Raw genomic sequence first — 57671 nt, 5'->3', positions numbered from 1 at the left:
ACGGCAGCGGTGGGGAAAGCGAGGCCGCGGTCGGAGCGCCCCTCCACCAGTTGCCCGGTGAGCAGCCCGACCAGCGGCATATGGCTAACCAGCACGATGGGCCGGTCATCGCTCGCGTCCAGCAGCCAGTCGCACACGGCGCCGGGCGAGTCGTCGGGAGTGATAATGGGGAGTTCCACGGCATCGATGCCAAGCGCCCCGGCGACGTGAGCCGCGGTCTGTCGGGCGCGCCGGTAGGGACTGCTGAAGAGCCGGGCGCCTTCCAGCGACTGCCGCGCGAGCCACTCGGCCATGCGCCCGGCCTCGGCGTGGCCACGGACGGTCAGCTCGCGCTCACTGTCCAGCCGGCCCGGGCCGGCTTCGCCATGACGCATGACATAGAGACGCGACGTCATGGTTTCTCCTCGCCCGCTTCGACGCGCCGATGGGCCTGCTGCACGGCCTCACGCGGCAGCACGAACTCCACGTCACTGCTCTGCTCGCCACGCATCAGCATGCGCGCCATCTCCCGCGCAGGCACGCCTTCGAACAGCACCTGATAAAGCCCCTCGGCCAGCGGCATGTAGACACCGTCGGCCTGCGCCTTGTCGCGTACCAGGCGGATGGTGTTGACCCCCTCGGCGACCTGCCCCAGCGCCTCAACCGCCTCGTCCAGGTTCTTGCCCTGGCCCAGCGCGTAGCCCACACGATAGTTGCGCGAGAGCTGCGAGGAGCAGGTCACGATCAGATCACCCACCCCGGCCAGCCCCAGAAAGGTCATGGGGTTGGCGCCTAGGCTGACGGCGAAACGCCCCATCTCGGCCAGCGCCCGGGTCATCAGCATGCTGCGGGTGTTCTCGCCCATGCCCAGCGCCGCGGCCATGCCCGCGGCGATGGCATAGATGTTCTTCAGCGAGCCGCCCAGCTCCACACCGTAGCGGTCATTGCTGGCATAGACGCGAAAGTAGTCGCAGCTCAGCGCCTGCTGAACGCGAGTGCGGGTTAGCGCATCGTCGCTGGCTACCACGGTGGCGGTGAGCTGCTTCTGGGCGATCTCGGTGGCAAGGTTCGGCCCGGATATCACGCCGATATGGGCAAAGCCAGTCTCCTCCTCGAGGATCTGGCTCATCAGCTTGAAGCCTTCCTCCTGGATTCCCTTGGTGGTGCTGACCAGGATCTGGTCGGCGTTAAGCCAGGGCCGCGCCTGCCGCACCACGTCGCGAAAGGCCTTGGAGGGAATCGCCACCAGCACCAGCTCGGCCCCTTCGAGCACGGCCTGCATGTCGCTCGAGGCGCGCACCGCCGGATTGATGGCGTATTCCGGCAGGTAGCGTGAATTGCGATGCTCCCGATTAATCTGCTCCGCAAGCTGCGGGTCTCGCAGCCATTGGCACACCCTGGCCCCGTTGTCGGCGGCGATGCTCGCCAGCGCGGTACCGAAGCTGCCGCCCCCCAGAACTGCTACCCGCATGGGTTCGTCTGCCATGTCTGCCCCGCGAAATCGGTAAAAGAATCGGATCAAATTGCCCTGAGTGTAACGAAGAATGCCCCCTTTCGGAGGCATTCATACCAACGTTCGGTGCGGGACGACACTCCCGCGACCGACTCAGTCGATCAGCGACAGGAGGGAGTCGATGCTCTCCCGGGCGTCGCCGTAGAACATCCGCGTATTCTCCTTGTAGAACAGCGGGTTCTCGATGCCGGAGTAGCCGGTACCCTGGCCCCGCTTGCAGACGAATACCACGCTGGACTTCCACACCTCGAGTACCGGCATGCCGGCGATCGGGCTGTTGGGGTCGTCCTGGGCCGCCGGGTTGACGATGTCGTTGGAGCCGATGACGATCACCACGTCGGTCTTGGGGAAGTCGTCGTTGATCTCGTCCATCTCCAGCACGATGTCGTAGGGGACCCGCGCCTCGGCCAGTAGCACGTTCATGTGGCCCGGCAGACGCCCGGCCACCGGATGGATGGCGAAACGCACCTCCTTGCCGGCGGCACGCAGCTTGCGCACCAGCTCGCTCACGGCGTTCTGAGCCTGAGCCACGGCCATGCCGTAACCCGGCACGATGACCACGCTGTCGGCGTTGTTGAGCGTGCTCGCCACGCCCGCGGCGTCGATGGCCACCTGCTCGCCCTCGATCTCGGCGGCCGGGCCCTGGGTACCGCCGAAGCCGCCCAGGATGACGCTGACGAAGTTGCGGTTCATCGCCTTGCACATGATGTACGAGAGAATCGCACCCGAGGAGCCCACCAGCGCGCCGGTGACGATCAGCAGGTCGTTGGAGAGCGTGAAGCCGATGGCCGCCGCCGCCCAGCCGGAGTAGCTGTTGAGCATCGACACCACCACCGGCATGTCGGCGCCGCCGATGCCCATGATCAAGTGCCAGCCGATGAAGAACGACAGCGCCGCGAGCAGCAACAGCGTCCAGAAACCGGCCCCGTTGAGGTAGAGCACTGCCAGCAGCAGACAGATCGCCGCAGCGCCGGCGTTGAGCAGATGGCCGCCGGGAAGCTTCTGCGGCTTGCCGTCGACCTTGCCGGCCAGCTTGCCGAAGGCGATCACCGAGCCGGTGAAGGTCACCGCGCCGATGAAGATGGCGAAAACCACCTCCAACTGCAGGAAGGTCAACTCGTCCGGCGCCTTGGTCGCCACCAGGGCGGCGAAGGCGGAGAACTCCTGATGCGCAGTATCCAGCGCCTGGGCGGCCAGTACCCGGCGCCGCTCGAGATCGGCGTTCCAGGCCACGAACACTGCGGCGAGGCCGACGAAGCTGTGCAGTGCCGCCACCAGCTGCGGCATCTCGGTCATGGCCACCTGCTTGGCCACCTTCCAGCCGATCACCGAGCCGATCACGATCATCGGTATCATCAGCCAGTAGTTGCCGATGCCGGGGCCGAAGGCGGTGAACAGCACCGCCACCGCCATGCCGACGATGCCGTACCATACCGCCCGCTTGGCCTTCTCCTGGTTGCTCAGCCCACCCAGGGAGAGCACGAAAAGTACACTTGCCGCTATCGCTGCAGCGGAAACAAAACCTTGTCCTAGCATGTTCGTCACTCCGCCGCTCAGGATTTCTGGAACATGGCGAGCATCCGGCGTGTCACCAGGAAGCCGCCCACGATGTTGATGGTGGCGATCAATACCGAGATCGCCGCCAGAAGCACCACGATCCAGTTACCCGAGCCGATCTGCAGCACGGCACCGAGCACGATGATGCCGGAGATGGCGTTGGTCACCGCCATCAGTGGCGTATGCAGGGAGTGGCTGACGTTCCAGATCACCTGGAAACCGACGAAGCAGGCCAGCACGAAGACGATGAAGTGCTGCATGAACGAGGCCGGGGCGATCTGCCCGAGCAGCAGCATCAGCGCCCCGCCGATGCCGAGCAGCGTGACCTGACGCTTGGTCTGCTCTTTGAAGGTGGCAAGCTCCGCCGCGCGCTTCTCCTCGGGCGTGGGCTCCTTGACCTTCTCCTTGGGCTTGGCCGCGGCAATCGCCTTGACCTTGGGCGGCGGCGGCGGGAAGGTGATCTCGCCCTGGTGCGTCACGGTGGCGCCGCGAATCACATCGTCTTCCATGTCATGCACGATGGCGCCGTCCTTCTCCGGCGTCAGATCGGTGAGCATGTGACGAATGTTGGTGGCGTAGAGCAGCGACGACTGCGTGGCCATGCGCGACGGGAAATCGGTGTAACCGACGACGGTCACGCCGTTGTCGCTGACCACCTTCTCGTTCGGCACCGTGAGGTCACAGTTGCCGCCCTTCTCGGCGGCCAGGTCGACGATCACCGAACCCGGTTTCATCGCCTTGACCATGTCCTCGAGCCACAGCTTGGGCGCCGGACGACCCGGGATCAGCGCGGTGGTGATGACGATGTCGACCTCGGGGGCCTGCTCACGGAACAGCGCCAGCTGCTTCTCGCGGAACTCGGGACTGGAGGGTGCGGCGTAACCGCCCGTGCCGGAGCCGTCCTGGGCCTCCTCGAAGTCGAGGAACAGGAACTCGGCGCCCATGGACTCGATCTGCTCGGCCACTTCGGGGCGTACGTCGAAGGCGCGCACCACGGCGCCCAGGCTGGTCGCCGTGCCGATGGCGGCAAGGCCGGCCACACCGGCACCGATGACCAGCACCTTGGCCGGCGGCACCTTGCCCGCCGCGGTGACCTGGCCGGTGAAGAAGCGTCCGAAGTTGTTACCCGCCTCGATCACCGCCCGGTAGCCGGCGATGTTGGCCATGGAGGAGAGCGCGTCCATCTTCTGGGCCCGCGAGATCCGCGGCACCATGTCCATGGCGATCACGGTCGCGCCCTTGGCACGACAGCGCTCCAGTAGCGCCTCGTTCTGCGCCGGCCAGAAGAAGCTGATCAGGGTCTGACCCTCGCGCAGCAGGTCGGCTTCCGCCTCGCTCGGCTCGCGCACCTTGATCACCACCTCGGCGTCGCGCCACAGCGCTTCGGCACTCTCCGCCACGTTCACGCCGACGGCCCGGTAGGCCTCGTCGTCGAAGCCGGCGGCAACGCCGGCCCCGGTTTCTATCAAGCACTCGTGTCCAAGCTTCTGTATGAGCTGTGCACTGTCAGGGGTTAGCGCGACGCGCGCTTCTCCCGTGGCGAGCTCCTTGGGTGCACCAATCTTCACGTTGGATCTCCCTTTATGGTTATTGAACTTTCTAGTTAGGCAATCCGACTATTCATACCTGACCTTACTGCAATGCACAACAGCAGTGCCGCCCTTACCTGCCGGTGCATGGGCAATACTATCCAGCTGAAATTGCGAAAAAAAAGCTTGCTGACGCTTACGTCAAGAGTGGGTGAGAAGACACGAATAGATACGAAAAGGCCGCCCGAAAGCGGCCCAAAGTGCTATGTCGGCAACCTATATCAGGCGGTCAACAGCGCATTGAGGCGGCGTACGTAGGCCGCCGGATCGTCGAGGTGGCCGCCTTCGGCGATGATCGCCTGATTGAGCAGCACCAGCGCCAGATCGCCGAAGCGCTCGCCCTCGGCGGCCTCGAGCCGCTCCACTAGGGCATGACTCGGGTTGAGCTCGAGGATCGGCTTGACCTCGGGCATCTTCTGCCCGGCGGCCTCCATGATGCGGCGCATCTGGAAGCCCATCTCGTGCTCAGGCAACACCACACAGGCCGGTGAGTCGGTCAGCCGGTGAGTCACCTTGACCTCCTGCACGGCGTCGCCCAGCGCCTCCTTGACCCGCTTGACCAGCGCCTCCTTGGCCTTGGCGGTCTCCTCCTGAGCCTTCTTCTCATCCTCGCCCTCGATCTCGCCGAGGTCGAGTTCACCCTTGGCCACGTCGACGAAGCGCTTGCCTTCGAACTCGTGCAGGTGGCTCATCAGCCACTCGTCGATGCGATCGTGCAGCAGTAGCACCTCGATGCCCTTCTTGCGGAAGATCTCCAGGTGCGGGCTCGATTTCGCCGCGTTGAAGCCGTCGGCGACGATGTAGTAGATCTTCTCCTGCCCTTCCTGCATGCGAGCGACGTAGTCGGCCAGCGACTGGTCCTGGGTGGCGCTGTCGGTGTGGGTGCTGGAGAAGCGCAGCAGGGCGGCGATCTTCTCGCGGTTGGCGAAGTCCTCCGCCGGGCCCTCCTTGAGCACGCTGCCGAAGACGTTCCAGAAGGTCTGGTAGGCCTCCTTGTCCTTGGCCAGTTTCTTGAGCATGTCCAGTGCACGCTTGGTCAGCGCGCTCTTGATCTTCTCGACCTTGGGATCCTGCTGCAGCAGTTCGCGGGAGACGTTGAGCGACAGCTCACGGGTGTCGAGCACGCCCTTGACGAAGCGCAGGTAGAGCGGCAAGAACTGCTCGGCGTCATCCATGATGAAGACGCGCTGGACGTACAGCTTCACGCCGCGGGAGCCGTCGCGCTCATAGAGGTCGAAAGGCGCGCGCCCCGGCACGTAGAGCAGGCTGGTGTACTCGAGCTTGCCCTCGACCTTGTTGTGGCTCCAGGTCAGCGGATCGCTGAAGTCATGGGCCACGTGCTTGTAGAAGGCCTTGTACTCGTCGTCGGAGATTTCACCCTTGGAGCGCACCCACAGAGCGGTGGCTTCGTTGACGGTCTCCCAGGTGGTGACCTCGCTGCCCTCGATCTCGTTGCCCTCGTCATCCCTGGCAGTCTCCACCTTGGGCATGCGCACCGGCACCTCGATATGGTCGGAGTACTTGCGCACCAGGCTCCTCAGGCGGAAATCGTCGGCGAACTCCTTGGCGTCTTTCTTAAGATGCAGGACGATCTCGGTGCCGTGCACCTCGCGCTCGAGATCGGCCACGGTGAACTCGCCCTCGCCCCTGGAGCGCCACTCGACGCCCTCGGCCTTGTCGCCACCCGCCTTGCGGGTGCGAACCGTGACCTCGTCGGCCACGATGAAGCTGGAGTAGAAACCGACGCCGAACTGACCGATCAGGCGGGCATCCTTCTGCTGCTCGCCGGAGAGCTGCTTGAGGAACTCGGCAGTGCCGCTGCGGGCGATGGTACCCAGGTTCTTGATCACCTCCTCACGGCTCATACCGATACCGTTGTCGCGCACGGTCACGGTACGTGTCTTCTCGTCATGCTCGATCTCGATGCGCAGCTCGCTGTCGCCCTCGTACAGGGCATCGTTGTCCAGCGCGGCATAGCGCAACTTGTCGCAGGCGTCGGCGGCGTTGGAAATCAGCTCGCGCAGGAAGATCTCCCGGTTGGAGTACAGGGAGTGGATCATCAGGTGCAGCAGTTGCTTCACCTCGGTCTGAAAGCCGAGGGTTTCCTCGTGAGCGGTCGTGGACATGGAACGGTTACCTCATCGCTTGATCCCACGGCGGTGCCTGGCGCACCGCCACTACTGAACTGTTCAGCGATATGGGGTCCACATCCCGCTTTTCAAGCGTCGTTGGGTTCCGGTACTCCCAGCACCAGATGCAGACGTGCGGTGGCCACCGGCTGCTCCTCCGCTTCCTGCCAGGCCGTGACCTGAACGTTGGCCAGACGACGCCCCTCGCGCAGCAGCTGGCATCGGGCGTGGGTGGTCACCACTCGGGCGGTACGCAGGTAGTCGATGGAGAAATCGACCACTCGGGGCAGGCGCGGCTCCCTGGCCGAGAGCATCAGGTCGAGGGTGCCCGCGGTTTCCATGAAGGCCGCTACCACGCCGCCATGCAGCGCCGGCAGCAGCACGTTGCCGATGTTGTGCTCACGCGGCTCGAGATGGAAGATCAGGCCGTCGCCGGCAGCGTCCGGCGTTGCCGTGACGCCGATGTAACGGGCATAGGGAAGTCGCTCGAGCCAGGCAGCGACGTCTCCTTCGGCGCGCGTCCTGGCGAGCCAGGCCACGTCGTGAAATCCTTCAGGCATGGTCGTCCTCCCCGAACAGCGCCACAGCGAAACCCGGCGGCGTATTGCGCGGCCCGAGCCGTACGAAGTTGCCGATGCCGCGCGCGATGGGCCGCTGCGGGTCCTGCCACAGCGTCCCTTCGGTGAAGACCATGGCGCCGGTCACGCGCAGTACGCGGGCCTCGGCCATGATCGGCTGACCGGCCAGGGCGGGGCGATAGTGGTCGACCCGCAGATCGAGGGTGGGGCAGACTTCCGGTGACGGCAGCCCGCACAGCACTGCCGAACCGCAAACGGTGTCGAGCAGCATGGTCAGCACACCGCCGTGTACCAGCCCGCGCTCGGTGTCTCCCAGCAGCTCGTCGCGCCAGGGCAGGCGCATGTGCACCCGGGGCGGTGCGACCTCCACCACCTCGAGGCCCAGCTCCCGGGTATGCGGTATCACGTTGACGAAGCGGGACAGGCCGGCTCGCCATCGTTCGGGGCTTCGGCCTGTCGCAGCAGCCCCTACATGCAACTCGTCAGATTTACTCACCCTTCCCCCAACAAGCGTTTGATCCAATTTCGCAGACTAGACGCCGCCCGTTGGCGAGACAAGCGTTCCGATGACGGAACGTGAGCTGTGCTGAACGAGAAAGCGGCCTCACGGTCTACTCAAAACGGCTCCAATGGGCCAGGATACAGAGGTTCGTCACCGCCCTTCCGGAGGCCGTTCAACATGCGCCATTTTTTTCCTTTGCACCGTGCGGCTGCCCTGCTCACCGCAGCGGCCTTGAGCTTTTCCGTTACCGCGCATGCCCAGCCCAGCGACAGCGCCCTGAGCAGCGCTCTCGATGCCGCTCGCAGCCAGCAGTGGGAGCGCATCGATCAGGCCGCCATCAGCGGTCATGTACTGGAAGGCTATGTGGAGTATCACCGCCTGCGTAACCGCCTGCCCCAGGCCGAGCCCGGCCAGATTCTCGATTTCATCGAGCGCCATCAGGACTCGCCCCTCAGCGACTGGATGCGCGGCCAGGCGATCGCTCGCTACGGCGCGGCCGGACGTTTCGGCAGCCTGCTCGCCGTGGCCGATGGCGAGCCCAGCGGTGCCGAACGGCAGTGCTACTACTACACGGCGCTAATCGGCAGCGATCCTCAGGCCGCCGCCGAAGGTGGCCGCCGACTGTGGCACGTGGGCAGCTCCCAACCATCGGCATGCAACACCCTGTTCGACCGCCTGCGCGCCAGCGGCGACATCAGCGAGCCCGATATCTGGGAGCGCAAGATGCTGGCCTGGGAGCAGGGGGAAAGCGGCCTTGTCAGCTATCTGGGTCGTCTGCTGGGCAGCCGCTGGCAGGATGGCATCGACGCCGTGGAGCGCCTGCAGCGCAGCTACGCCGACGTCACCCGCGTGCCCTCCTGCATAGGCCCCGAGTGCCGTGGCAGCGGTCCGCTGTTCGTCTCGGCCATGCACGGCTTCATCCGTGCCGATACCGAAGCCGCCTACGAAGCGTGGCGCAAGATCGCCCCGCACCTGCCGATCGAGGAGCGTCATCGCCACGCCATCGAGGAGGATCTGGCCTTCTACTCGCTGGTGCGTGGCATCGATCACAACATGCACTGGGTCGACGAGGCCCTGCCGCGCATCGCCACCACGCGGGTACTTGAACTGCGTATTCGCCACGCCCTCGCCAAGCGCGACTGGAACGATGTGCTGCGCTGGGTCGATCTCTTGCCGGAAGACGCCCGCGATGCCAGCCGCTGGCAGTACTGGAAGGCCCGCGCTCATGAGCAGCTGGGCGACAGCGAGCGTGCCGAAGTGGCCTATGCCCAGGCCGCCCAGGGACGCAACTTCTTCGGCTTCGCCGCCGCGGATCGCATTGGTCGCCCCTACTCGCTGAACCTGGAGCGCAACAACTTCGACGAGAGCTACCGCCATGAGGTGGCCCGCTGGCCGGCGGTACAGCGCACCGAAGCCCTGCTGCGCATCGGTGAGGATGGGCTGGCCAACAGCGAATGGCTGCATGCGGTGGCCACCGCCTCGCCGCGCGAGGTCAGAGCGCTGGCCGACTATGCCCAACGCCGCGGCTGGCATGCGCGGCTGGTGCAGACCACCATCACTGCCCAACTGTGGGATGCGCTCGACTGGCGTTTCCCCGAAGCTTATCGCGAGCACTTCCTCCACTGGGGACGGCAGACCGGGGTCGACCCCTTCCTGCTGATGGGCATCGCCAGGCGTGAGAGCGCCTACAACCCGGTGGCGCTGTCACCGGCCGGTGCCCGCGGCCTTATGCAGATCATGCCGGGCACCGCCACTCAGCTCAGCCGCCAGCTCGGCATCAGCGACCCGGGGCCCTATGGCGTCCTCGACCCCGAGCTCAACATCCGCCTGGGCAGCACCTATATTCGCGACATGACCAAACGCTACCGTGGCAACCGCCTGGCCGCCGCCGCGGCCTACAATGCCGGCCCCGGCCGGGTGGACCGCTGGCTGCGCGACGCGCCGGAAGAGTTCGACCTGTTCGTCGAAGCGATTCCCTTCCGCGAGACGCGCGACTACGTGCAGGCCGTGCTCTCCTATCGGGTGATTTTCGAGAGCCTGGCCAACGGTGGCAGCAGCGAGGGCGTGTCGATGCTCAGCCAGGCGGAGAAGACGGTGCGCTACGACGCCTCCCTGCTGGCCCGCAACTGAGGCGTCGCGCCAACCCGCACTGGATCAGGCTGGCTGACGTTCCAGCGCCAGCCTGATCCCAAACAGAATCAGCACCGCCCCCGTGGCGCCGTTGAGCGCCTGCGCAAAGAGGCGGCTGCCCAGCCAGCGGCCGGCACTGCCGACCATGAAGACGATGGCGATCTGCCATACGTTGGCGATAACGAAATGCACCCCGGCCAGCCATAGCGACTTGAGCAGCGCCGGATCGGTCGGTGCAATGAACTGCGGCAGGAAGGCCATGTAAAAGACCACGGTCTTGGGGTTGAGCACGTTGGAGAGCAGCCCCTCGCGCAGCGGGCGCCACAGCGGTACGGCCTGGCGCTCGCCCTGCACCGCCCCCAGCGGCAGCCCGATACCACGCCGCGCCGCCATCAGGCCGTTGAGACCCAGCCAGATCAGGTACGCCGCACCGGCCATCTTCAGCGCACTGAATGCCCAGGCCGATTGCAGCAGGATCAGCGAGATACCCAGCGCGGAGATGGTGGCGTGCACGAACAGGCCACAGCAGATGGCGAGGCTGGTAAGCACGCCATCGCGGATGCCCCCGCGGGCGGTATTGCGTATGACCAGCAGGGTATCCACCCCCGGACTCATCGACAGCAAGGTAATGGCGATGAGAAAGGGCCAGAACTGGGCATCCACCATATAAGGACTCCATTAAATATGCCTGTGCAAGGCAATAGATTCTCTGGACGCTAGGATATTTTCTATCTACAGTGGATTGAGCGGCCAGCCAGCCTTGGGCGAGCGACTCACTGCAACTAGCGCTTCCTCACAGTGGCTTCCGCTGCGTAGGCTTGAAAGTGGAAAGACGTGACGCTGTCAGGCGAGCCAAGCATGGCGAGTCATGATGGTACACCCGAAGCGCACATTTTTCTCTTGCCACGCACTTCGGGCCCCGGTAATCCGAGTGCCCAGTACGATCAATCAGTAAGCAAGGAAAATCGACAATGGCAACTGGCACTGTCAAGTGGTTCAACGATACCAAGGGCTACGGCTTCATCTCCCCGGACGACGGCGGTGATGACCTGTTCGCGCACTTCTCCGAAATTCAGGCTGAAGGCTTCAAGACCCTGCAGGACGGTCAGAAGGTGACCTTCGAAGTGACCCAGGGCAAGAAAGGCCTTCAGGCCTCCAACATCCGGCTTGCCAACTGAGGCTCGTCCTCGGCTGGACCTGATGTCTGCCTGACGAAAGGCCCACTCTCTCGAGTGGGCCTTTTTCCTCTTTCCAGCCTGAACCTGGCCGGCTCGGCGCTCAATCCTCGATCTCGAAGCGCGGTGCCTCGCTTTCCGGCTCGCCCCGCTCGGCTTCCTTGAACTGTTCGTCGAGCTGACGACGCGCCTCCTCGAAGCGACGCTCGCTCTCCTCGAGCCAGGCGTCGACATCTGACTGAGTTACCTCGCCGGTGCGCTCCGCCTCGCGCTCGATGTCGGAAGACGTGCGGTCATCGCCGTTTTCCATGGGCTCGAGCCGAGTACTGAAATCGGTGTCGCTCTCTGCGGGTTCCAGGGCAGGTGGGCTCTGCTCCACCTCCTCGAACTGCTGGTCGATCTGTCGCTGGGCCTCCTCGAAGCGACGCTCGGTGTCCTCGATGATGGCATCGATATCGGAGCGCGTCGGCTCCCCGGGTAGTGCACCGCCCTCTTCGAGCGTGTCGACCGGGGACTCCCCCAGGGTCTCGGCGTCGGCGTCGATCTCGCCGTTGGCTTCCAGTTCGGCGGCGTCCTCTTCCGGGACGGCCGGCAGTGAATCGTCCTCGGTCGGCACTTCTTCCTCGGCCGCCGGTGGTGGCGTCTCCGGCTCGTCCTCCGTCACCTCGATGTCAGGCTCGGCCTCGGTGACCGGCTCTTCGGGCTGAGGTGTCGCGTCAGCCTCTTCGCCGTTGTCGCCGCAGCCCGCCAGCCCAAGGGCAAGCGTCAATACCACGGCGGCAGGTATCCAGGGTGTCTTGGCCATCGGCTTTCTCCCATCCATATGAGACCAGCAAAAGGCCCCTATTCCAGCAGAGCCCGACAGCCGCTGCAAGCCGCCGGGTCTTGCCCTCCTGGGCATTGGACAACAACAGCGAGAAACGATCCCTCATCCGTTTCAATTCAAGGTGGCCAGCGGCAGCGGGCACTCCAGCGACCAGGCGACGGCCCGCAGCAGTTCGGCTTCTTCCGGCGCAACATGGCCGTCGTGCATCACGCAGTCGAGCATGGCATCGAGCAAGCGGGCTCTCTCGGTGTCCACCAACTGCCGGCAGCGTGCCAAGGCAGCGTCGAGCGCCACCGGCGACGATGGCTCAGGCCGCAGCGTCAGGGCCATGCCCAACCGTTCGGCTGCCTTGTCGAAGGCCGCCCCCGCCTGATGCCGTTCGGCACTTCCCGCCAGGGCCAGGCTCGACAGCAGCAGCGCCACGGCATCCGCGGCCTGCGTCAACGGCAGACGACGGCCACGCACAGACGCCACCCCCTGACTGCCCACCGTCACCAGCCGGTACAACGCCCACTGCAGGGCGCCCGGGCGATGCTCGGCGGCCATCAGGCGCTCGAGGCATTCGTGGAGTCGTGCATATTGCGCCACCGACAGCTGGCGCAGCATGGGCAGGCAGAGTTCGATCAGCGCCAGTCGCTGACCCGGCCTAACGTCGCGCAGCGGCTGGTCGAGACGCTCTAGCTCCGCCAGCACTTCCGGCATGGCGGCCTCCACCAACGCCTCGCGCTGCCGGGTCCGGCTCTCGGGCTCAACTCCCATCAGAATGCCGTAGATGACGGCGCGTGCCGCATAGGGCTCGTGAACGGCCTGGAGCAGGTGAGGATCGATCTCGGCCAGGGTCCCGCGGGCGCCTTCGAGATCGGTGTCGCGCGGCTCGCCAACTCGCTGTGACACATCCCCGCCTGTGGCAAGGAAGGCGCTGCCTGCAGCTGTCGCAGCAGGCCCCGCCCGCGTTGTCTGCGGCGGTTCAGCAGTCGTATCGTCCAGCGCCTGCCTCGGCTCGGGCAGCTCGCCGTCCCACTCGGGCTCGAGTCGGCGGATGCGGGTCGCCAGTGGCGGATGGGTGGCGGTCAAGCCGCGCAGGCCGGACACACCGCGACTGAAGAAGAGATGGCTGAACTCCTCGGCCTGCGCCGCACGCAGCTCGGAGCCCTGTGTATGCGCCGCCACGCGCTTCAAGGCATCGGCCAGGCCGGCCGGGTTGCGGGTATACTGCACCGCGCTGGCATCGGCGAGAAACTCGCGCTGACGGCTGACCGCCGCCTTGATCAGGTTGCCGCAAAGCGTGCCGATGAAACCCACCAGCATCAGCGCCAGGCCCGCTCCCAGCAGCACGACCTGGGCATTGTTCTGGCGTGAGCCGCGCACCATGCGCCGGGTCGCCGTGCCACGCAGCAACATGCGCCCCACCAGGCCTATCACCAGAACGCCGTAGAGCAGCGCGATCAGGCGCATGTTGAGTCGCATGTCGCCATGCAGCACATGGCTGAACTCATGGGCCACGACCCCCTGCAGCTCGTCCCGCGTGAGGCTCTGAATGGCCCCGCGGGTAACGCCGATGGCGGCATCCTGCGGTGCGTACCCGGCGGCAAAGGCGTTGATGCCCCCTTCTTCGAGCACGTAGACCAGCGGGACCGGCAGCCCCGAGGCGATGGCCATCTCCTCGACCACGTTGAGCAACCGGCGCTCGTCGGGGTCGCGGGTATCGGCATTGATCGGCCTGCCCCCTAGCGCCTCGGCCACCGCCGCACCGCCTGCACGCAGCTGCAGGTGACGCGCCAGGCTGCCCGCCATCACTACCGCCAGAACGCCGAGGGACACGCCACCGAGCAGCAGCGGGTCGAGCGCCAGGGCCAGTGGGTCGGCTCCCGGCTGGCCGCCATCGAGCAGCGCCACTGCCAGTGTCACTACCAGAACCGTGACTGCCACCATGCCGACCACGGCAATCAGCAGGAGGATCACTAACCACAGGGTCAAACGGCGAGCCTGCGCCTGGGCACCGAAGAAATCCATCGCAGTCTGCCGTCAGAAACTGATGCGCGGCGCCGCCTGAATCTCGGCGCTGTCGTCGAACTCCAGCAGCGCCGCATCCTCGCGGTGCCCCAGCGGGCCGGCCAGCAGCACCGGCGGGAAACTCTGCTTATAGGTGTTGTACTGCATGACCGCATCGTTGAAGGCCTGGCGGGCAAAAGCCACGCGGTTCTCGGTGCTGGTCAGAGTCTCCGAGAGCTGGCGCATGTTGTCCGATGCCTTCAGGTCGGGGTAGGCCTCCATCACCACGTTGAGCCGCCCCAGGGCGGCACCCAGAGCACCCTCGGCGCCGGCCAGCTCGGCCATGGCTCCCGGCTCACCCGGCCTTGCCGCCGCCGACTTCAGTCCGGCAAGGGCGGCATTGCGCGCCTCGGTCACGGCGGTCAGGGTGTCGCGCTCGTGAGCCATGTAGGCCTTGGCGGTTTCGACCAGATTGGGAATCAGGTCGTAACGTCGCTTGAGCTGCACCTCGATCTGGGCAAAGGCGTTCTGATAGCGATTCTTCAGCGCTACCAGGCGGTTGTAGATACTGGCCCCGTAGATCACCAGCAGCACCAGTACCACGAGTGTGACGATCACTGTCATGTTCATCCGCTTTCTCCTGTCCGCTGCCGTCGATCACTGCTTGATGTGGATCAATGACGGAGCCTGCATTAGCGCCTGCTAACTGTCATGGGCCGATGGTATAGTGTGGCAGCCGCCCAGGCCAACCGCCTGCAGCATCGCGCCACCAACGCTAGCCGCGCCACCATTGCCCAACCGATATTGCCAGGGAGTCGGTCTTGGTAGAGCAACTCAAGGATTTTCTCCACGCATTGGCCCACGCCCTGCGCAACCTGCTGCCCATCATCATCGTGGTGGTGGCGTTTCAGGCGCTGCTGCTGCGCGAGTGGCCCGAGGGCGGACTGAGCATGGCCCTGGGCCTGTTGATCGTCGCCCTGGGCGTGGCGCTGTTCCTGCGGGGGCTGGAGCTGAGCATCTTTCCGGTGGGCAAGCGGCTCGCCAACCAGTTCACCAAGCGCGGCTCCATGCCTTTGCTGATGCTGTTCGGCTTCGCCTCGGTTTCTCCGCCGTCATTGCCGAGCCCGCCCTGATCGCCGTGGCCGAGCAGGCCGCCATGATCAGCGATGGCCGCATCGATGCCCTGACGCTGCGCCTGATCGTGGCGAGCTCCGTGGGCCTGGTGATGGCGCTGGGGGTGTTCCGGGTGATTCTCGGCCACCCGCTGCACTGGTACATGATCGTCGGCTACGTGGTGGTGGTGCTGGTCACCTTCTTCGCCCCCGAGGAGATCGTCGGCCTGGCCTACGATTCCGGCGGCGTGACCACCAACATCGTCACCGTGCCGCTGATCGCCGCGCTGGGCATCGGCCTTGCCGCCTCGATTCGCGGTCGCAACCCGCTGATCGACGGCTTTGGTCTGGTGGCGCTGGCCGTCATGGTGCCGATGATCAGCGTGCAGCTCTACGGGATTCTGGTCTACGCCGATCCGGGCACCCTGGCCGGCAGCGCCGAGGTGCTGCACGCCGAAGCCGACGTCGCCGCTCCCGCTGGCTGGGTGACGATGATTCTCGACCTGTTCGGTATGCTGCGCGACGTGCTGCCGATCATCCTGGTGATCCTGTTCTTCCAGTACGCCGTGCTGCGCCATCCGCTGGCCAGCCCGCTCAAGGTGGGCGTCGGCTTCGCCCTGGTCATCGTCGGACTCTATGCCTTCGTGGTCGGTCTCAAGCTCGGCCTGTTCCCCATCGGTCAGAGCATGGCCGCCCAGTTGATCGGCTTCGATACTTGGCTGTGGGTCTACCTGTTCGCCTTCTGCATCGGCTTTGCCACCACCATGGCCGAACCGGCACTGATCGCCGTGGGCCAGCAGGCCGAGGCGGCCGCCGCCGGCAAGATTCAGGGTAACGTCATTCGCATTCTGGTCGCCCTAGGCGTGGCGATCGGCATCACCATCGGCGTGCATCGCATCATCAGCGGCGATTCGATTCACCACTACATCATCGGCGGCTACCTGCTGGTGATCCTGCTCACCGCCCTGGCGCCCCGCTACATCGTGGCGCTGGCCTTCGATCTGGGCGGCGTGACCACCTCCGAGGTGACGGTGCCGCTGGTCACCGCCCTGGGGATCGGTCTGGCCGGTCAGATCGAGGGTCGAAACGTGTTGATCGACGGCTTCGGGCTGATCGCCTTCGCCTCGATCTTTCCTATCGTGACCGTCATGAGCTATGCCATCGTGATGGAGAGAGTGGCAAAGCCGGGAGGCAAGACGAGATGAAGTTTTCGCTGTTGGTCGCCATCGTACCGGAAGACCTCGAACAGGAGTGCATCGACGCCGCCACCGAGGCCGGCGCGGTGGGCATGACGCTGATGAACGGACGCGGCATCGGCGGCGAGCGCAAGAAGACCTTCTTCGGCCTGACCTACGAGGGCAGTCAGTGCATCATGCTGCTGACCCTCGAGAAAGGCCTGTCGCTGAAGGTGCTCAAGGCCATCCGCCAGGTGCTCAACCCCACCGGCGAGGATTCACGCGGCCTGGTCATGACGCTACCGGTGGAACACCTGGGCGGTATCGACATGGCGCAGGTCAAACGCTTCGAAGAGCGGCTCAGGCAAGACGTTTGAGCGCAAGATTGACGGAGAGAACGAGATGCTGGTCAAGGACATCATGAACCGCGACGTGGTGACGGTATCCCCCTTCGCCACCCTGCGCGATGCGCTGAGCCTGATGAAGCACCACAACCTGAAGAGTCTGGTGGTGGAGCAGCAGGATCCCCACGATGCCTGGGGGCTGATCACCTACACCAATATCCTCAAGACCATCGTCGCCGAGAACGGCGACATCGACCTGATCAACGTCTACGACGTGTGTGCCAAGCCGGCCATCGGCGTTGGCGAGTCGCTGGACGTGCGCCACGTCGCCAGCCTGATGACCGATAGCGTGGTCAAGCGGGTACTGGTGCTGGACGACAACAAGTTGCTGGGCCTGGTCACGATGGATGATATCGTAGGCACCGTGCTCGACATGATCGAGTAAGCCGAACACGGATCTGCGCATGCAAGAGTTCTTCTCCTGGCTGGGCGAAACCCTGGGCGAGATCATTCGCTTCGTGGTCGACCTGCTGATCGTCTTCTTCTACAACCTGGGCGCCTCCGCCCGGGGCTTCTTCGACGGCCTGGCCTCAGCGCTGGGAATCCCCGCCACGCTGGTCAGCATGGCGGTGCTGCTGCTGGGGCTGTGGCTGCTCTACCTGGCGCTGCGCGCCCTGCTGCGCCGACGCATCGTCGCCACTCTGATCTGGGCGGTGCTGGGTGTGGTGGTGCTGAGCTGGCTGATCTATTAAACCCAGACCGAGTTAAAGTGCCACCCCAGAGGCGGCACTATCTGATACCAGGATAGGCGGAATTCCGTAGCGAGCGAAGATAGGCTGGCCGCCGCCGGAGCGCAGCTGCCGGAGTGTAGCCCGCTACATGAGGACAGCGACGGTCCGACGCCTCGGCACCGCCGGCGGCCAGGATGGCTAGGTTCGTTCCCGACGAACCAACGCACTTCCCACATCCATGTGGGTCGTCGAGCGCAGTAGGAAATTACTCAGGCAAGGGCCTTTTCGATCACCTCATACACATTCGGCGAAAGCTTCTCGGCGCGGATGCGTTCGAGCTCGCCCTTCATCAGCGCCTGGCGCGACTCGTCGAAGCGCTGCCAGCGGGTGAGCGGCGTGACCAACCGCGCGGCGATCTCCGGATTGAGCCGGTTGAGCTCGATCACTACATCGCTCAACAGCCGGTAGCCCTCACCATCGGAACGGTGGAAGTTGATGCGGTTCTGGTTGGCGAAGGCACCGACCAAGGCGCGCACCTTGTTGGGATTCTTCAGCGAGAAGGCCGGATGGGCCATGAGGTGCTTGACCCGATCGAGGGCATCCGGCTGGGGCCGGGTGACCTGAATGGTGAACCACTGATCCATCACCAGCGAATCGTGTGCCCACTTCTCACCAAAGGCGCGCAGCGCGGGAGTGGCCAGATCGTCGCGGCTGCTGTGGGTCAGCAGCGTCAGCGCATGACGCACGTCGGTCATGTTGTGGTCGGCTTCGAACTGCCGGCGCGCCAGTTCGATGGCCTGTTCGTCCTCGATGGCCATCAGGTAGGAGAGCGCCACGTTCTTCAGGCTGCGCCTTGCAATCTGTTCGGGCTCCGGCGCGTAGGGCGCATCGCTCACGTTCTCTTCAAAGACGCGCAGGAAGTCGTCGCGCAGAGTTGCCGCCAGTGACTGCTTGACGAAGTGACGTGCCTCGTGGATCGCTTCCACGTCCACCAGCGGCTGCTGCTCGGCAATGTAGGCCTCGCTCGGCAGCGTTAGCATCTCGGCCAATACCGCCTTGTCGTCGCCGCCGCGCTCCAGCAGGGCACGGAAGGCCTCTACCACGCGCGGATCCATGACCTTCTCCACGCCATTACGATGAGCGGCGATGAGATCATCCAGCGCCAACATCGCCAGGCGCTGTCCGGCATCCCAGCGATTGAAGCCGTCGGAGTCATTGGCCAGCAGGAAGGCCAGATCCTCACGAGCGTAGGGGAAGCGCAGTTGCACCGGCGCCGAGAAGCCGCGCAGCAGCGACGGTATCGGAGCCTCAGAGACGTCGGTGAAGACGTAGGTCTGCTCCTCTTCGCGCAGATGGATCACGCCATCGCTGCCGAGCGACTCGCCGTTCAACGTCAAGGGCAGATCGCGGCCGCTCTTGGTGCCCACCAGACCAAGGCGAACGGGAATGTGCAGCGGCTGCTTTTCCGGTTGCCCAGGCGTCGCCGGCGTGCGCTGACGCAAGGTTAGGCGATACTCGGCGTGGGCGTAGTCGTATTCGCCGTAGGCATCGATCTCCGGCGTACCGGCCTCGGAGTACCAGTGCATGAATTGGGAGAGGTCCTGCCCCGAGGCCTCGGCCATACAGGCGACGAAGTCCTCGATGGTCACGGCCTGGCCGTCGAAGCGCTCGAAGTAGAGGTCGCTGCCGCGGCGGAAGGCCTCCCAGCCGACCAGGTTGCACAGCATGCGCACCACCTCGGCGCCCTTCTCGTAGATGGTCAGGGTGTAGAAGTTGCCGATCTCGATGTAGTGGTCGGGGCGTACCGGGTGCGCCGTGGGTCCGGCATCCTCGGCGAACTGGGCGGTGCGGAAGAAGGCCACGTCCTCGATGCGCTTTACCGGCGCCGAATTGACATCGGCGGAGAAGCACTGATCGCGAAAGACGGTGAAGCCCTCCTTCAACGAGAGCTGGAACCAGTCGCGGCAGGTGACGCGGTTGCCCGACCAGTTGTGGAAGTACTCATGTGCGACGATGCCCTCGACCCGCTGGAAGGTGGCATCGGTGGCGGTATGCGGATGGGTCAGCACCGCCGCTGAGTTGAAGATGTTGAGCCCCTTGTTCTCCATGGCCCCCATGTTGAAGTCGTCGACCGCCACGATCATGAACAGATCGAGATCGTATTCGCGACCATAGGTCTCCTCGTCCCACTGCATGGACCGCTTGAGCGAGGCCATGGCGTGGTCGGTCTTGCCCAGGTTCTCCTCCTCGACCCAGATCTGCAGGGTGACCTCACGCCCGCTCATGGTGGTGAAGCGATCCTCGACCTTTTGCAGGTCACCGGCCACCAGCGCAAACAGGTAGCTGGGCTTGGGGAAGGGGTCGTCCCAAGTGACGAAGTGGCGCCCACCGGGCAGCTCGCCCCGCTCCACCGGATTGCCGTTGGAGAGCAGCACCGGCAGGCTCGCCCGGTCGCCGATCACCGTGGTGGAGAAGGTGGCCATCACGTCGGGGCGATCCGGGTAGTAGGTGATACGGCGGAAGCCCTCGGCCTCGCACTGGGTGCAGTACATGCCATTGGAAAGATAGAGCCCTTCCAGCGCCGTGTTCTCCTTGGGCGCGATTTCGACTTCGGTATCCAGACGGAAACACCGAGGTGGGCGGTGTACGGTCAGCCCACTCTCGCCGAGCGTGTACTCGTCGCCGGCAAGGGGCTGGCCGTCGATGGCGATCGACTTCAGGATCAGTTGCTCACCGTCGAGCTCGAGCGGCTCATCGGCCTCACACTCAGGGTTGCGCTCCAGTTGCAAGCTCGCCTTGACGAGGGTCGCCGCGGGATCGAGCTCGAAGGTCAACCCGACATGGGTCACACGGTAGGCGGGGGGCCGATAGTCGTGGCGATACGTCGGCTTGGGTTCAGACATCGGGAAGACTCCTGTCCATGGTCGGCGTCCATTGTACGGTTGGCGGCTCCCCAACCTCAAAGGCACATTGCGTCAGCGGCGCACGAAACGTGCCGAGTCGCCGCCCAGCCGAACGGGTTCGGGACGCGTGGCGATCCACAGCCCCAGCAGCGCCAGACCGCTCACCAGCAGCACTTTCAGCCACACCACACTGAGGGTGAAGAGGAGCACCAGAATCGAGAAGGCCAGCATGGCGCCGGCAAGCCATTTGGCGTGACGAGGAATGGCGCGCTCGCCCTCCCAGGCCACCACGGTGGGACCGAAGCGCGGATGCTCGCGTATCCACCGAGCGAAGCTCGGTGATCCGCGAGAAGCCGCCCAAACCGCCAGGAGCATGAAACAGGTCGTTGGCATCAGCGGCACGAAGACACCGATAACGCCGAGTGCAAAGCTGACCCATGCCAGTGCGATATAGAGAGCGCGTCGAAGCGAATGCATGCAGGTAGCTCCAATTCGGCGTTGCCAGCTCCCCTCATTGAAGCGCATCTCGGCAGTGCGGGCCAATCGGCCATCTCTATGGCCGCGTTAGAAAAAAGAAAGCCCGCCCGGAGGCGAGCCGACGAAGTGGATCTTCGCTAGTGTATGGGAATCTCACGGCGCTGCGTCTTCACCTCGCCGCTACGGGGCACGTGCACCTCGAGCACGCCATTGGCAAAGCTGGCCTTGATCTCTTCGGTACGAGCGTCGGCAGGAAGATCGAGTACCCGGCGAAAACTGCCATAGGAGCGCTCGATGCGCTGGAACTTGTCTTCCTTGGTGCTGCTTTCCTGGCGTTTCTCGCCTTCGATCACCAGGCGATGGTCATCCAAGGTGAGCTTGACATCCTTCTCTTCGACACCCGGCACCTCGACGCTGATCAGGTACTCCTCATCACGCTCGGCAATGTCGAGCTGCGGCCGCAGCAGGCTGGGCATATCGCCGAAGCGGCTCTCCAGCGAAGTCATGCCGAACTGACGCATGACGTCGTTCATCCAGCGATCGAGCTCCTGATGCATGCCGAACAACGGCGAGAGCTCGCCGCGACGTGGCTCGACGGGCACCGGAGTGCCGGCATCGGCGCTTTCGCTCTTGAACCAGTTCCAGGGAGAAAATTTCTGCAGGTTCATACGCCACCTCCTGTTCTTCAAAACACGTGACGCAACGGGCAGGCCATTCGGCCTTGTACTGGCAGAATTAAAATTGGCGACGCGGGAGGAAATTTCAAGGTCGGCTTGAGGCACGCTTGCGCCAGATCAAGATTTGCCATCGACCCCTGATGGGCCGATGGCGAAGCACTGCTCAGTCGCGGAAATTGTCGAACTGAAGTGCCAGGTCGGGGCCGCCCTCAGCGCGCAACAAGGCGATCACGTCCTGCAGATCGTCACGCTTCTTGCCGGTGACGCGCACCTTCTCGCCCTGAATCTGGGCCTGGACCTTGAGCTTGCTGTCCTTGATGCGCTTGACGATGTCCTTGGCCTCCTTCTGCTCCAGCCCCTGCTTGAGCTTGACCTCCTGGCGGGCGCGCACGCCGGAAAGCTCCGGCTCCTGCACGTCCATGCAGCGCGCATCGATACCACGGGCAATGAGGCGGTTGCGCAAGACGTCGAGCATCTGCTTGAGCTGGAAATCGACTTCGGCTTCGAGTTGCACCGTGTCGCCGTTCAGCTCGAAACTGGCCTTGACGCCCTTGAAGTCGAAGCGGCTCTGGACCTCGCGATTGGCCTGATCCACCGCGTTGCTGGCTTCGTGCTTGTCATATTCGGAAACGATATCGAAAGAAGGCATGGCTTTTCCCTGTTTGCCCGGTACGCCGGAAAGTCTACCAGCACCACGCGCCCCCTGCGCGTCTAGGAGGCTTCTTCAACCGGTTCTTCGGCTGCGACGAGGGACTTGCCCATCTGCCAGCCGGCGCAGCCATCCTCGTAGTAATCGTCGAGCCAGCGCTCCAGGCGAAACCCCATGCGACGGTACAGCCCCAGCGCGACACGGTTGTCAGCTCTCACCTCGAGCCCCAGGGCATCGGCTCCCTGGTCCATGGCCAGGCGCTCCAGCGCTTCGAGCAGGCGACGCCCCAGGCCGCTGCCGCGCGCCTCGGGGTGGACGCAAAAGGAGTAGAGCCGGGCACGACGGCTGCCGCGCCGGAACAGCAAGGTGCCGTAGCCCAATAGCCGCCCATCTTCTGCCTCGGCAAGCTGAGTCTCGGCATGAGCGCGATTCAACAGATGCCAAAGCTGCCGACGGCTGAAGCGGTCGCCGCTGAAGGCCAGCTGTTCCAGTCGATAGAGTGCGTCCAGATCCTGAGGACGGGCCTGACGCAACGAAACGCTCATCGAACTCTCCGCAACGGGCTGCAAACATCATGTGTCGTAGGTTCACGGTAGTCGTCCCGACACTGCTGTGAGTGGGCCGGGATCATGAAATCATTTCACCAGTCGATACGCTTGTCGACAGGAAGTTGCAGCGGCATGCTGACCGCATTCGGCAGTTCCCTGCCATCGTCTCCAACCCAACGGAACTCACCATGTGCCCCTTGCGTATCGTCGTCGACCGACAGGAAGACTGGCAGCCCTACTACCCCTCCGAGGATCTGATCGGCGCCGACGACTTTCTCGCTCTGGACCGCCGCCACCGCAGTGCCGCCGACCAGGACCGCAGCACGCATGTGATCAATCTGTGCGGTGAGCTCGATTACCTGGGCACCGGCTACTACGTCTCGCTGCTCGCCCAGGCCCGCGGTCAACGGGTCCTGCCGAGCGTTGAGACCCTCAACGAGCTGTCGCGCAAGGCACTGGTCGATCTTCAACTGGATACGCTGGCCCCGCTATTGGGCGAACTGGCACGTCAGGGCCGCCTCGCCGGTGACAGCGTGACTCTGCGGGTGCTGTTCGGCGAATGCCTCGAACCCGAGCTGGCCCGCCTCGCCCGTAAGCTGTTCGAGCGTCTGCCCTGCCCTTTGCTCGAGGCACGCCTGGTGCGACGCCACGACCTGTGGCGGCTGGCCCGTCTCAAGCCGGTGGCGCTGCGCGATCTCAACGTCGACGAGCAGGACCTGTTCGCCTCGGCGCTGAACCGCCATTCGCGCAAGGTATGGCGTACCCCCAAGGCGCGCCGCCGCTACCGCTTCGACCTGGCCATCCTCGTCGATCCCAAGGAGGCCATGCCACCCAGCAACACCAGTGCGCTGAAGGCCTTCATTCGCGCCGGGCGCAAGCTGGGCATCGACGTCTCGCTGATCACCCGGCGCGACGCCGGCCGGCTGGCCGAATTCGACGGGCTCTTCATCCGCGAGACCACCGCGCTGGACCATCACACCTACCGCATGGCCCGGCTCGCCGAGCATGAGGGGCTGGTGGTGATCGACTCGCCGCGGGATATCCTGCGCTGCACCAATAAGGTCTACCTGCACGCTTTGCTGCGGGCACGGGGGGTGCCGGCGCCCGAGGGTATCCTGCTCAAGCGCCGAGACCGACGCCCACTGGCCGAACGTGTCGCCGGCATGAGCTTCCCCATGGTGCTGAAGATTCCCGATGGCTCTTTCTCCCGCGGCGTGGTCAAGGTCGAGTCGCTGGAGCAACTCGAGCGCGAGAGCCATCGGCTGTTCGACGACTCCGCCCTGCTACTGCTGCAGGAGTGGCTGCCCACCGAATTCGACTGGCGTATCGGCGTACTGGACGGCCAGGTACTGTTCGCCAGTCGCTACTACATGGCCCGCGGCCATTGGCAGATCTACGACCACTCGGGCGCACGCGTGAAGAGCGGCGGTTTCACCACCCATGACCCCACCGAAGTGCCACCGGCAGTCATCAAGGCAGCCTTGAAAGCGACTCGACTGATAGGCAATGGACTCTATGGCGTCGACATCAAGCAGGCAGGAGAACGGGTCGTGGTCATCGAAGTCAACGACAACCCAAACGTGGATGCCGGTATCGAGGATGCCCTACTGGGGCGCCAGCTCTACGAGCGCATCATGAGCGTCTTCCTGGCACGCATGGAAGCCCGGGTAGCGGCAAGGTCGGAGAGTGTCTAGGGCGTCGCTGCCTGGACACACCCGCCGCCTTACTCAAAAAAACATATTCATTCAATAAATTACTCCTATAGCTACTATCCTTGTCGCTGTTAGGAGACAGGTCAAGCCCTTGATCTGCAAGGCTCAGTGAACTTCGCGCCTGAGACGTCTCCTAATGGCGACACAAAAGCGCCATCACGTCTGATAAAAAATCTCTATACCCGCGCCAGCGTGCTGATTGGAAAGGATTTTTTCCAATTGGCGTGGATGTTGCGTACCGTTTGGCACGCTAACGAAGAAAACCCCGGCCCTGAACGCCGTTAGCGTCGGTGAATACCGGCGCAAGTGGCGTTGATTGGATGAACAGGGCCTCACTGTGCAAGGAGCGATGACGATCATGAAAATCACCATCTTCGGTTCAGGCTATGTAGGACTGGTCACCGGCGCCTGTCTAGCCGATGTCGGCCACCAGGTCATGTGCGTGGACGTCGACCATGACAAGGTGGAACGGCTGAATGCTGGCGAAATCCCCATCTACGAGCCCGGCCTGGAAGATTTGATCGCCAAGAACAAGGCTGCCGGCCGCATTGCGTTCACCACCGATGCCGCCAAAGCGGTCGAGTTCGGTCTGCTGCAGTTCATCGCCGTTGGCACCCCCTCCGACGAGGATGGCAGCGCCGACCTCAAGTACGTGCTGAAGGTTGCCGAAACCATCGGTCAGCACATGAACGACTACAAGGTCGTCATCGACAAGTCGACCGTGCCGGTCGGCACGGCCAGCAAGGTGGAGCGCACCATTGCCAACGAGCTCGAGAAACGCAACGCGAGCCTAGAATTCGACGTCTGCTCCAATCCGGAATTCCTCAAGGAAGGTGCCGCCATCGAAGACTTTTCACGCGGCTCGCGCATTGTCGTCGGTACCGATTCGGAGCGCGTCAAGCAGGCCATGCTGGAATGCTATGGTCCTTACAACCGCCAGCGCGACAAGATGCTGTTCATGGGCGTGCGCAGCGCCGAGCTGACCAAGTACGCCGCCAACGCCATGCTGGCAACCAAGATCAGCTTCATCAACGAAGTCGCCAACCTCGCTGAGCGCCTCGGCGCCGACGTCGAGGAGGTTCGCCATGGCATCGGCTCCGATCCGCGCATCGGCTACAGTTTCATCTACCCCGGCTGCGGCTATGGCGGCTCCTGCTTCCCCAAGGACGTCAAGGCGCTGGCCCACACCGCCGAGGAGATCGGTCATCCCGCCGAGATGATCAAGGCGGTGGAGCGGGTCAATGCGCGGCAGAAGAACAAGCTGTTCGAGAAGCTCTGCCAGGCCTTCGACGGCCAGTTGGCCGGCAAGACCATCGCCATCTGGGGGCTGGCGTTCAAGCCCAACACCGACGACATGCGCGAGGCGCCCAGTCGTGCGCTGATGGAGGCGCTGTGGGACGCCGGCGCGCATGTTCAGGCCTACGACCCTGAAGCCTCCGACGAGTGTCGCCGTATCTACGGCGAGCGCGATGATCTGGTACTGGCCGAACGCCGCGACGATACCCTGGAGGGCGCCCATGCGCTGGTGATCTGCACCGAGTGGAAGGCTTTCCGTACCATCGACTTCGCCGAGTTGCACGACAAGCTCGAGGAACCGGTGCTGGTCGATGGGCGCAATCTGTTCCAACCCGATGCCGTCAAGCGAGCAGGACTCGCCTATTACGGCATAGGTCGAGGCGACTCCGTACGACCCGTGCTGGCGTGAGGAGCTGCAATGTCCGCTACTCCCCGCGACCACACCGTCGCCAGCCGAGTTACGGAGTTGACCACTTTCGTGTTCGGCATGGCGCTGCTGATCCTGATCGTCAGCGAGCTGCCGACAGATGTGTTTTCGCCCGAGTCACAGAGCTTCTTCTTCGTCATCGGGACGATTGCCATCTGGCGGTACTCCTGGTGGGCGGTGCAGGCGATCCGCTCGGTCTGGTACAACCGCGTGATCTTCCCGCGCCTGCGGGCCGAGGCCGACGCAGTTGGCGAGCACGAAAAGCCACCGGAGCTGTTCGTGCTGTGCACCTCGTTCCGCATCGAGGCTCGGGTCAACTTCCAGGTCTATGATGCCCTGATCAAGGAAGCTCACGCCTACGGCGTGCCGACGACCATCTTCGCCTCCGTCTCGGATCGTACCGACGTGGATGTCATCACCCACGTCATGGACGATCACGGCTGGCCGAAGAACGTCGAAGTGCGTTACATGTTCCAGAAAGGGGACGGCAAGCGCTCGGCCATGGCCGAAGTGCTGCGGGCGATCTCCCGGCGCCTGCCAGCGCCGGGATCGCTGCTGATTTCGATGGATGGCGATATCCGGCTCGAGCCGGGTACGCTGTCCCGTTCGCTCTCCTTCTTCGAGGCGCAGGACGACCTCGGGGCACTGACCACCAACAACCGTGCCGAGGTCACCGGCAACGACGCTACCCGCGAGTGGTACGATCTGCGCTATGCACAGCGCCACCTGATGATGAGTTCGATGTCGGTGTCGCGTCGCCTGCTGGTGCTTACCGGCCGCTATAGCGTGTTCCGCGCCGACCTGGCGACTCAGCCCGACTTCATCGAGCTGATCGAAAGCGACCACGTCGATCACTGGCGTTTCGGCAACTTCAAGTTCCTCTCGGGCGACGACAAGTCATCCTGGTATTGGCTGCTGAAGAACGGCTGGCGCATGCTCTACATCCCCGACGTCTACGTGACGGGGTTCGAGGAGCTGCCCGATCGGCGGCGCTTCTTTGCCTCGACCACCGACCTGATGCGTCGCTGGTACGGCAATATGCTGCGCACCAGCAACCGCGCCATTGCGCTGGGGCCTCGCCCGATGGGCATGTTCACCTGGTGGAGCCTGGTCGATCAGCGCCTCTCCATGTGGACGACACTGGTGGGCCCCACCGTGGTGACCCTGGTGTCGCTGTTCATCAGGCCCTCGTTCTTCTTCGCCTATGTGCTGTGGATCCTGATGACCCGCGGCATCGCTACCCTGATCCTGGCCTGGCAGCGCGGACGCTTCAGTCTGCTGTGGATCCCGCTGATCTACTACAACCAGGTATGGGGCGCAATGCTGAAGACCTATGTCAGCTTTCGCTTCAACCGTCAGAAGTGGTCGCGCCAGGGCATTTCAGCGGGAGAGCCGGACGATCCAGTGGCGGCCCGCAGACAACGTCGAATAGGCCATGTGCTGCATGGCTTCGCCTACGGCGTGCTGCTGTTCGCGCTGATCCTGTCGACCGGGGTGATGGCACCGCCCGATCGCACATCGCTGCATATCGCCCGGGACCAGTCCTGGGAGCGCAACCAGCAGCCGGAGCGGCTCGACCGCTGGATGAGTGCCGCCATTGCCGACAGAACGAGCGAAGCGGTGCGACTCCCGCCCGGACATTTTCGGCTGGGAGGCGATCTGATCGACACCCTGCAGCAAAGTGCCCGGCCGAGCGACAAGCAGATCCAAGGCAACCGCCGTACCACGCTGGCGATATCCCCCGCCTTGGCGGAACTGATGCAGGGCCCCGACGGCGAGCCGATCCAGGATGCCGTGCAGTGCACCGTGGACGCGTCCTGCCGGCTGGCCCTGGATGAACACAACCTGACCCTCGTCAACGTAAGACTCAGGGTCGATCCCGCCGGGCAAACGGAAGTGGCGGCGACTCAACCCTGACGCAAGGAGCGACCTACGGATGACTGATCATTTTTCCAACGACGACCCCAAGCGACACGAGCCTACCCTGGGTGGGAGTCGCGCAAGGCGGCAACCCGATGCCGTCGCCGACTCGGGCAGCGTCGATCACGACAGTGTGCGCCTGACCCGCGGCGACCGCCTGCAGCATGAGCGCCGTGACGAGCGCGGCTACATTCGCGTTACCCTGCCCTTTCGCGTCGACCTGTCCGACAGCGATACGGAGCTGAGCGGTAACGACGTCTCCCTGGGTGGCTTTTCCGCCCACAGCCGGCACGCTTATCAGCCCGGCGAGCGGATCTCTGCCTCGCTGCTGATGATGGCAGGCGCCACCGAACTGATCGTTCCGCTGAAGGCAGAGTGCCTGCGCACCACGCCCTCCGCCCGCGGCGAGGGCTATGACGTCAGCTTCGAGATCACCGAGATCGAGCCGCAGCATCGCGAACTGCTGCGCCAGATCATCCGCAGCGCCCTCAGCGGCCGCTCGCCAAACGTCGAAGGACTGATAGGCGGTGAAGACCCGCAGACGCCCCGCAAGCGTCAGGCCACCAGAGCGCTGCCGCCGGCGCGCCCCCCCAAACCCATGGGGCGCTATATCCTGCTGTTCGCCGCCATCGGCGTGCTGGTGCTGGTAGGCGCCGCCACCGCCTACCGCAACTTCATGCTGATCGAGCCCAGCTTCGCCGCCGTGACGGCACCGCGCATCGACGTTCGCGCTCCCAGCCCCGGCATTCTCGGCGAGCATGAGCTGGTAGCCGGCGATCAGGTCGAGCGGGACCAGCTGTTGACCAACGTGGTCAACAGCGAGCTGGAGTCCGACCTGATCCTTGCCGAGGCGGCGCTGGACTACAATAACCGGCTGCTCGACAACCTGCGCGAGCACATCGAAAACGGCATGCAGGAAGTCAGCCTGGCCAACTCGGCCCAGCCAGCCAGCGGTGACACCATGACCTTCGAGTCCGTCTCGCCGGAGATCGCTCAGGCGCGTATCGATCAGTTCGAAACGGTGCGTGACTACGAGAGCTCTCGTATCGCCGCTCTCGAGGCCCGCATGGCCAGCAATGACATCTACAGCCCCTGCGACTGCCTGGTGGCGTGGGCGTTGAGCAGCGCCGACGGCGTCTACATCAACGAGAGCGAACGGATCATGACGCTGATTCGCACCGACGAGGATGACGTGCTGGTCGAGGCGCTGGTCCACATGAACGACATCAGTCGTATCGATCCCGACCAGCAGGCCTACGTCACCCTGGCCAATGCCAACCAGCCCATTCGCGCCCGGGTGCGCAACGTCGCACTGGACGTCGAGCGCCAGCCGCGCGCCGGGTTCCCCAGTTGGGTGCGACAGCAGCAGAACGTGGCCAGCGTGCTGCTGGTACCGGAGGAGCCCCTGCCGGCCGAGAGCGTCGGCCAGCCGGTGGACGTGCGCTTCACCGAAGCCCCGCTGCTGGGTGCCGCCTCGGAGCGAATCTGGCAGGGCGTACGCACGGTCATCCAGTTCGGCGACGACATTTACCGCGCAGCCATGGAGGACAACGATGAAGTTACCGACGACAGCTAAGGAACGCGGTACCGTCTGCATCCATTCCGGCCTGCTGCTGGGGTGTATGGCCCTGTTGCCGGCCGCGGCCGGCCACGCCGACGAGGGCACAGAAGCCCTCGTCGGCATTCCTCAGGTGGAAGCCTGCTCGCAGCGCTACACGGCGATGGAGACACCGCGTCCACGCCAGGCGGCGGACGCCGGCGCTGCGGACGGCCACGCCGCCGTGCGTCAGAATTTCCATACCACGCGTCACTGGGGAACCGATGAGAACGTCGAGCGCCTGGGCGTCGGGCAGACCGGCATCGGCGAACCCGGCCTGCGCGTGCACTACCCCGCCGGCACCTCATCGCCGGGAGAAGAGCCCCGCGGTGGCGCTGGCTTCTACAGCGACCCGCCTTCTCTCCGGGGGGCCGACCGGGCCTGTCTGAGCTACATGGTCCGTTTTCCCACCGATTTCGATTTCGTCCGCGGTGGCAAGCTGCCCGGGCTGTACGGCGGTGAAGCCCCTTCGGGTGGCGAAGAGGTCGATGGCGTCAGCGGTTTCTCGATGCGTCTGATGTGGCGCGAGGAAGGCGAAGGCGAACTCTACCCCTACGTGGTCGGCTTCGAGGGGGCTTCGATCGGCCGCGGCTTCTGGCATTTCCCCCTCGGCCAGTGGGTCACTGTCGAGCAGGAGGTCGTGCTCAACGATCCCGGCCGGGACAACGGCGTTGCCAGGCTGTGGGTCGACGGCCGCCCGGTGTTGGAGCACCAGAACGTGGTGTTCCGCACCACGCCCGAGCTCACTATCGACGGCCTGATGTTCTCGACCTTCTTCGGCGGCACCGGTGAAGGTTGGCGAACGCCCCGCGATCAATATGTCGACTTTGCCGCTTTTCGTTTCTACACACCCTGACACCCACGTTCGAGCGCCAATGGAGCGACGCCGATCATGCCCCTTGCTGTAATAAAAGGACTTATTCGAAACCCTCTAGTGCCGTTGCTGCCTGTCGTCCTGCTGGCGATCAGCGGCACTGCGGTAATGGCCGATACCCTCTCGCGAGAGGAGCGCATGGAGCTCGACCTCTCCGAGTATCGCGTCAATGATACCGACGCCGGCTATTTCGACGTCGAGGCGCGCAAGGAACAGCTGAGTGAGATCCAGAACTCGCTTCTATTGCAGGTAAAGGAGGAAGCGGGGCTAGGGCTCAGCTGCCGCCAGAAGCTCAATTACGAACCGATCACGACTCGGGGGGGCATTCCTGGTTTTTATCCCAACCCCGAGGAGTGGGAACTGGCCACCGAGCCGCTGTTCGCCTTCGAGGACAGCGTCTCGGAGTTGGCCGGGGCTTTCGTCGCCACCGGCGATACCTTTTACGCCGACTGCCTGGTGAAGTATCTGCACGGCTGGGCCGACGCTCAGGCATTGACCACCTTCCGCTACGACTCGCTGGAACCCCAGGCGTGGTTCGCCTCGGAGTCGATGCTGTTCGCGGCGGCCATGGCCTACTCCATCGCCCGCCCCTACGTCGAAGGGCTCGAGGCGGAGCGGGCGGAAGTGGAGCGGTGGCTGCACGGTCTCGCTCTGCAGCACTCGGCAATCCCCGGGGAGCCGGAGGAGAGCTGTTGCAACAACCACTTCTACCGTCGCGCCCTCTACGCCAGCATGGTCGGCGTGCTGGTCGAGGATGACGACCTGTTCCGCTTCGGTGTCAGTGCCATCTATTCCGCGCTGCACGACATGACCGAAAATGGCGCGCTGCCCCTAGAGGTAGGCCGTGGCCGGCGCGCCATCCACTATCAGAACTATGCCCTCAACTACCTGATCACCAACATGCAGGTGATCCATCGCCAGGGCTACGACATCTTCGATCTGGAGTACGAAGGCAGCACCATCCACGAAGCCGTCGACTACCTTTTCGAGATACTGGACGACCCGGCAGCGCTGGGCGACTACGCCCCGCTCGAGCAGTTCATGGGCTTCCTGCGTGACCCCCAATACTTCACCTGGATGGATATCTACCTGGCCCACTACGAGCATGAGCCGATGGCCGACTTCGTGACCCGGGTACGCCCCACCTACAACCGAAGTGCGGGCGGCTTCGTCACCCTCTACTTCATGGATCCCGACGCTCAACAGGATGTCTTCATGGACGAGGAGCGCCGCAGTACCGAGGCGTTCCGCGGATTGGGGAATTGAAACGGAGCCAACTGCACACGACACGACGATACGACATAGGACGATACGACATAGAGAGAGGGGAACACATGGAACCAATAGCGAACAGGACTCGACTCATCCCCTCGCTGCGATTCTCCGCAGCGATAACCCTGGCGGCCTGGCTGGCCGGCTGCGCCGTGACCCATGAGCCACCGGGCGGCGAACATGCCGACCCCGTGCCTGCCGAATATGCGGCCTGGTTCGAGGTCGATATCGAGGCCCCCATGGATGGCCACGACTGGGATCGTATCAACCGAGCCCAGGACATCATTGCCGCGGGAAACTACGAAGAGGCCATCGAGCAGCTGCAGCCGCTGATGGAGATGGGCTTTCCGCCCGCCTACTACGAAATGGGCAAGCTCTACGAGCGTGGCCAGGGCGTGGAGGTTGACCGCGTCGAGGCCGCCCGGCTCTATGGTATGGCCATCGAACGGCCCTCGCCGATCCACGGCCATGCCTCGCTGAACCTAGGCCGCCTCTACCTCGAAGGCAGGGGCGTAGAGCGTAACGACGTACTCGCCTACTACCTGCTGTGGCAAGCCAAGGAGGCCGATCTCGATCGCAATGCCGAGGTCTTGCTGGCCCGCCTGCTAGCCGAAGGCGGCGAAGGCGTCGAGGCCGATCCCGAGCTGGCCCACCGGCTCTACAGCGAAGCGGCCGCGCGCGGAGAGCCCGCGGCCCTCGAGGCCCTTGCTGTAGCCCATGCCCCCGGCGGCTGGTTGGAGCAAGACCCGGCCCGCTCGATGGATTACGCCCAGCGCTACGCCGACATACTCGAAAACGAGGCGGCCCAAGGCAATGTCAACGCCATGCTGCAGCTGGCGTCGCTGCACAGCGAAGAAGGACTGCTCGGCGACCAGCCCGATCAGCGCATCCACTGGCTGCAGCAGGCGGCCGAGGCCGGCGATCTCGATGCCCTGGCCAGAGCCGGGCGCGACCTGACCCGGGACGGGAATCGCCAGCAGGGTCTCGAGCTGCTGGAAGATGCGGCAGGCCAAGGTAACGTCGACGCCATGACGCACCTGGGCCAGGCGCTACTCGAACCCGATACTGGCCGCCCCGAACCGGTGCGCGCCGAGCGCTGGCTGCGCGAGGCGATCGAGGCCGGCTCGGTCGATGCCCGCGTCATTTTGGGACGCGCTCTGGTCGAAGGCCAGGCCGGGCTCAACGACCTGCCCCGCGGCATGGGCCTGCTCGAGCAGGCCGCCGAGCAGGATCACCCGCTGGCGTTGGCCCAGTTGGGCTCGCTCTATCTGGATGACGAACGAGTCGCAGGCCAACCTTACATTGCCGTCGACTATCTCGAACGCAGTCATGAACTTGGTCACCCCTGGGCCACCGAGCAGCTCGGCGGCGCCCTGCTCGAGGGGCGCGGCACGCCACCGGATCCTACTCGCGCCGAGGAGCTGCTGGAGCAGGCCGCCGAGCGCGGCCAAAGCGGGGCCATGCGCCTGCTGGGCTCGGCCTATCTCGCCGGCGAGGTGCTGCCGTATGACCCTGTCAGAGGGCGAGAGCTTCTCGAAAATGCCGCCCAGGCCGGCGACACCACGGCACTGACCCAGCTCGGCGAAGCCTATCTGGATGGCAGCCTGGAAGGTGACCCACGCGAAGGTATCCGACTGGTGAGTCAGGCCGCACATGAGGGCGATGCCTATGCCATGGTGGTACTGGGCCGTGCCTATCGCCATGGTGAGGGCGTGGAACGCGACCTCGCCGAGGCCAACCGCTGGCTGACGCGTGCGCAGGAGGCGGGTCATGAGTCCGCCGATGATGCTCTGACCTATGTCCAGCGCGATCTGGGTGCCCAGGGCGATATCCAGGCTCTGGTGGCGGCGGCGGAAGACGGCCATCCTGGCGCCATGGCCGACCTTGGCCGCGCCTTCCTCAATGGCGAAGGTGTCGAACACGATCAGGGCCGGGCAGAGTACTGGCTGGGGCAAGCCCATCAGGCCGGTCATGCCGGCGCAGCCGCAAGCCTCGGCCGCCTGTACATGGATCGGGGTGACGACGCCACGGCCGTCGAGTATCTGGAAGCCGCCGTGGCCCGTGGCCACACTGGCGCGCGAGCCAATCTGGGCGAAGCCTATCTCACCGGCAGCCATGTAGAGCAAGACATCGATCGCGGCCTGGAGCTGCTGCAGCAAGCTGCCGAAGCGGGCATGCCGAACGCCGCTTTCGCGCTGGGCGAGGCCTATCAGCACGGCGACGGCGTCGAGCAGAGCGCCGAGGAGGCTGAGCGCTGGTATCAGCAGGCCGTCGACGCAGGCGCCGACTATGCAAGCGCCGCCCTGGGCCTCGCCCTGATGCGCGGCGACGGTGCCATTGCACAGGATGTCGAGCGCGGCCATGAGCTACTGCTCGCCGCTGCCGAACAGGGCCATCCGGGAGCGCAAGCCTCGCTGGGTCGAGAGTATCTGCGCGGCGTGACCGTGGAACGCGACCCTGAGCGAGGCGCCGACTACCTCTATGAAGCTGCCAGCCAAGGGCACCACAGCGCCCGCCTGGCCCTGGCCGAGGCGTACCTCACTTCCCGCGGCCTGCAGGCCAACCAGGAACAGGCCCTGCTGTGGCTGGACAATGTCTTCGAAAGCGAAGGCCAGCTCGCCGTGGAAACGCTGCGCCAGCTGCTTACCGACGAGGAGGCCATCGCTGCCGCCAGCGACGTGGAAGTTGAGGAATGAGCCGCTGACACGCTAGCGAGCCCGCCGCACCGGGTTCGCTAGCAGTTTCCACGGCTGCACTTCGCGAAACGAACGAGGCCGGCGACTTGGCCGGCCTCGAATCGTTACTGTAGATAGCGCACTTAAGCGATCAAGCGTCGAAGGGGTTGCGCAGCACGATGGTCTCGTTACGGTCGGGGCCAGTCGAGACGATGTCGATCGAAGTGCCCACCTTCTCCTCGAGATAGCTGATGTAGGCGCGTGCATTGGCCGGCAGGTCCTCGATGCGCTTGGCACCCAGGGTCGACTCGCTCCAGCCCGGCAGGTCCTCGTAGACCGGCTCTACCGCTTCGTAGCCCTCGGAGTCGACGGGATTCTCCATCACCTCGCCATCCTTGCTGCGATAGCCGACACAGACGCGGATGTTCTCCAGGCCGTCGAGCACGTCGAGCTTGGTCAGGCAGATGCCGGAAACGGAGTTGATCTGCACCGCATGGCGCAGGGCCACGGCATCGAACCAGCCACAGCGGCGCGGGCGACCGGTGGTGGCACCGAACTCATGGCCACGTTCGGCCAGATGGCGGCCGTGCTCGTCGAACAGCTCAGTAGGGAACGGGCCTGAGCCGACTCGCGTGGTGTAGGCCTTGGTGATGCCGAGCACGTAATCGAGATAGAGCGGGCCGACACCGGAACCGGTGGCGGTGCCGCCGGCGGTGGTGTTGGAGCTGGTGACGAAGGGATAGGTGCCGTGGTCGATGTCGAGCAGCGAACCCTGAGCCCCTTCGAACAGAATGTTCTCACCAGCACGGCGCAGCTCGTGGACTAGACCCACGGTATCGCAGACCATGGGACGCAGCTCTTCGGCCATCTCCATGGCCTCGTCGAGAATCTGCTGAAAATCCACGGCCTTCTCGCCGTGATAGTTGACCAGCACGAAGTTGTGGTAGTCGAGCACCTCGCCCAGCTTGGAGGCGAAACGCTCACGATGCAGCATGTCGCCCAGGCGCAGGCCGCGACGGGCCACCTTGTCCTCGTAGGCCGGCCCGATGCCGCGACCGGTGGTGCCGATCTTGGCCACGCCGCGGGCCTTTTCACGCGCCAGGTCGAGGCGCACATGGTAGGGCAGGATCAGCGGGCACGCCGGCGAGAGACGCAGCCGCTCGCGCACCGGCACGCCCTTGGCCTCGAGCTCGCGAATCTCCTTGATCAGCGCCTCGGGGGAGAGCACCACGCCGTTGCCGATGACGCAGGTCTTGTCCTGGCGCAGGATACCCGAGGGAATCAGGTGCAGCACGGTCTTCTCGCCGTCGATGACCAGCGTGTGGCCGGCGTTGTGTCCGCCCTGGAAACGGACGACTGCCGCCGCGGATTCGGTCAGCAGATCGACCACCTTGCCCTTGCCTTCATCACCCCACTGGGTGCCCAGCACGACTACATTCTTACCCATTGTGTCTCGTCTCTCGTGTCAGCGCCGCGTAAGTGCGCGTCGATGATCCGGCCCGCGGGCCGCACTCGTGTTCCGGCCCGCATGCCGGTGTCGTCCAAATCTGGCCTAGGCAGCCGCACCGACGCCTAGCCCTACAGAGCCTCCGTCTGCCAGCGTCCGTCGACGAGGCTGAGACGGCGGCTGCAGCGATGCACCTCGGGAGATGTCGCCTGGCCCGGCAGCGCCTGTACCACCCGGTGCCCGCCGTCGCGCAGCGCGGCAATCGCCTCGCTCAGCCCCTCGCCGGTGGCAGGCGCCCAGATGCCGTCGCGGGGCGGCTCGCTCTGCACCAAGGTAGCGAGCAGCTTGAGATCCATCGAGAAACCGGTGGCGGGTCGCGCCCGGCCGAAGGCGCGCCCGGTATCGTCGTAACGCCCGCCCTTGGCCAAGGCCTGACCGTAACCCGGCACGAAGGCCGCGAACATCATGCCGGTGTGATACTGATAGCCACGCAGCTCGGCCAGATCGAAGTATATCTCGACCTCGGGATGCTCCTCGATCACGCCTTGATGCAGTGCACGCAGCTGAGCCAACGCCTCGGCCACCGCCGCAGGGGCGCCGGCGAAGGCCTCACGTGCGGCCTCCAGCACCTCGGTGCCGCCATGCAGCCGCCCCAGCGCACGGAACATCTCCGCCAGCGCCGGGTCGGTTACGCTGTCCTCGACCTGCTCGGCAAGGGCGCCGGGCGACTTGAGCTCCAGCGCTTCGAACAGTGCGCGCTCGCGGTCGTGATCCAGTGCCGCAGCCTGTACCAGGCTACGATAGATGCCGATGTGGCCCAGCGCCAAGTGCAGCTCGACGGCCCCGGCCGCCTTGAGACTCTGCAGTGCCAGGCGCAGGATTTCGAGGTCGGCTTCCAGGCCCGCATGGCCGAACAGCTCGACGCCGACCTGCACCGGACTGCGTCCGCCCTGATACTGATCGGCCTTGGCGCGCAGCACGTTGGTGCAGTAGCACAGACGTGCCGGCCCCTGGTGGCGCATGGAGTGAGCATCCATGCGCGCCACCTGAGGCGTCACGTCGGCGCTCACGCCCATCAGGCGGCCGGTGAGCTGGTCGGTCAGCTTGAAGGTCTGCAGGTCCAGGTCGGTACCGGTACCGGTCAACAGCGAGTCGAGAAACTCCACCGGCGGCGGCATGACCTGGTCGTATCCCCAGCGATAATAGAGATCGAGCAGCGTGCGGCGCAGCTCCTCCATGCGGCTCGCCTGGGGCGGCAGCACCTCATCCATGCCGTCGGGCAGCAGCCAGCGGTCAGCGATGGTCATATGGTCAATCCTGCAAGACGTTTGGGCGGGGCGAAAAGGGTTTCGAAGGTAAAAAAGGCCCACAAAAAAACCGGGCCACGCCCGGTTCAGGGATTCTATCACGTTTGACGCCAGGTTGAACCCCGTCATGCGGGGACAACGAGCGTCAGCCGGCCCGCGGCCGGCCGACGCTGCGGGTCACTCGTCGTTCTGGATCGCCGGGCTGCGCAGGTAGCGGAAGAAGTCGCTGGTCGGATCGAGTACCAGCATGTCCCGCTCGCCGTCGAAGCTCTCGCGGTAGGCGTTGATGCTGCGCCAGAAGGTGAAGAACTCCTGGTTCTGGCCATAGGCCTCCGAGAAGATGGCCGCCGCTTCGGCATCGCCCTCACCGCGCAGGGTCTCGGCCCGCTCGGTGGCCTGGGCCAGCAGTACCTGGCGACGACGGTCGGCGTTGGCGCGAATCCGCTCGGCCTCTTCCTGACCCTGGGCGCGCCACTCGCGCGCTTCCCGCTCACGCTCGGAGCGCATGCGGTCGAAGACCGCGGCGGAAACGTCCTCGGGCAGATCGATACGCTTGACGCGAATGTCGAGGATCGACACCCCCAGTTCCTCACGCATCAGCGAATCGAGCTCCTGGGTCGGGCGAATCATCAGATCGTCGCGACGCTCGGCGATGATCTGCTGCAGGTCCAGACGACCGAACTCGTTACGCAGACTCTCGTCGACCCGTGGCTGAATCAGGCGGATCGCCATCATCTCGTCGCCGGCGGTAGCCTCGTAGTAACGGGTGGGGTTGACCACCTGCCACTTGACGTAGGAGTCCACGATCACCGCCTTCTGCTCGAGGGTCAGGTAGCGGCTGGTATCGGTATCCAGCGTCAGTACCCGGGTATCGAACTTGCGAACCGTCTGGGTGATCGGCACCTTGAAGTGCAGCCCGGGCTGGATGTTCTCTTCGATGACCTCACCGAAGCGCAGCTTGACGGCACGCTCGGTCTCGTCGACCACGTAGAGACTGTTGCTGGCCAGCCAGGCCACGGCAGCGAGGCCACCCACGATGATCAAGGAACGGTTGTTCACCATTTAGCGGCCCTCCCTGCGGATACCACCGGTATTGCCACCCTGCGCCGAGGTCGTCGTGCGCAGGCGCTCGAGCACGCGCGGGTCGAGCTCGCCGCTTTCGCCGCGAGCCGCCTCACCGTTGCCTTCGCCACCGCCAGTCTGGCCACCGGGGCGCTGGTCGAGCGGCAGGTACATCAGCGGTGCGTCGTCGCGCACGTCGATCAGCACCTTCGGCGTGCGAGCGAAGACGTCGGCCATGGCGTCGATGTAGAGACGCTCACGCATGATCTCCGGTGCGTTGCGGTACTGAGCCAGCAGCGCGTTGAAGCGGTTGACCTGACCCTGGGCTTCGGCCACCACCGACTCGCGGTAACCCTGGCCCTGCTCGACCAGACGCTGCGCCTGACCCTGAGCGGCCGGGATGATAGCGTTGGCGTAGGCCATGCCTTCGTTGATGGTCCGCTGACGATCCTCACGGGCCCGGATCACGTCGTCGAAGGCATCGATGACGGGTGCCGGCGCAGAGGTCGACTCGATGTTGATGGTCTGCAGACGGATACCGGTGCCGTAGCTGTCCAGGTAGGTCTGCAGGCGGCTCGCCACCGAGCTGCCGAGGATCTCACGACCGGAGGTCAGGATCTCGATCATGTCGGTGCCACCCACCACGTGGCGCAGCGCGCTGTCCAGCGCATTCTCGATGGAGAGCTGCGGGTTGCGCACGTTGAGCACGAAGTCACGCGGATTGTTGACCTGATACTGAGCCGAGATCTCGACCTCGACGATATTCTCGTCGCGGGTCAGCATCGCCTGAGTCTGGGTCAGCGAGCGAACGCGGGTCACGTTGACCATGCGCACGTCGTCGATCAGCGGCGGATTCCAGTGCAGGCCAGGGCCCACGACGGTCTGGAACTCACCGAAACGCAAGACTACACCGCGCTCGGCCTGATCGACCAGATAGAAGCCCATCGCTCCCCAGATGCCCAGAGCGATGATCAGCAGCAGCCCGGGCAGCGCGAAGGTGTTGCGTGGCCGACCGCCGCCCTTTCCGCCTTGACCGCCGCCGCCCTTGCCGCCGCGACCGCCAAGCATGTTGTTGAGCTTGTCCTGAAATTTCTTCAGGGCCTCGTCAAGGTCGGGTGGGCCCTGGTTGCCGCCGCGGTTACCACCGCCGCCACCCCCGTTGCCGTTACCGCCACTGCCGCCACCGCGTCGGCCCCCACCGCTCCAGGGGTCATGCTGGTTGCCGCCACCCGGCTCATTCCAAGCCATACGTCGTCTCCACTCTGCGTTGCCTCTGTGTCGGCGCTTCGCTCAGCCGCACGGAGAGGCCGGTTGCCATCCTGTAGGGCGCCGGTAGGTTCCGCCGCCGTTATTTCTAAGGGAAGTCGATCCAGTCGATCAGGACACCGCAGTCGTCACGCATCCCATACTGGCCGCTCGTGCAGCTCAGACGGAAGATAGTCTTCCGCCCGCTCTCCCAGGCGAGCCATCAACTGCAGGAAATCGCGGCGAGGCAGGCGCACGTCGAGGCGCACCTTGCCGCCCTCCTCGTAATGTTCTTCTTGTACGGCACCAAGCTCATGCATGCCCGCGCGCAGACGGCCCTGCTGCGGTGACAGCTGCATGCTGAACTCGATCACGTTATCCGCCAGGCGCTCCGACAGCGCCTGGCCCAACAGTTCGAGCCCCCGCCCATCGCGGGCCGAGAGCCACACCACTTCGGGTCGTCCCTGCCCGTCGCGCTCGATGCGCGGCGCACTGTCGAGCAGGTCGATCTTGTTCATCACCTTGAGCATCGGCACGTCGAGCGCACCGATCTCGTCGAGCACGTTCTCGACCTGCTCCACGTTGAGTTCGCGATCGGGATCGGCGGCATCGATCACGTGGACCAGCAGCGATGCTTCCGTCGCTTCCTGCAAGGTGGCCTGGAAGGCCTCCACCAGCTTGTGCGGAAGATGTCGAATGAAGCCTACCGTATCCGCGAGCACCACGGGGCCGACGTCACCGACCTCCAGGCGCCGCAGAGTCGGGTCGAGCGTGGCGAACAGCTGGTCCGCCGCGTAGACCTTCGCCTCGGTCAGCGCATTGAACAGCGTCGACTTGCCGGCGTTGGTATAGCCGACCAGCGACACGCTGGGAATTTCGGCTCGCTCGCGGGCACGACGATTCTGGCTGCGCTGGCTGCGCACCTTGTCGAGCCGCTTGTGGATTGCCTTGATGCGCGCCCGCAGCAAGCGGCGGTCGGTCTCCAACTGGGTCTCGCCGGGCCCGCGCAGGCCGATACCGCCCTTCTGGCGCTCCAGGTGGGTCCAGCCTCGTACCAGACGGGTGGACATGTACTCCAGTTGCGCCAGTTCGACCTGCAGCTTGCCCTCGTGGGTACGCGCACGCTGGGCGAAGATGTCGAGTATCAGCCCGGTGCGATCCAGCACCCGGCACTTGAGCACCCGCTCCAGGTTTCGCTCCTGGGAGGGGCTCAAGCCGTGGTTGAAGATGACCAGCTCGGCGCCATGTACCTGCAGCGCTTCGCGCAGCTCCTCTACCTTGCCGCTACCGATGAAGGTACGCGGATCGGGCCGATGCCGGCTGCCGCTGAGCAGCATGGCAGGCTCGGCTCCGGCGGAACGGACCAGTTCCATGAACTCGCCCGGATCCTCGCGCTCGCGCTCGTCCTGGAAGTCGACATGGACCAATACTGCCGTTTCGCCGGCGTCGGGTCGTTCAAAAAACAATCAATACCTCACGCGTTGCTGTCCGGCTGAGCCGCGGGATCCTGCGGCGGCAGCCGCACGTTGCGCGAAGGTACCACTGTCGAGATGGCATGCTTGTAGACCATCTGGCTGACCGTGTTGCGCAGCAGAATCACGAACTGATCGAACGACTCGATCTGTCCCTGCAGCTTGATGCCGTTGACCAGGAAAATCGAAACCGGAATGCGCTCCTTGCGCAGGATGTTCAGGTATGGGTCTTGAAGGGATTGCCCTTTGGACATTTTACCTCTCCCTAAAACGTTCTCTTGAGGGGTGAAAGTTGTGTTCTTGGGTTGTCTGTCTCACGACATGACACCATGCCGGCTCGGCCTGGTCCCCCGGCCACTCGAAGCCATCATCTTACGCTAAGAGCCCGATTCACGCACGAATTTCAGGACTTCCTCCAGCGCTGACCGGTTCTGACTATCGACCCAGTGTAGCGCCGGCCAGCTGCGTAGCCAGGTCAATTGACGCTTGGCCAACTGCCGAGTTGCCACGATGGTGCGGTGGCGCAGCTGCTCAACGTCACCCTGCCCGTCGAGGAATTCCCAAACTTGACGATACCCCACGCTCTTCATGGACGGCAGGCCCGGGTGCAGGTCACCGCGCGCGCGCAGCGCCTCGACCTCTGTGACGAGACCGGAATCCAGCATGACCTCGAATCGCGCAGCGATTCGCTCGTGCAGCACGCGACGATCGACAGGCGTGAATCCTATCGACAGCACTTCCCATGGGAAGGTTTCAGGTCGTTGTCGACGCCACAGTTCGGTGAGGGTCGTACCGCTGGCACGATAGACCTCCAGAGCCCGCATCAGCCGCTGCGGATCGTTGGGGTGAATGCGCCGGGCCGCCTCGGGATCGACCCGCGCCAGTTCGTCATGCAGCCCCGACAGACCACGCCGCTCGGCCTCTCTGGCCAGTTCGGCGCGTATTGCCGGATCTGCCGCCGGCAGATTGGCGACCCCTTCGAGCAGCCGCTTGGCATACATCATGGTGCCGCCCACCAGCAGCGGGATACGCCCGGCTGCGGTAATTCGTCGCATCTCGCGCCGCGCATCCTCGCGAAAATCCGCCGCCGAATAGGGCTCGGCCGGATCGCGGATATCGATCAGGCGGTGCGGGGCGCGTGCCAGCTCCTGAGGCGAGGGCTTGGCGCTGCCGATATCCATGCCGCGGTAGACCATGGCCGAATCCATGCTGATCAGCTCGCAGTCGAGCCGCTCGTGCAACTCGATGGCCAGGTCGGTCTTGCCGGCGGCTGTGGGTCCCATCAGCAGGATGGCGAGGGGGCGGTGTTGCGGCATCAGTGAGCGCTTCCTTACTACTGACCGCGCAGGAACAGGCGATCGAGCTGCTTTAGCGACATCTCGGTCCAGGTGGGGCGGCCGTGGTTGCACTGGCCGCTGCGTTCGGTTCGCTCCATGTCGCGCAGCAGCGCATTCATCTCGGCCACGCTCAGGCGCCGGTTGGCACGCACGCTGCCATGACAGGCCATGGTGGCCAGCAGTTCGTTGATGTGAGCCTCCAGGCGGTCGGAGCGACCGTAACGCTCCAGATCGCCCAGCATGTCGCGAATCAGCGGCTCAACGTCGGCATCGGCCAGTAGCGCCGGCACCTGGCGTACCAGCAGTGTCTCGGGACCAGCTACGTCAAGCTCGACGCCCAAGCGGCTGAAGGCCTCACGCTCGGCCTCGGCGGTGGCCACCTCGGCGTGGCTCGCCGCCAGCGAGACCGGCACCAGCAGCGGCTGCGTCTGCAGCGTTCCACCGTGGACCTGAGCCTTCATGCGTTCGTAGACGATTCGCTCGTGGGCGGCGTGCATGTCCACGATAATCATCCCTTGGGCGGTCTGGGAGAGGATATAGATGCCATGCAGCTGGGCGATGGCGAAGCCCAGCGGCGGTATGCCGCTGCCCTCGTCCACTGCGGGCAGTGCCGGTGCCTCACCCACACCCGCGGCCTCCCGTACCGGCGACGATGCCACGGCGGCATCCGCTCCGGCCTCGGCCGGCTGCGGTGTCAGCAGGCGCTCCTCGTGCTCGGGGTGCAGCGCGCGATAGCCGTTCATGAAGGCGCGCACACGATCGGCCGTGACCCGCGCCGGTGAGTCGCCCGTGGCGTGCAGCGCCATGGGCTGCTGCTGCCAGCGCGGCGCGGGCTCGCGTACCTCTGCGGCATCGTCCTGCTCGACTACAGCATCATCGGCATGGGCTCCGCGTTCCGCCGGGCGCGCCTCGGCCAGCGCCCGGTGCAGGCTGGAGAAGAGAAAGTCGTGCACCAGGCGGCCGTCGCGGAAGCGCACCTCGTGCTTGGTGGGATGAACGTTGACGTCCACCACCGTGGGGTCGACCTCGAGATAGAGCACGAAAACCGGATGCCGGCCATGGAAAAGAACGTCGCGATAGGCCTGGCGAATCGCGTGAGCCACCAGCCGGTCGCGCACCACGCGCCCATTGACGAAGAAATACTGCTGGTCGGCCTGAGCGCGGGAGTGAGTGGGCAGACCGACCCAACCCCACAGCCGCAGCCCGCCGGCGGCCAGGTCCAGGTGCAGGGCGTTGTCGAGAAAGCTCTTGCCCAGCAGCGCGGCAATGCGGCGCTCGCGGCGGGTCGGGTCATCGCCAGCCGGCAGCTGGTGCACGGTCTTCTGATTGTGACGCAGCACCCAGGTGATGTCGTAGCGCGACAGCGCGAGACGGCGAAAGGCCTCTTCCACGTGGCCGTATTCGGTCTTCTCGGTGCGCAGGAACTTGCGCCGCGCCGGGGTATTAAAGAACAGGTCGCGCACCGTAACCGAGGTGCCGCGGGGATGCGGCGCCGGAGTGACGCGAGGCTCCATCTGGCGCCCCTCCGCCACCACGCGCCAGCCGCCGCGCGGGTCGTCCTCGACGTTGGCGACGAGTTCGAGGCGCGACACCGAACTGATCGACGCCAATGCCTCACCGCGAAAGCCAAGGCTGGCCACGCCTTCCAGGTCTTCCAGCGAAGCGATCTTGCTGGTGGCATGCCGCGACAGCGCCAGCGGCAGGTCGTCCTCGGCGATGCCGCTGCCGTCGTCGCGTACCCGGATCAGCCGGGCGCCGCCGGCCTCGAGCTCCACCTCGATGCGGCGGCTGCCGGCATCGATGGCGTTCTCGACCAGTTCCTTGACCACCGAGGCCGGGCGCTCCACCACTTCGCCGGCGGCGATCTGGTTGGCCAGCCGAGGGTCGAGAACGCGGATGCGGCGGGTAGCGTCGAGCACGGTCATGAGCGAGGAATCCGAAGCACCTGGCCGACGCGAATCACGTCGCCGTTGATGTCGTTGGCCTGCTTGAGTTGCGCCACCGGCACCCCGTGTCTAGCCGCGATTTGCGACAGGGTATCGCCGGGCTGGATACGATACTCGTTGCTGGAGGTCGTGCGCCGATTGTCGCGCTGCCATGCCAGCAGGCTGGCCGGCGGCGGGTTGCTGCGGAAGTGTGACTCGATGCCGGAGAAGATCGATTCGGCAAGCCGCTGCTGATGACCCGAGTCGCGTAGCCGGCGCTCCTCGTCGGGATTGGAGATGAAGCCCGTCTCGATCAGCAGCGACGGGATGTCCGGCGACTTCAACACCATGAAGCCGGCCTGCTCCACGCGCGAGCGGTGCAGACGATTCACCCGGCCCAACTGGTCTAGCACCTGGCCACCGATGGCCAGCGAGTCGTTGAGGGTGGCGGTCATGGTCAGGTCGAGCAGCACGCCGCGCAGTACCTCGTCCTTGTCGTTGAGCGAGAGATTGCCGTCGACGCCGCCGATCAGGTCGGCCCGGTTCTCGCTGGCGGCCAGCCACTGAGCCGTCTCCGAGGTGGCTCCGCTCTGCGACAGCGCATAGACCGAGCTGCCGTTCGGCCGCGGGCTGTTGAAGGCATCGGCGTGGATCGAGACGAAGAAATCGGCCTTCTGCTCGCGGGCGATCCGCGTGCGCTGTCGCAATCCGACGTAATAGTCGCCGTCTCGAATCATCACGGCGCGGAAGCCTTCGGCACCGTCGACCAGCCGCTGCAGACGGCGGCTGATCTCCATCACCACGTCCTTCTCGCGAGTACCGCCGGGGCCGATGGCCCCTGGGTCTTCGCCGCCATGGCCCGGGTCGATTGCGATGATGATGTCACGCCGCGGATGCGGCGCCGCCGGCTGTTGTGCCACCACCTCAGGGTCGATACGGGGCGCTTCGCTGGCCGCTTCGCCACGATGCCGGTTGGCCGTCATCTCCTGTTCGCGGATCATCGCCTCGATCGGATCGATGGGGTTTTCCACCGCGCTTTCACCCGGGTACTCCATGTCCACCACCAGGCGATGCCCGTACTGATCATTGGGCGGCAGGGTGAAATGTCGCGGTTCCACATCGCGGGAAAGTTCCAGAACCACGCGCAGGCCGCTGCCGTCGCGCACGCCGCTGCGCACGGCGGTGATGGCGCTGCCTTGCAGGTCGAGCGAGGCGAGGTCGGTATCGAGCCGGCTTTGATCGAGATCTATGACCAGCCGTCGTGGATTGTCCAGAGTGAAGACGTTGGCCTCGGTATGGCCTGAAAGGTCGAAGACCAGGCGTGCATGATCCGGTGCCGCCCACAGACGGATATTGTCGACCTGGGCGGCTTGCGCCGGCATCGCGAACCACGCCATCGCCAAGGTTGCCGCCACCAGCATTGGACCACGCAAACTACGACACAGGGCGCTCAGGATCCCGCCATGGTCAGTAACAGAGCGTCGAGTGGGCATCACGGCGTATCTCGCTCTTCAGCGCAGATCAAATCGGACAGGGAAGGCTCTTGCCGCAGCGCTTCGAGCACTCCTCGGCCATGGGCGGTATGCGCATCGAGCAGGGCCAAACGTCCGGTACCATGCAGCGACAGGGTCACGGTCACATCGGATAGCGGTAGCCAGCCCCGGCCGCGGCTCGGCCATTCGACGATGCACAGCGCGTCCTCGGCGAACAGGTCGCGTCCACCGATGAACTCGAGCTCCTCGGGATCTCCCAGCCGATAGAGATCGAAATGGTAAAGGCGGCCGCTCGCCAATTCATAGGGCTCGACCAGGGTATAGGTGGGACTCTTGACCGCTCCGGCATGGCCATAGGCACGCAGGATGCCGCGGGTCAGGGTGGTCTTGCCCGCTCCCAGCTCACCTTCGAGATAGATGCGGCCGCTCCCCTGCAGGGCCCTGCCCAGGCATTGCCCGAAGACGACCTGACGGTCTTCGTCCACGAGTCTTATGCGCATCAACGGCCCCCTGACAACGAATGAAGCCCCGGCTCGAAATCCGGGTTGACGATAACTCGGGCATAGGATGCCAGATCGGCCGCCAGCAGGCCACGCTCCCCCGCGTCGCGTACGGCCATGTCGGCGGCCAGGGCATGTGTCATGACCCCGATTCTGGCCGCCGCTTCCAGCGGCAGCCCCTGAGCCAGCAGCGCCCCGAGCATGCCGGAGAGAACGTCGCCCATCCCCCCCGACGCCATGCCGGGATTGCCGTAAGGGCAGACTGCCAGACCGGCGGGCCCCGCCACCAGGCTGCCAGCCCCCTTGAGCACGACGACGCCGCCGTAGCGCCGCTGCAGCTCACGCACCGCCGCGGGACGGTCGGCCTCCACCTCCGCCGCACGACAGCCCAGCAGCCGCCCCGCTTCTCCCGGGTGCGGGGTCAGGATCCAGTCGTCACGCCGCTGACCGGTGAAGTGAGAAGCCAGCAGGTTGAGTCCATCGGCGTCCACCACCCGCGGTCGTGAAGCGGCCAACGCCGCCTGCAGCATGCCCTGCCCCCAGGCCCCCTGCCCCAGGCCGGGCCCCACCACCAGCACGTCGGCCTGCTCCGGCAGCTCACCGAGCTCGGCGGCACCGCGCAGGCCATGCACCATCACCTCGGGGCGATAGGTCAGGCAGGCCGTGACATGCGCCGGCGCCGTGGCCAGGCTGATCTTGCCGGCGCCCAGTCGCGCCGCCGCCTCGCTGGCGAGCAGCGCCGCGCCGCCGAATCCCGGGGCGCCTCCCAGCACCAGCACATGGCCCATGGCGCCCTTGTGAGCATCGCGGGCACGCGACGGCAGCCACGCCTTGATCAGCTCCTGGTCGAGCAGCTCCGCCGCCAACGGCAAATCGGCATGCTGACGGGCATCGACGCCCAGGGAGCGAAAATGGACCTCACCGACCAGCGCGGGGGCGCGCCCGGTATGCAGGCCGATCTTGTCGCCGATGAAGGTGACGGTGCGGCTGGCCCGTACGGCCACGCCGAGCTCCGCCCCGGTGTCTGCGGCCAGGCCGCTGGGAATGTCGATGGCCAGTACCGGCAGCCCGCAGGCATTGATCGCCTCGATGGCCTCGCGGAAAGCACCGCGCACCTCGCCGCTGAGCCCGGTGCCGAGCAGCGCGTCGACGACCACCTCACCGTCGAAAGCGATACCCCGACGCCAAGGCTCGCAGCCGACGCCGGCTGCCGTGGCCATCTCCGCGGCCCGAGCGGCATCGCCCTCGAGTTCCTCGAGGGGTTTTACGGCGATACGCTGTACCGCCACGCCTGCCACTGCCGCCAGCGCCGCCAGCACATGGCCATCGCCGCCATTGTTGCCGCCACCGCACAGCACGCTGAGACGCTTGATGCCGGGCCAGCGCGCCCTGAGGCTCTGCCAGGCAGCGGTGGCGGCGCGTTGCATCAGGGCGAAGCCCTCGAGTCCCCCCGCGATGGTGCGCCGATCGAGCTCACGCACCTGTTCGGCACGATACAACGGGCGCAGCGCGACCTGCGGTTCGCTTGAATGATTCCCGGACATCCCGTGTCTCCCTGCCGGCATTGCTTTATCATGGGAGTGTAAGCGCCGTGGCGCTTTCGCCAATCCCCCCGCTTCATTTTTGCCCGGTTTTTTCTCGATCATGACCCTTCCCGCGATCCTGCAAGACAGCGCGCTGGACCAGTTGGCCACTACCATCAAGACCTGGGGACGGGAACTTGGTTTCCAGCAGGTGGGCATCGCCGACGTCGATCTGGCCGAGGACGAGCGTCATCTGCAGCGCTGGCTGGAGGCCGGCTACCACGGCGAGATGGGCTTCATGGCCAAGCACGGCACCAAGCGCACCCGCCCCGAGGAACTCGTGCCCGGCACGCTGCGGGTGATCAGCGTGCGCCTGGACTACCTGCCGGCCGAGGTCGAGAGCGCCAAGGTGCTGGGGCAACCGCAGACGGCCTATGTGTCGCGCTACGCGGTGGGCCGCGACTACCACAAGCTGATGCGCAAGCGCCTGGCCACCCTGGCCAAGTGGATCGAGGACGAGATCGGTCCCTTCGGCTACCGCGCCTTCGTCGACTCGGCGCCGGTGATGGAGCGCGCCCTGGCGCGCAAGGCCGGGCTCGGCTGGGTGGGCAAGAACGCCATGCTGCTCAACCCCCGGGCCGGCTCGCTGTTCTTTCTCGGCGAACTCTACGTCGACCTGCCGCTGCCCGTCGACCCGCCCTTCGATGGCGAACACTGCGGCAGCTGCAGCGCCTGTCGCACGGCCTGCCCCACCGGCGCCATCGTCGAGGACAAGGTGGTTGACGCCCGCGCCTGCATCTCCTATCTCACCATCGAGCTGTTCGGCGCCATCCCCGAACGCTATCGCGAGGCCATGGGCAACCGCGTGTTCGGCTGCGATGACTGCCAGTTGGTCTGCCCCTTCACCCGCTTCACCCGCGCCACGCAAGAGGAGGACTTCGCCCCGCGCCACGATCTGGATCGCGCCAGTCTGGTGTCACTCTTCGCCTGGGGCGAGGAGGAGTTCCTCGACAAGACCGCCGGCAGCCCGATCCGCCGCATCGGCTACGAGCGCTGGCTACGCAACCTGGCGGTGGGGCTGGGCAACTCCCCCTGGAGCGAGAGCGTGGAGGCGGCCCTGCGCGCTCGCCTCGCCTACCCCTCCGACCTGGTACGCGAGCACGTGCGCTGGGCGCTAGAACGGCAGCGGGAGAAGCGTGACAGGCTGATAGCAAGCGTCTGACCGGGGTGGGCCGCGGCTTTACCGGCGACAGCCCTGCGAGGAGGCGCTGTAAACCCATCCCTGGGCGCTATATTTGCCATCCATGGCAAATAACCTCCTCTTCGAGCTGTCCCCGGCGCCGCTCACCCTTGGTGGTGCCAGCCAGGGGCGCTCCTACTCCTCTTCGTCGCGTTCGCTGCCGGCCAGGCGCAAAAAGGTATTGCGGTAGTGCGCCAGCTCCGCCAGCGACTCGCGGATGTCGTCCAGCGCCTGGTGTGTGTTGCGCTTGCTGAAGCCAGCCAGCGCCCCCGGATTCCAGCGCTTGGCCAGTTCCTTGAGGGTGGAGACGTCCAGGTTGCGGTAGTGAAAAAAGCCCAGTAGCTCGGGCATCTCGCGTTCGAGGAAGCGCCGGTCCTGGTGCACGCTGTTACCGCACATGGGCGAGGAACCGGGCACCACGTAGCGCTTCAGGAACTCGAGGGTCTGCCGCTCGGCCTCGGCAGTATCGATATGGCTCTGCTTCACTCGCTCGACCAGGCCCGACTCACCGTGGGTCTTTTGGTTCCAGTCATCCATTGCATCGAGCAGGCTGTCGGGCTGGTGCACCGCGATCACAGGCCCCTCGGCCACCAGGTTGAGTTCGTTGTCGGTAATCAGGGTGGCCACCTCGATGATACGCTCGCGCTCGGGGTCGAGTCCGGTCATCTCGAGATCGATCCACACCAGCAGGTCCTCGCGTGGCGCGGCAGTGTTAGGCATCGGTCAGGCTCCAGAGTTGAAGGGCGCGGCAGGACAGGCCGGACCACGCTGGGTACAATGACGCCATTGTAACGATCTTCGGGCGCCCATGAGCAAACGCAAGTTGAGCCGTCAGCAGCGCTGGCGAATCGAGAAGGTACAGGCCGAACGCGCCAAGCGCGCCGAGCAGCGCGACGTCAAGGACTCGCAGAAGCTCGCCGCCGGCGAATACGGCCCCGAGCGCCCCGGGCGCGTCATTGCCCATTTCGGGCGCACCCTCGACGTGCAGGAGAACGGCGACGGGCCAACGGTGCGCTGCCACCTGCGCGCCAACCTCGAAGGGCTGGTGACCGGCGACCGGGTCATCTGGCGTGCCGCCGAGGATGCCGAGGGCAACGTCAGCGAGGGCGTGGTGGTCGCGCGCAGCGAACGCCAGAACGTGCTCGAACGCCCCGACGCTCGCGGCCAGCTCAAGCCGGTGGCGGCCAACATCGACCAGATCCTGATCGTTTTCGCCGCGGAGCCGGCGCCGCACCCCAACCTGATCGACCGCTATCTGGTGGCCGCCGAGGCCACCGGCATCGCTCCGGTGCTGGTGCTCAACAAGATCGACCTGCTGCCCGACAGCGGCGGCGAGCTGCGTGCCCTGCTGTCGCGCTACGAGGCGCTCGGCTATCCGGTGGTGGCCACCACCACGGCGCGGGCAACGGGGCTCGACGCACTGCACGAGCGCCTGGCCGGACGCACCTCGGTGTTCGTCGGCCAGAGCGGCGTAGGCAAGTCGTCGCTGATCGACCGACTGCTGCCGGATGAGTCGCTGCGTATCGGTGCGCTGTCGAAGGACTCGCGCAAGGGCACCCACACCACCACCACGGCGCGCCTCTACCGGCTGCCGACGGCCGACGACGCCGAGCTGATCGACTCGCCCGGCATTCGCGAATTCGGCCTCGTGCATCTGGACGAACGCCAGGTCGCCGAGGGCTTCATCGAGTTTCGCGACTTCCTTGGCCGCTGCCGCTTTCGCGACTGCAGCCACCGCCACGAGCCCGGCTGCGCCCTGCTCGAGGCCGTCGAGCTCGGCGACATTCATCCCCAGCGTTTTGCCAGCTATCGCCATATCGTCGATAGTCTCAACGAGACCTGATTCGGCCGCATCGCGACCATGAGATAAGGAGAGCGCCATGAGTTCCGAAGAGAATCTGCTGCCGCTGATCGTCGAACCGGAGCAGCTCGCCGAGCATCTGGACGATCCCCAACTGTTGATCGTCGACGTGCCGCTGAGGTCGGAGAGCTACGACGAGGGCCACGTGCCCGGTGCCGTATTCCTCGATTTTCGCCGCCTGATGCGTGGCGAGGGCGAGGTGCCCAACGAGGTGCCGAGCCCCGAGGCGCTGTCGCGGCTGTTCTCGTCGCTGGGCCTGACCCGCGATACCCACGTGGTGGCCTATGACGACGAGGGCGGCGGCTGGGCCGGACGCCTGCTGTGGACCCTGGAGCTGATCGGGCATACCCGTTACTCCTACCTCAACGGCGGCATCCACGCCTGGCGTCAGGCCGGCCAGCCCGTTTCCCATGAGCCGAGCGCAGCGACGCCCAGCGAGTACGAGGCTGAATTCCTGCATCCGCAGGTCGCCATCGACCGGCTGGAGCTGCAGGAGCGGCTGGGTGAAAAGGGCTTTGCGGTATGGGATGCCCGCTCGCCGGCGGAGTATCGCGGCGAGAAGGGCGAGAACCGGCAACTCGGGCACATTCCCGGCGCGGTCAACATGGAGTGGACCGAGGCCATGGACAAGGAGCGTGCGCTGCGCATCCGCGACTACGCCGAGCTGATCACCGAACTCGAGGCGCTGGGGCTCACCCCGGACATGGAAGTGGTCACTCACTGCCAGAGTCACCACCGCAGCGGCTTCACCTGGCTGGTGGGTAAGGCGCTGGGCTTCGAGAAGATACGCGGCTACGCCGGCTCCTGGAAGGAGTGGGGCAACCGCGACGATACGCCGATAGAGAAGTAAGCTGGAAGACGCGGCTGCGCCGCTCGAAGAGGGAAGATCAGTGCTTTGCACCTGGCAGGGCAAGGGCTCGCCTCTTCCTTCTTCCCTCTTCCTTCTTCTTTCTTCTTTCTTCCACCCCCTCTTGAGGAATGACTCCTTCGTGACCCCTGCCAAGTTCTTCGCCCTGATCCAGTATCCGATTCCCCATCACCTGCTCTCGCGGCTGGTGGGCTGCCTAGCCGAAACCCGCGTGGCCTGGCTCAAGAATGCGCTGATCCGCGCCTTCATCAAGGTGTTCAAGGTCGACATGGGCGAGGCCGCCGAGCCGGATCCCACCGCCTATGCCACCTTCAACGACTTCTTCACCCGCGAGCTGAAGCCGGACGCCCGCCCCCTGGGCGAGGGCCTGCTGTGCCCCGCCGACGGCAACCTGTCCCAGTTCGGCCCCGTCGAGGCCGACAAGCTGCTGCAGGCCAAGGGGCACCGCTTCTCGATGATCGACCTGCTGGGCGGCGACGCCGAGGCAGCCAAGCGCTACAGCGGCGGCAGCTACGCCAACGTCTACCTCTCGCCAAAGGATTACCACCGCGTGCACATGCCGCTGGCCGGCGCCCTGACCGAGATGGTCTACGTGCCGGGTCGGCTGTTCTCGGTCAACGCCGCCACCACCGACCACGTGCCCAACCTGTTCGCCCGCAATGAGCGCCTGGTGTGCCACTTCGATACCGAGCATGGCCCCATGGCCGTGGTGCTGGTCGGCGCCATGATCGTCGCCGCCATCGAGACGGTGTGGGCCGGCCAGGTCACGCCGCTCTCGGGCCAGGTGCAGCGCATCCGCTTCGACCAGCCGATCCACCTGGAGCGCGGGGCGGAGATGGGTCGCTTCAAGCTCGGCTCCACAGTGGTGCTGGCCTTCGGCGGCAAGGTCGATTTCGACGCCGCGCTGGCCCCCAAGACCAAGGTCAGCATGGGTCAGTCGCTGGGCGGAGTGCCCACCTCCGGCCGCGAGTTCGTCTAGGCTTCGCCCGCCGGCTTTCAGACGAAGCCTGTATCAGCAATTGGGCGTGGCAAAGGCCATCACCTCCGCCACGCTCGTTTTCCCTAGCGCCAGCTGTATCAGCCGGTCGATGCCCAGCGCCACGCCGCTGCCGGCCGGCATGCCGTGCTCCAGTGCGGCCAGCAGGCGCTGGTCGATGTCCACTTCGGGCAGGCCCAGCTGTCGCCGGGTGGCGTTGTCCTCGGCGAAGCGCTCACGCTGCTCGTCGGCATCGGTGAGCTCGTCGTAGCCGTTGGCTAGCTCCAGCCCGGCAAGATAGACCTCGAAGCGCGAGGCGACCCACTCGCCATCCTCCGGGTCGCGATGGCGCCGCGCCAGGGCCGCCTGGCTCGCCGGGTAGTCCACCACCACGTCGATTCCCTCGCGCCCTAGGGTGGGTTCGATGACCAGGCTCATCAGCAGGTCGAGGCAGTCGTCGCGGGCGGCATCGCCCATGTCTAGCCCACCGCGCTCGCCGGCCAGCCGCCGCAGCTCACAGAGCTCGACGCCGAAGGGGTCGAGCTCCAGCGCCTCGCGGAACACCTCGCGGTAGCGCCGTCGGCGCAGCGACCCTGCCTCACCCCCCGGTTTTGGACCGAGCACCTGACGAATCAGCGCCACGGTCTCCTCGATCAGCTCGTCGAGAGAGAAGCCCGGGCGGTACCACTCCAGCATGGTGAACTCGATGTTGTGGCGCCCGCCCACCTCACCGTCGCGAAAGCTGCGGGCGAACTGGAAGATCGGCCCGCTACCTGCGGCCAACAGCCGCTTCATGTGGAACTCAGGCGACGTCTGCAGCCACAGCCGCTCGCGCCCCGCCGGCGTGGTCGCCGTCAGCGATAGCGAGGCCAGGTGCACGTCGGTGCTGCCGCCGTGGCCCAGCACCGGCGTCTCTACCTCCAGCACACCGCGCGCAGCGAAGAACCTGCGCACCTCGGCCAGCAGCCGCGCCCGCTCGCGCAGCGTCTCGATACTCGCCGTGGGGCGCCAGTCGGTTGCCATGACACGGTCTCCACAATGATGAAGGCCACGCCGGAATAGCGTGGCCTACGTTGAACCGCGGCTTGGCCGGCGACAGGTCTATGAGAGGGCGCTGTGAATACATCCCTGTACGCTATTTTTGCCATCCATGGCAAAAAACCCTCTCTACGACCTGTCCCCTACGCCGCTAACCTCACAGACCATCCTAGCGCCCTCTCCGAGCGATGCTCAGACTAGGCGAATCCCGAGTAAGGCAGCGGAGTTTAGCAGCGCTAAATGAGCAAGCCGTCTCGGGATTCAACGACGTATGAGTGAGCGCAGGAAGGGCCACACCTCAAGCGCGGGAGACGTATTCGCCAGATCTCGTATCGACTTTCAGCACTTCACCCTGGTTGATGAACAGCGGCACCCGCACCACGGCGCCGGAAGAGAGCGTGGCCGGCTTGGAGCCGCCCTGGGCGGTGTCGCCCTTCAGGCCCGGGTCGGTCTCGACCACTTCCAGCTCGATGAAGTTGGGGGGCGTCACGCTGATGGCGTTGTCGTTCCACAGGGTCACGGTGTAGACCACCTGCTCCTTCAGCCACTTGGCGGTATCGCCCAGCGCCTTCTTCTCCACCGCGTACTGCTCGAAGGAGTCGTCGGTCTTCATGAAGTGCCACATGTCGCCGTCGGTGTAGAGATACTCCATCTCCAGGTCCACCACGTCGGCACCTTCCAGGCTCTCGCCCGACTTGAAGGTGCGCTCCCACACGCGGCCGGTGATCAGGTTGCGCAGCTTCACGCGGTTGAACGCCTGGCCCTTGCCCGGCTTGACGAATTCGTTCTCGACGATCGCACAGGGGTCGCCGTCCAGCATCACCTTCAGACCGCCCTTGAATTCGTTGGTAGAATAGTTAGCCATGTTGCCTCTCGAATGATCGGGCGCGCCGCAGCAGGCTCTGGGCGCGCAAAAAGTACCGAATCGACGAGGATTCGAGCCCTCGCCCCATTGTGACTGGTGTGCCGCATGATAACCCGAAGCTCCGCCCTTTTGCAGAGAGCGGAATCGACCCCCGCCGACGTTGCCCCTCTGACGCTGCAGAGCCCCTGGCAGACCCAACTGTCGCGGGCGATTCGCGACCCGCACGAGCTGTGCCGGCGCCTGGGGCTGGACGACACCTGGCTGCCCGGCGCCGAGGGCGGTCACGCGCTGTTCGAGGTGCGCGTGCCTGAGGCGTTCCTGGCGCGCATGCGCCCCGGCGATCCCCACGACCCTCTGCTGCGCCAGGTGCTGCCGCTCAGTGCCGAGAGCGAGAGCGTACCCGGCTACGTAACCGATCCGCTGCAAGAGGCCGCACACACGCCGGGGCCGGGGCTGATTCACAAGTACGCCGGCCGCGTGCTGCTGATCGCGAGTCCGGCCTGCGCGGTGAACTGCCGCTACTGCTTCCGCCGTCACTTCCCCTACGACGACAACAGCCCCGCTCGCGCGCAGTGGGAGAGCTCGTTGGACACGCTGCGCAGCGACCCGAGCATCCGTGAGGCGATTCTCTCCGGCGGCGACCCGCTGGCTGCCAGCAACCGCCAGCTGGCCTGGCTCGTCGAGCGCCTCGAGGCGATTCCCCATCTCGAGCGCCTGCGCCTGCACACCCGCCTGCCGGTGGTGATCCCGGACCGCATCGACGATGGCCTGCTCGGCTGGCTCGGCAACACCCGGTTGCAGAAGGTGATGGTGCTGCACATCAACCATGCCCAGGAGATCGACCAGGCGGTGGTCGAGGCCTGCGCACGGCTGAAGGCGGCCGGGGTTACCCTGCTCAACCAGAGCGTGCTGCTGCGCGGCGTCAACGACTCGGTCGCGGCGCTGGCCGGGCTCTCCGAACGGCTGTTCGAGGCCGGCGTACTGCCTTACTACCTGCACGTGCTCGACCCGGTGGCGGGCGCGGCGCATTTCGACGTGCCCGACGAAGAGGCCCGCGAGCTGGTCGCGGGCCTGCGGACGGTGCTACCGGGCTTCCTGCTGCCGCGCCTGGTCAGGGAGATCCCCGGCGAGGCAAGCAAGACGCCGCTGTAGCCGACAACCACGGCACAAGCAGCGTCGGGGACAGGTCGGAGAGGAGGTCTTTTTCCAGGGAAGGAAAAAGTAGCGCCCAGGGATGGGTTTACAGCGCCTCCTCGTAGACCTGTCGCCGATCAAGCTGCGAGGCCAGGGCGGTTACTTTACGTCTGCTAAGCTCTCCGCCGTTACGTTGGCCGCCGCCGGCTGGGTGGAGACGTGGCGGTTGATGGCGCTCATCACCGCCTTCATCGAGGCGCTGGTGATGCTCTCATCGGTGCCCACGCCGAACACCGCCTTGCCATCGATGCGCACCTCCACGTAGGCGATCGCCTCGGCGTCGGAGCCCTGGCCGCGGGAGTGCTCGTGATAATCGATGATCTCCACGTCGTGGCCGGCCGCTGCCAGGGCCTTGATGAAGGCCGCCAGCGGACCGTTGCCCTCGCCGCCGATGGCGCGCCGCTCGCCGTGCTCGTCGATATTGGCCTCGAGCTTGACCCGAGGGCTATCGGCTTCGGAAGCCAGGCGATGGTTGACCAGCGCATAGGGTGAAGTACGCTCCAGGTACTCGTCGGCGAAGGCCTGGTAGATCATCTGCGAGGTGATCTCCTTGCCGGTACGGTCGGCCACTTCCTGCACCACCTGGCTGAACTCGATGGAGAGCCGGCGCGGCAGCTCGATACCGTGCTCCTGCTCGAGCAGGTAGGAGACCCCGCCCTTGCCCGACTGGCTGTTGACGCGAATCACCGCCTCGTAGCTGCGCCCCACGTCCAACGGATCGATGGGCAGATAGGGCACCTCCCACACGGCCTCCGGGTTGGCGCGACGCTCGGCCATGCCCTTCTTGATGGCATCCTGGTGGGAGCCTGAGAAGGCGGTGAACACCAGGTCACCCACGTAGGGATGGCGCGGATGCACCGGCAGCTGGTTGCAGTATTCCACCTCACGCATGATCGGCGTGATGTTGGAGAAATCGAGCCCCGGGTGCACGCCCTGGGTGTAGAGATTCATGGCCAGGGTGACGATATCGACATTGCCGGTACGCTCGCCGTTGCCGAACAGCGTGCCCTCGACGCGGTCGGCGCCGGCCATCACGGTGAGCTCCGCCGCCGCCACGCCGGTGCCGCGGTCGTTGTGCGGATGCACGCTGACGATCAGGTGATCGCGGTTCTTGACGTTGCGACAGAACCACTCGACCTGATCGGCATAGTTGTTGGGCGTGGCCGCCTCCACCGTGGCCGGCAGGTTGACGATCATCGGCTTCTCGGCCGTGGCGCCGTAGGCCTCCATCACCGCCTCGACCACCTCCTTGGCGAAGTCCATCTCGGTGGTGGTAAACAGCTCCGGCGAGTACTGGAAGGTCCAGTTGGTTTCCGGTGCCGCCTGCATCAGCTCACGGATCTGGGTGGTGGCGTCCACCGCGATGCCGATGCACTCCTCCTTGCTGACGTTGAACACCACGCGGCGGAACACCGGGTCGGTGGCGTTGTAGACGTGCACGATGGCGTTCTTGGCGCCCTTGAGCGACTCGAAGGTGCGCTCGATCAGGTGCGGACGCGCCTGGGTCAGCACCTGGATGGTGACGTCGTCAGGAATCTTATTCTGCTCGATCAGAGCCCGCACGAAGTCGAAGTCGGTCTGCGATGCCGAGGGGAAACCGACCTCGATCTCCTTGAAGCCGATTTTCACCAGCAGGTCGAAGAAGCGCTGCTTGCGCTCCTGATCCATGGGATCGATCAACGCCTGGTTGCCGTCGCGCAGGTCGACGCTGCACCACAGCGGCGGCGTCTCGATGCGTCGGTTCGGCCACTGTCGGTCAGGCAGATCGACGGCGACGAAAGGGCGGTACTTGGCGGCGGGGTTGTCGAGCATCATGGCAGTGGTCTCCCTAGCTGGCGGCTCTGATAGGCGGCATTCAGAAACGACGACGCCCCGGCTGCATGGAGCATACCGGGGCGTCGTGGCGATAGACGGAACGGCGCACGCAACCTTTTACCTTCACGGCAAACACGGTCACGG

The 57671-nt window shown here is 65.2% G+C and carries 50 protein-coding genes and 1 pseudogene (2 of these 51 only partly in view); 19 read left to right on the top strand and 32 right to left on the bottom strand.

The window, feature by feature from the left end; all coding sequences use genetic code 11:
* From sixA to HOP53_RS12660, 7 genes are all read right to left on the bottom strand, one after another.
* Positions 1-395: the 5' portion of a phosphohistidine phosphatase SixA gene (sixA, locus tag HOP53_RS12690; RefSeq protein ID WP_234270368.1), read on the bottom strand. 79 nt of this gene lie to the left of the window's left edge; only the first 395 of its 474 coding nucleotides appear in the window; the start codon lies at positions 393-395; its stop codon lies beyond the left edge, outside the window.
* A complete protein-coding gene (locus tag HOP53_RS12685) occupies positions 392-1465 on the bottom strand; it encodes an NAD(P)H-dependent glycerol-3-phosphate dehydrogenase (protein ID WP_234270367.1) in 1074 nt (357 codons plus the stop codon). The genes sixA and HOP53_RS12685 overlap by 4 nt, the downstream gene beginning before the upstream one ends.
* 120 nt (positions 1466-1585) lie before the next feature.
* The gene (locus HOP53_RS12680; protein WP_234270366.1) at positions 1586-3028 is read right to left on the bottom strand and encodes an NAD(P)(+) transhydrogenase (Re/Si-specific) subunit beta; all 1443 of its coding nucleotides are present in this window, start codon (positions 3026-3028) and stop codon (positions 1586-1588) included.
* 17 nt (positions 3029-3045) lie between these two features.
* Entirely contained in the window at positions 3046-4617 is a 1572-nt protein-coding gene (locus tag HOP53_RS12675) for a Re/Si-specific NAD(P)(+) transhydrogenase subunit alpha (RefSeq protein WP_234270365.1), read from the bottom strand.
* Between the two features lie 242 nt (positions 4618-4859).
* Positions 4860-6764 (bottom strand): molecular chaperone HtpG, encoded by a 1905-nt coding sequence (gene htpG / locus HOP53_RS12670; protein WP_234270364.1) that lies wholly within the window; start codon positions 6762-6764, stop codon positions 4860-4862.
* A 92-nt stretch (positions 6765-6856) separates the two neighbouring features.
* Positions 6857-7327, bottom strand: coding sequence for a PaaI family thioesterase (locus HOP53_RS12665; RefSeq protein WP_234270363.1), 471 nt, complete (start codon positions 7325-7327; stop codon positions 6857-6859).
* Positions 7320-7841 (bottom strand): PaaI family thioesterase, encoded by a 522-nt coding sequence (locus HOP53_RS12660; protein WP_234270362.1) that lies wholly within the window; start codon positions 7839-7841, stop codon positions 7320-7322. Before HOP53_RS12660 ends, HOP53_RS12665 begins: the two co-directional genes overlap by 8 nt.
* Before the next feature lie 183 nt (positions 7842-8024).
* Here HOP53_RS12660 and HOP53_RS12655 point away from each other — a divergent pair, with 183 nt between their 5' ends.
* Entirely contained in the window at positions 8025-9977 is a 1953-nt protein-coding gene (locus HOP53_RS12655) for a transglycosylase SLT domain-containing protein (RefSeq protein ID WP_234270361.1), read from the top strand.
* 24 nt (positions 9978-10001) lie between these two features.
* On the opposite strand, the gene HOP53_RS12650 is transcribed toward HOP53_RS12655, so the two are convergent.
* Positions 10002-10643, bottom strand: coding sequence for a LysE family translocator (locus HOP53_RS12650; protein WP_234270360.1), 642 nt, complete (start codon positions 10641-10643; stop codon positions 10002-10004).
* A 305-nt stretch (positions 10644-10948) separates the two neighbouring features.
* Here HOP53_RS12650 and HOP53_RS12645 point away from each other — a divergent pair, with 305 nt between their 5' ends.
* Positions 10949-11155, top strand: coding sequence for a cold-shock protein (locus HOP53_RS12645; protein ID WP_102626783.1), 207 nt, complete (start codon positions 10949-10951; stop codon positions 11153-11155).
* A gap of 100 nt (positions 11156-11255) precedes the next feature.
* Here HOP53_RS12645 and HOP53_RS12640 read toward each other — a convergent pair whose 3' ends face one another.
* From HOP53_RS12640 to HOP53_RS12630, 3 genes are all read right to left on the bottom strand, one after another.
* Positions 11256-11957, bottom strand: a complete 702-nt coding sequence (locus HOP53_RS12640; protein WP_234270359.1) for a hypothetical protein — start codon at positions 11955-11957, stop codon at positions 11256-11258.
* 132 nt (positions 11958-12089) lie between these two features.
* Positions 12090-13991, bottom strand: coding sequence for a M48 family metallopeptidase (locus tag HOP53_RS12635; protein ID WP_234270358.1), 1902 nt, complete (start codon positions 13989-13991; stop codon positions 12090-12092).
* A 12-nt stretch (positions 13992-14003) separates the two neighbouring features.
* Positions 14004-14600, bottom strand: a complete 597-nt coding sequence (locus HOP53_RS12630) for a LemA family protein (protein WP_234270357.1) — start codon at positions 14598-14600, stop codon at positions 14004-14006.
* 263 nt (positions 14601-14863) lie between these two features.
* Between HOP53_RS12630 and HOP53_RS21720 the strand changes: the two are divergent.
* From HOP53_RS21720 to HOP53_RS12605, 5 genes and pseudogenes are all read left to right on the top strand, one after another.
* Positions 14864-15426 (top strand): annotated as a pseudogene (locus HOP53_RS21720) (DUF1538 domain-containing protein); the annotation flags it as partial.
* 21 nt (positions 15427-15447) lie between these two features.
* Positions 15448-16287: a DUF1538 domain-containing protein gene (locus tag HOP53_RS21665; RefSeq protein ID WP_422677610.1), complete on the top strand. Its 840-nt coding sequence runs from the start codon at positions 15448-15450 to the stop codon at positions 16285-16287.
* Positions 16284-16634, top strand: a complete 351-nt coding sequence (locus tag HOP53_RS12615; RefSeq protein WP_234270356.1) for a P-II family nitrogen regulator — start codon at positions 16284-16286, stop codon at positions 16632-16634. Before HOP53_RS21665 ends, HOP53_RS12615 begins: the two co-directional genes overlap by 4 nt.
* Before the next feature lie 25 nt (positions 16635-16659).
* Positions 16660-17046 carry a CBS domain-containing protein gene (locus HOP53_RS12610; protein WP_234270355.1) on the top strand — a complete coding sequence of 129 codons (387 nt, stop codon included), beginning with the start codon at positions 16660-16662 and terminating at the stop codon, positions 17044-17046.
* 19 nt (positions 17047-17065) lie between these two features.
* Positions 17066-17353 carry a hypothetical protein gene (locus HOP53_RS12605; protein WP_010627335.1) on the top strand — a complete coding sequence of 96 codons (288 nt, stop codon included), beginning with the start codon at positions 17066-17068 and terminating at the stop codon, positions 17351-17353.
* Between the two features lie 248 nt (positions 17354-17601).
* On the opposite strand, the gene pepN is transcribed toward HOP53_RS12605, so the two are convergent.
* From pepN to HOP53_RS12580, 5 genes are all read right to left on the bottom strand, one after another.
* The gene (gene pepN / locus HOP53_RS12600) at positions 17602-20235 is read right to left on the bottom strand and encodes an aminopeptidase N (protein WP_234270354.1); all 2634 of its coding nucleotides are present in this window, start codon (positions 20233-20235) and stop codon (positions 17602-17604) included.
* Positions 20236-20307: 72 nt separating this feature from the next.
* Entirely contained in the window at positions 20308-20712 is a 405-nt protein-coding gene (locus tag HOP53_RS12595) for a YbaN family protein (protein ID WP_010627333.1), read from the bottom strand.
* Between the two features lie 137 nt (positions 20713-20849).
* On the bottom strand, positions 20850-21380 hold the full coding sequence (locus HOP53_RS12590) for an Hsp20/alpha crystallin family protein (protein ID WP_010627332.1): 531 nt from the start codon (positions 21378-21380) through the stop codon (positions 20850-20852).
* Positions 21381-21552: 172 nt separating this feature from the next.
* On the bottom strand, positions 21553-22038 hold the full coding sequence (locus HOP53_RS12585; RefSeq protein WP_010627331.1) for a YajQ family cyclic di-GMP-binding protein: 486 nt from the start codon (positions 22036-22038) through the stop codon (positions 21553-21555).
* A gap of 62 nt (positions 22039-22100) precedes the next feature.
* Positions 22101-22583 carry a GNAT family N-acetyltransferase gene (locus HOP53_RS12580; protein WP_010627330.1) on the bottom strand — a complete coding sequence of 161 codons (483 nt, stop codon included), beginning with the start codon at positions 22581-22583 and terminating at the stop codon, positions 22101-22103.
* A gap of 191 nt (positions 22584-22774) precedes the next feature.
* Between HOP53_RS12580 and HOP53_RS12575 the strand changes: the two genes are divergently transcribed.
* The 7 genes from HOP53_RS12575 (at position 22775) to HOP53_RS12545 (ending at position 34380) form a co-directional block, all read left to right on the top strand.
* A complete protein-coding gene (locus HOP53_RS12575; protein ID WP_234270353.1) occupies positions 22775-24280 on the top strand; it encodes a RimK family protein in 1506 nt (501 codons plus the stop codon).
* A 376-nt stretch (positions 24281-24656) separates the two neighbouring features.
* Positions 24657-26003, top strand: coding sequence for a UDP-glucose dehydrogenase family protein (locus tag HOP53_RS12570; protein WP_234270352.1), 1347 nt, complete (start codon positions 24657-24659; stop codon positions 26001-26003).
* A 9-nt stretch (positions 26004-26012) separates the two neighbouring features.
* Positions 26013-27938 (top strand): glycosyltransferase, encoded by a 1926-nt coding sequence (locus HOP53_RS12565; RefSeq protein WP_234270351.1) that lies wholly within the window; start codon positions 26013-26015, stop codon positions 27936-27938.
* Between the two features lie 19 nt (positions 27939-27957).
* A complete protein-coding gene (locus HOP53_RS12560; RefSeq protein WP_234270350.1) occupies positions 27958-29517 on the top strand; it encodes a PilZ domain-containing protein in 1560 nt (519 codons plus the stop codon).
* Positions 29495-30394 carry a polysaccharide lyase gene (locus HOP53_RS12555; protein WP_234270349.1) on the top strand — a complete coding sequence of 300 codons (900 nt, stop codon included), beginning with the start codon at positions 29495-29497 and terminating at the stop codon, positions 30392-30394. Before HOP53_RS12560 ends, HOP53_RS12555 begins: the two co-directional genes overlap by 23 nt.
* A gap of 78 nt (positions 30395-30472) precedes the next feature.
* Positions 30473-31678, top strand: coding sequence for an alginate lyase family protein (locus tag HOP53_RS12550; protein ID WP_234270348.1), 1206 nt, complete (start codon positions 30473-30475; stop codon positions 31676-31678).
* Between the two features lie 68 nt (positions 31679-31746).
* A complete protein-coding gene (locus HOP53_RS12545) occupies positions 31747-34380 on the top strand; it encodes a tetratricopeptide repeat protein (RefSeq protein WP_234270347.1) in 2634 nt (877 codons plus the stop codon).
* A gap of 130 nt (positions 34381-34510) precedes the next feature.
* On the opposite strand, the gene HOP53_RS12540 is transcribed toward HOP53_RS12545, so the two are convergent.
* The 11 genes from HOP53_RS12540 to HOP53_RS12490 form a co-directional block, all read right to left on the bottom strand.
* On the bottom strand, positions 34511-35806 hold the full coding sequence (locus HOP53_RS12540) for an adenylosuccinate synthase (protein ID WP_010627322.1): 1296 nt from the start codon (positions 35804-35806) through the stop codon (positions 34511-34513).
* 131 nt (positions 35807-35937) lie between these two features.
* On the bottom strand, positions 35938-37113 hold the full coding sequence (locus HOP53_RS12535; RefSeq protein WP_234270346.1) for an ATP phosphoribosyltransferase regulatory subunit: 1176 nt from the start codon (positions 37111-37113) through the stop codon (positions 35938-35940).
* Positions 37114-37290: 177 nt separating this feature from the next.
* A complete protein-coding gene (hflC, locus tag HOP53_RS12530) occupies positions 37291-38175 on the bottom strand; it encodes a protease modulator HflC (RefSeq protein WP_234270345.1) in 885 nt (294 codons plus the stop codon).
* The gene (gene hflK, locus HOP53_RS12525) at positions 38176-39423 is read right to left on the bottom strand and encodes an FtsH protease activity modulator HflK (RefSeq protein WP_234270344.1); all 1248 of its coding nucleotides are present in this window, start codon (positions 39421-39423) and stop codon (positions 38176-38178) included.
* A 146-nt stretch (positions 39424-39569) separates the two neighbouring features.
* The gene (hflX, locus tag HOP53_RS12520; RefSeq protein WP_234270343.1) at positions 39570-40886 is read right to left on the bottom strand and encodes a ribosome rescue GTPase HflX; all 1317 of its coding nucleotides are present in this window, start codon (positions 40884-40886) and stop codon (positions 39570-39572) included.
* 8 nt (positions 40887-40894) lie between these two features.
* Complete coding sequence (gene hfq, locus HOP53_RS12515; protein WP_103968388.1) at positions 40895-41146, bottom strand: RNA chaperone Hfq; 252 nt, start codon at positions 41144-41146, stop codon at positions 40895-40897.
* Positions 41147-41269: 123 nt separating this feature from the next.
* On the bottom strand, positions 41270-42208 hold the full coding sequence (miaA, locus tag HOP53_RS12510; RefSeq protein WP_234270342.1) for a tRNA (adenosine(37)-N6)-dimethylallyltransferase MiaA: 939 nt from the start codon (positions 42206-42208) through the stop codon (positions 41270-41272).
* A 17-nt stretch (positions 42209-42225) separates the two neighbouring features.
* The gene (mutL, locus tag HOP53_RS12505; protein ID WP_234270341.1) at positions 42226-44154 is read right to left on the bottom strand and encodes a DNA mismatch repair endonuclease MutL; all 1929 of its coding nucleotides are present in this window, start codon (positions 44152-44154) and stop codon (positions 42226-42228) included.
* The gene (locus HOP53_RS12500) at positions 44151-45536 is read right to left on the bottom strand and encodes an N-acetylmuramoyl-L-alanine amidase (protein ID WP_338073300.1); all 1386 of its coding nucleotides are present in this window, start codon (positions 45534-45536) and stop codon (positions 44151-44153) included. Before HOP53_RS12500 ends, mutL begins: the two co-directional genes overlap by 4 nt.
* A gap of 110 nt (positions 45537-45646) precedes the next feature.
* Positions 45647-46147 (bottom strand): tRNA (adenosine(37)-N6)-threonylcarbamoyltransferase complex ATPase subunit type 1 TsaE, encoded by a 501-nt coding sequence (tsaE, locus tag HOP53_RS12495; protein WP_234270339.1) that lies wholly within the window; start codon positions 46145-46147, stop codon positions 45647-45649.
* Complete coding sequence (locus HOP53_RS12490; protein WP_234270338.1) at positions 46147-47691, bottom strand: NAD(P)H-hydrate dehydratase; 1545 nt, start codon at positions 47689-47691, stop codon at positions 46147-46149. The genes tsaE and HOP53_RS12490 overlap by 1 nt, the downstream gene beginning before the upstream one ends.
* Before the next feature lie 100 nt (positions 47692-47791).
* Here HOP53_RS12490 and queG point away from each other — a divergent pair, with 100 nt between their 5' ends.
* Positions 47792-48892, top strand: coding sequence for a tRNA epoxyqueuosine(34) reductase QueG (gene queG, locus HOP53_RS12485; protein WP_234270337.1), 1101 nt, complete (start codon positions 47792-47794; stop codon positions 48890-48892).
* A gap of 153 nt (positions 48893-49045) precedes the next feature.
* Here the strand turns inward: queG and orn are convergent, their stop codons facing one another.
* Positions 49046-49630, bottom strand: coding sequence for an oligoribonuclease (orn, locus tag HOP53_RS12480; RefSeq protein ID WP_234270336.1), 585 nt, complete (start codon positions 49628-49630; stop codon positions 49046-49048).
* 88 nt (positions 49631-49718) lie between these two features.
* On the opposite strand from orn, the gene rsgA reads away from it, so the two are divergent.
* The 3 genes from rsgA (at position 49719) to asd (ending at position 52618) form a co-directional block, all read left to right on the top strand.
* Complete coding sequence (rsgA, locus tag HOP53_RS12475; RefSeq protein ID WP_234270335.1) at positions 49719-50753, top strand: small ribosomal subunit biogenesis GTPase RsgA; 1035 nt, start codon at positions 49719-49721, stop codon at positions 50751-50753.
* Between the two features lie 37 nt (positions 50754-50790).
* The gene (locus HOP53_RS12470; protein ID WP_103968380.1) at positions 50791-51621 is read left to right on the top strand and encodes a sulfurtransferase; all 831 of its coding nucleotides are present in this window, start codon (positions 50791-50793) and stop codon (positions 51619-51621) included.
* Positions 51622-51760: 139 nt separating this feature from the next.
* A complete protein-coding gene (gene asd / locus HOP53_RS12465) occupies positions 51761-52618 on the top strand; it encodes an archaetidylserine decarboxylase (protein ID WP_234270334.1) in 858 nt (285 codons plus the stop codon).
* 33 nt (positions 52619-52651) lie between these two features.
* On the opposite strand, the gene epmA is transcribed toward asd, so the two are convergent.
* Both epmA and efp read right to left on the bottom strand, forming a co-directional pair.
* On the bottom strand, positions 52652-53638 hold the full coding sequence (epmA, locus tag HOP53_RS12460; protein WP_234270333.1) for an EF-P lysine aminoacylase EpmA: 987 nt from the start codon (positions 53636-53638) through the stop codon (positions 52652-52654).
* A 313-nt stretch (positions 53639-53951) separates the two neighbouring features.
* Positions 53952-54518 carry an elongation factor P gene (gene efp, locus HOP53_RS12455; RefSeq protein ID WP_234270332.1) on the bottom strand — a complete coding sequence of 189 codons (567 nt, stop codon included), beginning with the start codon at positions 54516-54518 and terminating at the stop codon, positions 53952-53954.
* A gap of 105 nt (positions 54519-54623) precedes the next feature.
* Here efp and epmB point away from each other — a divergent pair, with 105 nt between their 5' ends.
* Entirely contained in the window at positions 54624-55670 is a 1047-nt protein-coding gene (gene epmB / locus HOP53_RS12450; protein ID WP_234270331.1) for an EF-P beta-lysylation protein EpmB, read from the top strand.
* A gap of 141 nt (positions 55671-55811) precedes the next feature.
* On the opposite strand, the gene leuA is transcribed toward epmB, so the two are convergent.
* Positions 55812-57527: a 2-isopropylmalate synthase gene (leuA, locus tag HOP53_RS12445; protein WP_234270330.1), complete on the bottom strand. Its 1716-nt coding sequence runs from the start codon at positions 57525-57527 to the stop codon at positions 55812-55814.
* A 40-nt stretch (positions 57528-57567) separates the two neighbouring features.
* Positions 57568-57671, bottom strand: partial view of a hypothetical protein gene (locus HOP53_RS12440; protein WP_234270329.1) — the 3' portion only. Its footprint extends 43 nt past the window's final position; 104 of the gene's 147 nt are visible here — the last part of the coding sequence; the start codon falls outside the window, past its right edge; its stop codon occupies positions 57568-57570.

The sequence above is a fragment of the Billgrantia ethanolica genome, from assembly GCF_021404305.1.
GTDB classification, from domain to species: domain Bacteria; phylum Pseudomonadota; class Gammaproteobacteria; order Pseudomonadales; family Halomonadaceae; genus Halomonas; species Halomonas ethanolica.
The sequence above is the reverse complement of the archived record's forward strand: the minus strand, read 5'-3'. Positions and strand labels throughout refer to the sequence as shown.

Excerpts from the sequence above, each read along its gene's own strand:
- HOP53_RS12685 (WP_234270367.1), bottom strand. The coding sequence starts at position 1,465 with ATGGCAGACGAACCCATGCGGGTAGCAGTTCTGGGGGGCGGCAGCTTC.
- HOP53_RS12680 (WP_234270366.1), bottom strand. The coding sequence starts at position 3,028 with ATGCTAGGACAAGGTTTTGTTTCCGCTGCAGCGATAGCGGCAAGTGTA.
- htpG (WP_234270364.1), bottom strand. The coding sequence starts at position 6,764 with ATGTCCACGACCGCTCACGAGGAAACCCTCGGCTTTCAGACCGAGGTG.
- HOP53_RS12665 (WP_234270363.1), bottom strand. The coding sequence starts at position 7,327 with ATGCCTGAAGGATTTCACGACGTGGCCTGGCTCGCCAGGACGCGCGCC.
- HOP53_RS12655 (WP_234270361.1), top strand. The coding sequence starts at position 8,025 with ATGCGCCATTTTTTTCCTTTGCACCGTGCGGCTGCCCTGCTCACCGCA.
- HOP53_RS12650 (WP_234270360.1), bottom strand. The coding sequence starts at position 10,643 with ATGGTGGATGCCCAGTTCTGGCCCTTTCTCATCGCCATTACCTTGCTG.
- HOP53_RS12645 (WP_102626783.1), top strand. The coding sequence starts at position 10,949 with ATGGCAACTGGCACTGTCAAGTGGTTCAACGATACCAAGGGCTACGGC.
- HOP53_RS12640 (WP_234270359.1), bottom strand. The coding sequence starts at position 11,957 with ATGGCCAAGACACCCTGGATACCTGCCGCCGTGGTATTGACGCTTGCC.
- HOP53_RS12635 (WP_234270358.1), bottom strand. The coding sequence starts at position 13,991 with ATGGATTTCTTCGGTGCCCAGGCGCAGGCTCGCCGTTTGACCCTGTGG.
- HOP53_RS12630 (WP_234270357.1), bottom strand. The coding sequence starts at position 14,600 with ATGAACATGACAGTGATCGTCACACTCGTGGTACTGGTGCTGCTGGTG.
- HOP53_RS21665 (WP_422677610.1), top strand. The coding sequence starts at position 15,448 with ATGGTGCCGATGATCAGCGTGCAGCTCTACGGGATTCTGGTCTACGCC.
- HOP53_RS12615 (WP_234270356.1), top strand. The coding sequence starts at position 16,284 with ATGAAGTTTTCGCTGTTGGTCGCCATCGTACCGGAAGACCTCGAACAG.
- HOP53_RS12610 (WP_234270355.1), top strand. The coding sequence starts at position 16,660 with ATGCTGGTCAAGGACATCATGAACCGCGACGTGGTGACGGTATCCCCC.
- HOP53_RS12605 (WP_010627335.1), top strand. The coding sequence starts at position 17,066 with ATGCAAGAGTTCTTCTCCTGGCTGGGCGAAACCCTGGGCGAGATCATT.
- pepN (WP_234270354.1), bottom strand. The coding sequence starts at position 20,235 with ATGTCTGAACCCAAGCCGACGTATCGCCACGACTATCGGCCCCCCGCC.
- HOP53_RS12595 (WP_010627333.1), bottom strand. The coding sequence starts at position 20,712 with ATGCATTCGCTTCGACGCGCTCTCTATATCGCACTGGCATGGGTCAGC.
- HOP53_RS12590 (WP_010627332.1), bottom strand. The coding sequence starts at position 21,380 with ATGAACCTGCAGAAATTTTCTCCCTGGAACTGGTTCAAGAGCGAAAGC.
- HOP53_RS12585 (WP_010627331.1), bottom strand. The coding sequence starts at position 22,038 with ATGCCTTCTTTCGATATCGTTTCCGAATATGACAAGCACGAAGCCAGC.
- HOP53_RS12580 (WP_010627330.1), bottom strand. The coding sequence starts at position 22,583 with ATGAGCGTTTCGTTGCGTCAGGCCCGTCCTCAGGATCTGGACGCACTC.
- HOP53_RS12575 (WP_234270353.1), top strand. The coding sequence starts at position 22,775 with ATGTGCCCCTTGCGTATCGTCGTCGACCGACAGGAAGACTGGCAGCCC.
- HOP53_RS12570 (WP_234270352.1), top strand. The coding sequence starts at position 24,657 with ATGAAAATCACCATCTTCGGTTCAGGCTATGTAGGACTGGTCACCGGC.
- HOP53_RS12565 (WP_234270351.1), top strand. The coding sequence starts at position 26,013 with ATGTCCGCTACTCCCCGCGACCACACCGTCGCCAGCCGAGTTACGGAG.
- HOP53_RS12560 (WP_234270350.1), top strand. The coding sequence starts at position 27,958 with ATGACTGATCATTTTTCCAACGACGACCCCAAGCGACACGAGCCTACC.
- HOP53_RS12555 (WP_234270349.1), top strand. The coding sequence starts at position 29,495 with ATGAAGTTACCGACGACAGCTAAGGAACGCGGTACCGTCTGCATCCAT.
- HOP53_RS12545 (WP_234270347.1), top strand. The coding sequence starts at position 31,747 with ATGGAACCAATAGCGAACAGGACTCGACTCATCCCCTCGCTGCGATTC.
- HOP53_RS12540 (WP_010627322.1), bottom strand. The coding sequence starts at position 35,806 with ATGGGTAAGAATGTAGTCGTGCTGGGCACCCAGTGGGGTGATGAAGGC.
- HOP53_RS12535 (WP_234270346.1), bottom strand. The coding sequence starts at position 37,113 with ATGACCATCGCTGACCGCTGGCTGCTGCCCGACGGCATGGATGAGGTG.
- hflC (WP_234270345.1), bottom strand. The coding sequence starts at position 38,175 with ATGGTGAACAACCGTTCCTTGATCATCGTGGGTGGCCTCGCTGCCGTG.
- hflK (WP_234270344.1), bottom strand. The coding sequence starts at position 39,423 with ATGGCTTGGAATGAGCCGGGTGGCGGCAACCAGCATGACCCCTGGAGC.
- hfq (WP_103968388.1), bottom strand. The coding sequence starts at position 41,146 with ATGTCCAAAGGGCAATCCCTTCAAGACCCATACCTGAACATCCTGCGC.
- miaA (WP_234270342.1), bottom strand. The coding sequence starts at position 42,208 with ATGCCGCAACACCGCCCCCTCGCCATCCTGCTGATGGGACCCACAGCC.
- mutL (WP_234270341.1), bottom strand. The coding sequence starts at position 44,154 with ATGACCGTGCTCGACGCTACCCGCCGCATCCGCGTTCTCGACCCTCGG.
- HOP53_RS12500 (WP_338073300.1), bottom strand. The coding sequence starts at position 45,536 with ATGCCGGCGCAAGCCGCCCAGGTCGACAATATCCGTCTGTGGGCGGCA.
- tsaE (WP_234270339.1), bottom strand. The coding sequence starts at position 46,147 with ATGCGCATAAGACTCGTGGACGAAGACCGTCAGGTCGTCTTCGGGCAA.
- HOP53_RS12490 (WP_234270338.1), bottom strand. The coding sequence starts at position 47,691 with ATGTCCGGGAATCATTCAAGCGAACCGCAGGTCGCGCTGCGCCCGTTG.
- queG (WP_234270337.1), top strand. The coding sequence starts at position 47,792 with ATGACCCTTCCCGCGATCCTGCAAGACAGCGCGCTGGACCAGTTGGCC.
- orn (WP_234270336.1), bottom strand. The coding sequence starts at position 49,630 with ATGCCTAACACTGCCGCGCCACGCGAGGACCTGCTGGTGTGGATCGAT.
- rsgA (WP_234270335.1), top strand. The coding sequence starts at position 49,719 with ATGAGCAAACGCAAGTTGAGCCGTCAGCAGCGCTGGCGAATCGAGAAG.
- HOP53_RS12470 (WP_103968380.1), top strand. The coding sequence starts at position 50,791 with ATGAGTTCCGAAGAGAATCTGCTGCCGCTGATCGTCGAACCGGAGCAG.
- epmA (WP_234270333.1), bottom strand. The coding sequence starts at position 53,638 with ATGGCAACCGACTGGCGCCCCACGGCGAGTATCGAGACGCTGCGCGAG.
- efp (WP_234270332.1), bottom strand. The coding sequence starts at position 54,518 with ATGGCTAACTATTCTACCAACGAATTCAAGGGCGGTCTGAAGGTGATG.
- epmB (WP_234270331.1), top strand. The coding sequence starts at position 54,624 with ATGATAACCCGAAGCTCCGCCCTTTTGCAGAGAGCGGAATCGACCCCC.
- leuA (WP_234270330.1), bottom strand. The coding sequence starts at position 57,527 with ATGATGCTCGACAACCCCGCCGCCAAGTACCGCCCTTTCGTCGCCGTC.